Source organism: Reinekea sp. (assembly GCF_046710285.1).
Classification (GTDB): Bacteria; Pseudomonadota; Gammaproteobacteria; order Pseudomonadales; family Natronospirillaceae; genus Reinekea.
The window spans coordinates 1-57,671 of the sequence record NZ_JBKEGY010000023.1; the positions used below are offsets into that span (position 1 = coordinate 1).

Annotated in this window: 48 protein-coding genes and 1 other RNA gene (1 of these 49 running past the window's edge); 35 read left to right on the forward strand and 14 right to left on the reverse strand. The window is 42.6% G+C overall.

Annotation, left to right across the window (positions count from 1 at the left end; all coding sequences use genetic code 11):
- The 13 genes from ACI882_RS14270 to dbpA form a co-directional block, all read left to right on the forward strand.
- Positions 1-394 (forward strand): DotU family type IV/VI secretion system protein (locus tag ACI882_RS14270; protein ID WP_411748517.1); only part of this gene is annotated, 394 nt, incomplete at its 5' end.
- A 1-nt stretch (position 395) separates the two neighbouring features.
- Positions 396-3,959, forward strand: coding sequence for a type VI secretion system membrane subunit TssM (gene tssM, locus ACI882_RS14275; RefSeq protein WP_411746744.1), 3,564 nt, complete (start codon positions 396-398; stop codon positions 3,957-3,959).
- Between the two features lie 3 nt (positions 3,960-3,962).
- The gene (locus ACI882_RS14280; protein ID WP_411746743.1) at positions 3,963-4,991 is read left to right on the forward strand and encodes a hypothetical protein; all 1,029 of its coding nucleotides are present in this window, start codon (positions 3,963-3,965) and stop codon (positions 4,989-4,991) included.
- Positions 4,992-5,003: 12 nt separating this feature from the next.
- A complete protein-coding gene (locus ACI882_RS14285; RefSeq protein WP_411746742.1) occupies positions 5,004-6,491 on the forward strand; it encodes a TssA family type VI secretion system protein in 1,488 nt (495 codons plus the stop codon).
- Positions 6,492-6,644: 153 nt separating this feature from the next.
- Positions 6,645-7,163 (forward strand): type VI secretion system contractile sheath small subunit, encoded by a 519-nt coding sequence (tssB, locus tag ACI882_RS14290; protein ID WP_411746910.1) that lies wholly within the window; start codon positions 6,645-6,647, stop codon positions 7,161-7,163.
- Positions 7,164-7,182: 19 nt separating this feature from the next.
- Complete coding sequence (tssC, locus tag ACI882_RS14295) at positions 7,183-8,709, forward strand: type VI secretion system contractile sheath large subunit (RefSeq protein WP_411746909.1); 1,527 nt, start codon at positions 7,183-7,185, stop codon at positions 8,707-8,709.
- Between the two features lie 114 nt (positions 8,710-8,823).
- Complete coding sequence (locus ACI882_RS14300; protein WP_411746908.1) at positions 8,824-9,309, forward strand: Hcp family type VI secretion system effector; 486 nt, start codon at positions 8,824-8,826, stop codon at positions 9,307-9,309.
- 58 nt (positions 9,310-9,367) lie between these two features.
- Positions 9,368-9,781 carry a type VI secretion system baseplate subunit TssE gene (gene tssE / locus ACI882_RS14305; RefSeq protein ID WP_411746907.1) on the forward strand — a complete coding sequence of 138 codons (414 nt, stop codon included), beginning with the start codon at positions 9,368-9,370 and terminating at the stop codon, positions 9,779-9,781.
- An 8-nt stretch (positions 9,782-9,789) separates the two neighbouring features.
- A complete protein-coding gene (gene tssF / locus ACI882_RS14310) occupies positions 9,790-11,487 on the forward strand; it encodes a type VI secretion system baseplate subunit TssF (protein ID WP_411746906.1) in 1,698 nt (565 codons plus the stop codon).
- Positions 11,475-12,431: a type VI secretion system baseplate subunit TssG gene (locus tag ACI882_RS14315; protein WP_411744992.1), complete on the forward strand. Its 957-nt coding sequence runs from the start codon at positions 11,475-11,477 to the stop codon at positions 12,429-12,431. Before tssF ends, ACI882_RS14315 begins: the two co-directional genes overlap by 13 nt.
- Positions 12,432-12,441: 10 nt before the next feature.
- Positions 12,442-15,141 carry a type VI secretion system ATPase TssH gene (gene tssH, locus ACI882_RS14320; RefSeq protein ID WP_411744991.1) on the forward strand — a complete coding sequence of 900 codons (2,700 nt, stop codon included), beginning with the start codon at positions 12,442-12,444 and terminating at the stop codon, positions 15,139-15,141.
- Between the two features lie 24 nt (positions 15,142-15,165).
- Complete coding sequence (locus ACI882_RS14325; protein WP_411744990.1) at positions 15,166-17,196, forward strand: type VI secretion system Vgr family protein; 2,031 nt, start codon at positions 15,166-15,168, stop codon at positions 17,194-17,196.
- A 99-nt stretch (positions 17,197-17,295) separates the two neighbouring features.
- Complete coding sequence (gene dbpA, locus ACI882_RS14330) at positions 17,296-18,720, forward strand: ATP-dependent RNA helicase DbpA (RefSeq protein ID WP_411744989.1); 1,425 nt, start codon at positions 17,296-17,298, stop codon at positions 18,718-18,720.
- Here dbpA and ACI882_RS14335 read toward each other — a convergent pair.
- Complete coding sequence (locus tag ACI882_RS14335) at positions 18,717-19,745, reverse strand: AraC family transcriptional regulator (RefSeq protein ID WP_411744988.1); 1,029 nt, start codon at positions 19,743-19,745, stop codon at positions 18,717-18,719. The two genes, dbpA and ACI882_RS14335, sit on opposite strands and share 4 nt — an antisense overlap.
- Before the next feature lie 116 nt (positions 19,746-19,861).
- On the opposite strand from ACI882_RS14335, the gene ACI882_RS14340 reads away from it, so the two are divergent.
- The 5 genes from ACI882_RS14340 (at position 19,862) to ACI882_RS14360 (ending at position 25,992) form a co-directional block, all read left to right on the forward strand.
- A complete protein-coding gene (locus tag ACI882_RS14340) occupies positions 19,862-21,889 on the forward strand; it encodes an FAD-dependent oxidoreductase (RefSeq protein ID WP_411744987.1) in 2,028 nt (675 codons plus the stop codon).
- Between the two features lie 76 nt (positions 21,890-21,965).
- On the forward strand, positions 21,966-23,282 hold the full coding sequence (locus ACI882_RS14345) for a hypothetical protein (protein WP_411748518.1): 1,317 nt from the start codon (positions 21,966-21,968) through the stop codon (positions 23,280-23,282).
- Between the two features lie 98 nt (positions 23,283-23,380).
- Positions 23,381-24,148 carry a methyltransferase domain-containing protein gene (locus ACI882_RS14350; RefSeq protein ID WP_411745459.1) on the forward strand — a complete coding sequence of 256 codons (768 nt, stop codon included), beginning with the start codon at positions 23,381-23,383 and terminating at the stop codon, positions 24,146-24,148.
- Between the two features lie 81 nt (positions 24,149-24,229).
- Positions 24,230-24,520 carry a hypothetical protein gene (locus ACI882_RS14355; protein WP_411745458.1) on the forward strand — a complete coding sequence of 97 codons (291 nt, stop codon included), beginning with the start codon at positions 24,230-24,232 and terminating at the stop codon, positions 24,518-24,520.
- Between the two features lie 164 nt (positions 24,521-24,684).
- Positions 24,685-25,992: a cytochrome P450 gene (locus ACI882_RS14360; RefSeq protein WP_411745457.1), complete on the forward strand. Its 1,308-nt coding sequence runs from the start codon at positions 24,685-24,687 to the stop codon at positions 25,990-25,992.
- 132 nt (positions 25,993-26,124) lie between these two features.
- On the opposite strand, the gene acnB is transcribed toward ACI882_RS14360, so the two are convergent.
- The 7 genes from acnB to ACI882_RS14395 all read right to left on the reverse strand — a co-directional run bounded on the left by acnB (position 26,125) and on the right by ACI882_RS14395 (position 35,955).
- Positions 26,125-28,710 (reverse strand): bifunctional aconitate hydratase 2/2-methylisocitrate dehydratase, encoded by a 2,586-nt coding sequence (gene acnB, locus ACI882_RS14365; RefSeq protein ID WP_411745456.1) that lies wholly within the window; start codon positions 28,708-28,710, stop codon positions 26,125-26,127.
- A 182-nt stretch (positions 28,711-28,892) separates the two neighbouring features.
- Positions 28,893-29,543 (reverse strand): 7-carboxy-7-deazaguanine synthase, encoded by a 651-nt coding sequence (gene queE, locus ACI882_RS14370; protein WP_411745455.1) that lies wholly within the window; start codon positions 29,541-29,543, stop codon positions 28,893-28,895.
- Positions 29,543-32,041, reverse strand: a complete 2,499-nt coding sequence (locus ACI882_RS14375; RefSeq protein WP_411748519.1) for an EAL domain-containing protein — start codon at positions 32,039-32,041, stop codon at positions 29,543-29,545. The genes queE and ACI882_RS14375 overlap by 1 nt, the downstream gene beginning before the upstream one ends.
- Before the next feature lie 123 nt (positions 32,042-32,164).
- Positions 32,165-33,409, reverse strand: a complete 1,245-nt coding sequence (locus tag ACI882_RS14380) for a class I SAM-dependent methyltransferase (protein WP_411746437.1) — start codon at positions 33,407-33,409, stop codon at positions 32,165-32,167.
- Between the two features lie 15 nt (positions 33,410-33,424).
- The gene (locus ACI882_RS14385) at positions 33,425-34,216 is read right to left on the reverse strand and encodes a DUF1365 domain-containing protein (RefSeq protein ID WP_411746436.1); all 792 of its coding nucleotides are present in this window, start codon (positions 34,214-34,216) and stop codon (positions 33,425-33,427) included.
- Positions 34,216-35,520: an NAD(P)/FAD-dependent oxidoreductase gene (locus tag ACI882_RS14390; protein WP_411745192.1), complete on the reverse strand. Its 1,305-nt coding sequence runs from the start codon at positions 35,518-35,520 to the stop codon at positions 34,216-34,218. Before ACI882_RS14390 ends, ACI882_RS14385 begins: the two co-directional genes overlap by 1 nt.
- 9 nt (positions 35,521-35,529) lie before the next feature.
- Positions 35,530-35,955, reverse strand: coding sequence for a nuclear transport factor 2 family protein (locus ACI882_RS14395; protein WP_411745191.1), 426 nt, complete (start codon positions 35,953-35,955; stop codon positions 35,530-35,532).
- A gap of 357 nt (positions 35,956-36,312) precedes the next feature.
- Between ACI882_RS14395 and ffs the strand changes: the two genes are divergently transcribed.
- The 10 genes from ffs to ACI882_RS14445 all read left to right on the forward strand — a co-directional run bounded on the left by ffs (position 36,313) and on the right by ACI882_RS14445 (position 43,064).
- An RNA gene (gene ffs, locus ACI882_RS14400) (signal recognition particle sRNA small type) lies at positions 36,313-36,409 on the forward strand.
- Positions 36,410-36,540: 131 nt separating this feature from the next.
- On the forward strand, positions 36,541-38,532 hold the full coding sequence (gene dnaX / locus ACI882_RS14405; RefSeq protein WP_411745190.1) for a DNA polymerase III subunit gamma/tau: 1,992 nt from the start codon (positions 36,541-36,543) through the stop codon (positions 38,530-38,532).
- A 3-nt stretch (positions 38,533-38,535) separates the two neighbouring features.
- Positions 38,536-38,862 (forward strand): YbaB/EbfC family nucleoid-associated protein, encoded by a 327-nt coding sequence (locus ACI882_RS14410; RefSeq protein WP_411745189.1) that lies wholly within the window; start codon positions 38,536-38,538, stop codon positions 38,860-38,862.
- 8 nt (positions 38,863-38,870) lie between these two features.
- Positions 38,871-39,488: a recombination mediator RecR gene (gene recR, locus ACI882_RS14415; protein ID WP_411745188.1), complete on the forward strand. Its 618-nt coding sequence runs from the start codon at positions 38,871-38,873 to the stop codon at positions 39,486-39,488.
- Positions 39,481-40,620 (forward strand): ribonuclease D, encoded by a 1,140-nt coding sequence (gene rnd / locus ACI882_RS14420; protein ID WP_411745187.1) that lies wholly within the window; start codon positions 39,481-39,483, stop codon positions 40,618-40,620. Before recR ends, rnd begins: the two co-directional genes overlap by 8 nt.
- Positions 40,613-40,888: a YcgL domain-containing protein gene (locus ACI882_RS14425; protein ID WP_411745186.1), complete on the forward strand. Its 276-nt coding sequence runs from the start codon at positions 40,613-40,615 to the stop codon at positions 40,886-40,888. The genes rnd and ACI882_RS14425 overlap by 8 nt, the downstream gene beginning before the upstream one ends.
- Positions 40,889-40,891: 3 nt before the next feature.
- A complete protein-coding gene (locus ACI882_RS14430; protein ID WP_411745185.1) occupies positions 40,892-41,332 on the forward strand; it encodes a YcgN family cysteine cluster protein in 441 nt (146 codons plus the stop codon).
- Positions 41,333-41,348: 16 nt separating this feature from the next.
- Positions 41,349-41,744, forward strand: a complete 396-nt coding sequence (locus tag ACI882_RS14435; RefSeq protein WP_411745184.1) for a hypothetical protein — start codon at positions 41,349-41,351, stop codon at positions 41,742-41,744.
- A gap of 132 nt (positions 41,745-41,876) precedes the next feature.
- Positions 41,877-42,542, forward strand: coding sequence for a YEATS-associated helix-containing protein (locus ACI882_RS14440; protein ID WP_411745183.1), 666 nt, complete (start codon positions 41,877-41,879; stop codon positions 42,540-42,542).
- 144 nt (positions 42,543-42,686) lie between these two features.
- A complete protein-coding gene (locus ACI882_RS14445; RefSeq protein ID WP_411745182.1) occupies positions 42,687-43,064 on the forward strand; it encodes a DUF2914 domain-containing protein in 378 nt (125 codons plus the stop codon).
- Positions 43,065-43,181: 117 nt separating this feature from the next.
- On the opposite strand, the gene ACI882_RS14450 is transcribed toward ACI882_RS14445, so the two are convergent.
- The 6 genes from ACI882_RS14450 to flgA all read right to left on the reverse strand — a co-directional run bounded on the left by ACI882_RS14450 (position 43,182) and on the right by flgA (position 48,761).
- A complete protein-coding gene (locus ACI882_RS14450) occupies positions 43,182-44,306 on the reverse strand; it encodes a cation diffusion facilitator family transporter (RefSeq protein ID WP_411746435.1) in 1,125 nt (374 codons plus the stop codon).
- 14 nt (positions 44,307-44,320) lie between these two features.
- Entirely contained in the window at positions 44,321-44,974 is a 654-nt protein-coding gene (locus ACI882_RS14455; RefSeq protein WP_411744644.1) for a response regulator, read from the reverse strand.
- A gap of 414 nt (positions 44,975-45,388) precedes the next feature.
- Positions 45,389-47,005, reverse strand: a complete 1,617-nt coding sequence (locus tag ACI882_RS14460; RefSeq protein WP_411744643.1) for a hypothetical protein — start codon at positions 47,003-47,005, stop codon at positions 45,389-45,391.
- A 3-nt stretch (positions 47,006-47,008) separates the two neighbouring features.
- Positions 47,009-47,494 (reverse strand): flagellar export chaperone FlgN, encoded by a 486-nt coding sequence (gene flgN / locus ACI882_RS14465; RefSeq protein ID WP_411744642.1) that lies wholly within the window; start codon positions 47,492-47,494, stop codon positions 47,009-47,011.
- A 55-nt stretch (positions 47,495-47,549) separates the two neighbouring features.
- On the reverse strand, positions 47,550-47,858 hold the full coding sequence (flgM, locus tag ACI882_RS14470) for a flagellar biosynthesis anti-sigma factor FlgM (RefSeq protein ID WP_411744641.1): 309 nt from the start codon (positions 47,856-47,858) through the stop codon (positions 47,550-47,552).
- A gap of 93 nt (positions 47,859-47,951) precedes the next feature.
- The gene (gene flgA / locus ACI882_RS14475; RefSeq protein ID WP_411744640.1) at positions 47,952-48,761 is read right to left on the reverse strand and encodes a flagellar basal body P-ring formation chaperone FlgA; all 810 of its coding nucleotides are present in this window, start codon (positions 48,759-48,761) and stop codon (positions 47,952-47,954) included.
- 77 nt (positions 48,762-48,838) lie between these two features.
- On the opposite strand from flgA, the gene ACI882_RS14480 reads away from it, so the two are divergent.
- The 7 genes from ACI882_RS14480 to ACI882_RS14510 form a co-directional block, all read left to right on the forward strand.
- On the forward strand, positions 48,839-49,804 hold the full coding sequence (locus ACI882_RS14480) for a chemotaxis protein CheV (RefSeq protein ID WP_411744639.1): 966 nt from the start codon (positions 48,839-48,841) through the stop codon (positions 49,802-49,804).
- A 52-nt stretch (positions 49,805-49,856) separates the two neighbouring features.
- Positions 49,857-50,684: a CheR family methyltransferase gene (locus ACI882_RS14485; protein ID WP_411744638.1), complete on the forward strand. Its 828-nt coding sequence runs from the start codon at positions 49,857-49,859 to the stop codon at positions 50,682-50,684.
- Between the two features lie 305 nt (positions 50,685-50,989).
- Positions 50,990-51,835 (forward strand): zinc-dependent peptidase, encoded by an 846-nt coding sequence (locus tag ACI882_RS14490; protein WP_411744637.1) that lies wholly within the window; start codon positions 50,990-50,992, stop codon positions 51,833-51,835.
- Positions 51,836-52,128: 293 nt separating this feature from the next.
- Positions 52,129-52,527, forward strand: coding sequence for a flagellar basal body rod protein FlgB (gene flgB / locus ACI882_RS14495; protein ID WP_411744636.1), 399 nt, complete (start codon positions 52,129-52,131; stop codon positions 52,525-52,527).
- 2 nt (positions 52,528-52,529) lie between these two features.
- Positions 52,530-52,970: a flagellar basal body rod protein FlgC gene (gene flgC / locus ACI882_RS14500; protein WP_411744635.1), complete on the forward strand. Its 441-nt coding sequence runs from the start codon at positions 52,530-52,532 to the stop codon at positions 52,968-52,970.
- Positions 52,971-52,983: 13 nt separating this feature from the next.
- Positions 52,984-53,733: a flagellar hook assembly protein FlgD gene (locus tag ACI882_RS14505; protein WP_411744634.1), complete on the forward strand. Its 750-nt coding sequence runs from the start codon at positions 52,984-52,986 to the stop codon at positions 53,731-53,733.
- A gap of 77 nt (positions 53,734-53,810) precedes the next feature.
- Positions 53,811-57,671, forward strand: the 5' portion of a protein-coding gene (locus ACI882_RS14510; protein ID WP_411744633.1) for a flagellar hook-basal body complex protein. Its footprint extends 519 nt past the window's final position; only the first 3,861 of its 4,380 coding nucleotides appear in the window; it begins with the start codon at positions 53,811-53,813; the stop codon falls past the right edge of the window.

Below are 57,671 nucleotides of genomic sequence, written 5' to 3' on the forward strand. Positions count from 1 at the left end.
GCTTGAACAGCATAAACAGGACTTTAAAAGTAATCTAGCAGTAATTCAACTCTATTACAGTGTTTTGCAATTTGGGTTTCAGGGGCAATACCGGCTAGATGGTTATGAAAAGCTTCAGGCTGTTATGAACAATTTACAAGTTGAGCTAGATCAGCAGATTGGAACGGTCGAAAGGAAATTGGCCGATGATAGTGCACCAGAGAATAAGATTACTTATCAGTTAGTGGGTAGGCAACCGTATTGGGTGATGGTGGCAATTGGCAGTGCAGTTTTAATGATGCTTGTACTGAACTATGGCTCACAAACTCAACAAGCTATATCTGAAAGTGCTCATTCTATATCGGTTCTACAGGCTCCGAGCTTTTCTGGTTTTGAATCATATTTGAAGGATTAAAATGAAACAGTTCGTTGGAAAGTTAATACCTATTGTTGCCAATTTTTTTACAGGCTTGTCGGCAGGTGTGTTGGCTGTAGTTATTCTAGTGTGGTTTGGTGGTCGTTTTATTGGATTAACCGCAGTTTCAAGCAGGCTCTGGTTAATAGCGCTAATTGTTCTCAGCTTTCTAGGTTGGCTTTTAGCGCGAAGAATCTATCTAGCGAAAAAAAATAACTCCTTAGAAACAGGCCTTAAAGCAAAAACTGACAGTTCTATGCAGAAAAAACTAGACGATGTAATGATGTCGTTAAAGCGTTCTGACTTAGGTAGCCGTTATCGAGGCAATTCTGCATTATATGCCCTCCCATGGTATATGATTATCGGCCCTTCAGCGGCAGGTAAAAGTACCTTTTTCTCTCGATCAGGTTTGAGCTTCCCCCTAAACGATGATAAGCGTTACCATCTTGAAGGTATTGGTGGAACCAAGGATTGTGATTGGTGGTTCTCCGATCAAGCTATTTTGATTGATACTGCAGGCCGTTACTCCAATGATAAAGATAACGGTGAGTGGTTGGAATTTCTGTCCACGCTCAAGAAAAACCGTCCAAAAGCACCTGTAAATGGCGTGATATTAACGTTTCCGCTCGATGAGTTACTGATCAATAGTAATGAAGAGGCTGAGCAGCATTTAAAACATATTAAAAATAGGCTTCACGAAATTAGTCAGCTTTTGGGGTTGATGGTGCCAATTTATTTGGTGATCACTAAATGCGATCTGCTAAAAGGCTTTGAATCTTTCTTTGAAGACTTGAGTGATCAAGAAGTTTCGCAGCCCTGGGGCGTCTATATGCTTGAGGATACTGAAAATAAGGCGGTCGATGCGGTAACGGTGTTTAAAGCCGGTATTCAATCTTTGTATTTTCGATTGCTTGAGCAGCGTACCCAAAAAATGTCAATGGCTCAAAGTAGTCAAACGAAATCAGAAATATATCAATTTCCAAGTCAGTTCAACGCAGCATCTCATAAGCTAATTGAGTTTTTAACCCTGCTGGTAAAAGACAGCCCATATCATGAAAGACCTTGGTTCGGAGGCGTATATTTTACCAGCTCCATGCAAGAAGGTGATTTACTAGAACGAAAATCAAACTCCATTAGAGACGTCTTCTTGAAAGTAAAGAGTAAAGTCTTAACTAGCAAGAATCAGCCGCGATCCTATTTTATTAGAGATTTTTTTACCCAAGTCGTATTTCCGTTAAAGGATGCGCTTCGCGGTAATCGAAAACGTCAAAATTTCCACCGAATCGCTAAGGCTGCTGTTTTATCAGGCTTTACTGTGATGGTTGTTATCATTGCTCTTGCATTGTCTGCGACCTATACCGCTAACAAGGGACTATTGGCTAGCTATGAAAAGAAAGCAGTCATGTTAATAGAAAGGTTAGAAAGCAATAGCAGTAGTGAATTAGAAAAGTTTGATGCCTTAGTTGGATTATTTAATCACTATGAATCATTGGCCAACATTGAGACTTATTCGCCAATGCACCTTATTACTCGTTATGACTTATTAGGCACTCATGGTGAACCTATGAGAGACCTGCTTGTTTCTACAGTGGACAGCTACATGTCTGGTCAGGTTGAACCTTACTTTTTTAATCAGATTATGACATACAATGACGAGTGGCCCAGCTTAGGGTTAGGCGAGCGTAACGCGATGAGAAGTAAATATTATAACGCGTTAGCATTATACCTAGAATTGACATCCCATCGGAATTATTATCAAAGAAATTTCGCTACTGATCACTTAGCAGATTTTTGGTTTCAAAGTTTTACAGATGACAGGCTGTTGCTGTCTTATGATCAACAAATAGAAACAATACGCAAACTTGTGTCTTTATATCTCGAATTTAACTTCGAGACTAAAGATGAAAGCCAAGATAATTACTGGAACCATGGCATTCAATTAGCTCATTTAGCGCAAAGTCATTTATCGACACCCCCAAATGCCGATTTACTATATCAACATTTGATAGAGGGCGCGATTGAACGCTACTCAGAAAAGTCACTGTCAGATATTACCCAGGGAACTAGTGATAATGTACTAATTTCCCAAACGGTTATCGCTGGTGTCTATACCAAAGCGGCTTGGACTACCCATGTTAGTGCGGCTATTGATGAATTGAGTGAAAAAGCAAGTTTAGGCGATTGGGTACTGGGAATGGAGCGCAGCAGCAGCGATGAAATTCAGCAAAAACGCTTTCAGGCACAAATTCGACAACAGATACGGCAACGATACTTCACAGACTACGCAAAACAATGGCGTTCGTTAATTACACTAACCAGCTCGGTTAAACACAGTAACTTGGCTGATAACATCAATAATGTTAGAGAAATATCTGATCCTACAGGTCCGCTTGCTAATCTCTTTATAGCCTTAAAAGATAACTTATCCATACATGAAGTTACTATCGAAATTGGTTCATCTACAACCGGAAAAACAGAGCTCACTGTACCTATGTATGATGTTCCCTTGGTCGCTGAGTTCTCGCTAGCAGCACAGGATCTTATTGACATTGTAAAAGACGCTGATGGTAATGGTAAAATAGATGTTTTTGAAAATTATCGTAGTGAAATGGAAACAGTCTTTAGTGATTTAGAGTTTATTGCAGTCGCGGCGAATAAGAACGCTATGGCAAGAGAGTATGTAGGAGAGATACTTTCGGGTAAGTCTCAAGATAAAAAACTCTATACTGCTTGGATCAACGTTAAAAACCAGCTTGAAACGCTAAGCCCCGCGGAAAATAACATTGTGAAAAGAGCATTTACTCAACCAATTATAGCCTCTTGGCAAACGTTACTAGAATCTAGCGAAAAGTCGGTGCAAAACAGCTGGAACAATAAGGTTTACAGCAGCTATAGCGAAACTTTGAAAGGTAAATACCCGTTTAGCAGTAAGGGTGATGATGCCGCCGTTATTGATTTCGACGCAATGATGAAGCCGAAAGAGGGGCAGCTTTGGGCATTTTTAGATTCTGACCTAAATGAATTCATTATCCAGCAGGGCACACAATGGCGCTCAAAAACCTGGCTAGGTTATGGTATGAACTTTGATTCCTCTATATTTGTCGCACTTGAAAATGCGAGTCGGGCTACTAATAGTTTGTATCGAGATGCTGAATCGGCACAGTTAAAGGTTTGGATATATCCTATAGCGGTACCTGGTATTAGTGAATCAACAATAATGGTCGATGATAATAACTATCACTATAGAAATGAACCGCAAGAATGGCGCGAGTTCAATTGGTCACTTAATGAAAGCCATAGGGCTGAACTTAGTTTGCGTTCGAATGGCGCACAGCAAAATTACGAAGTTCAATTTCAAGGTCCGTGGGCTTTTGCACGCTTAATTCAATCTGCCCAGGTGACACATATCCAAGGAACAGAATTTTCTATGCACTGGGTTGTAGAAAGCGACCTTGGTCGGCCGCTAGTTGGTAAGTTCCATTTAAAAGCTGACAGAGTGGGTAGTTTACTAAACCCAAAAATGCTGACTGGCTTAGGTCTTCCTAAAAATTTATTTAAAGGTTGAGACATGTTTGGTTTTTCTACAAAACATGATTCAACAAATCATGACTATTTAGAGCCTCCACTAAAAATTGGCTATTTGGGCAAGGTTAGCTTTGAAGCAGATTTTATTTCACTGAATGCTAATTACCGAGAAGTTACTGAGTTTGAGCGTATATTTGTAGGCTATTATAGTAGAAGCGTTAGAAACAAAAGTGTCGATGAGGTCTGCTTTAAAGGGTGCCTAGTATGTTTAGCTGGGGGAGACAATCGACAAGGACTATTTGTGTCCGTTTTACCTTCTCAGGATAGTGTGGGACGACTATATCCGTTTATGGTATTTGCACGGCTCTGTGATCCAGAGTACTACTTCAGACCCAATAGCCTATTTTTTTTGGCCGATGAGGTCATTCGTCTGCACGGAATTAATGATGGCAATTTAAATGCTGTAATCGAGGCAGCGCATCTGAACGCACTATCTGATGAGAATAGTGAAGACACCTCTCAACGCAGTTATCGATATAGTTCACAACGATCAATGGAGAAATTGGCGAATTTTTCATGTTTCCAATTTCGAAATTTGATGATTGAAGATTTTAAATCTGACTGGGTTTCTATATTGATGTTTTCGATGGAGCAGATATTCCAGTTTTCGACATCAGGCCAGTCGACAAGATTTAACGGAATTGGTTTACCTATCCCGATATCGAAGTGTCGTAGTGAGGTATGCTTGTTCTGGCTGCAATTGATCGCTTCCATAATGCCAAAAGGAAATTGGCGTCCAGATATTGTAATACCAACCAACACAACAACGATGTTTTTACTAACACGTCCATTAACAGAAAGCACATTAATTGAGTGTCTAGATGTTAAAAGCTCAACTCCCCCTAAAGACCTTATTTCTGACCATATGGCCGAGCAGAGTCATGACAAAAATAGTGTTGGCCGGAATGAATTTGAAAAAGTGATAGACGCCTTAGAAGACCATAGTTCATTAGAATTAGCTGTGGCACTAAGGCACCTGTTCGACAAACGGAAAAAAGATAACTCAGCATAGGGATATAATGTGATGTCATCACTGCTAGAGCCGATAAATCCTGACAATGCGGTGGGAAACGATCCACGCTACGGAGAGGAGTTTTCATCTCTCAAAAGTGAGATCGGCAAAACGAATAATGTAGACTATTTCAAAATAATACATTTATCTGAGTTCATCCTGACTAACCAGGCTAAAGACCTAAGAGTCTGTGCCTATTTAGGGCTTGCATTAAGTAAGCAAGAAGGCATGCCGGGATTGGTGAAGTCGATTGATTTGATGCAGCAGTTAATTAGAACCTATGGCAATGACCTGCACCCGCGATCTGACAAGGCTCGTCGTAGTGCAATCGCATGGTTTCATCAGCCAAAGACTATGGTTTTTGTAAAAGAGAGAGTATTGGGTGTCGATGACGCCCAGTGTCTCGAGTATATGGGCTTATTTGATAACTATTTAAATGCGGTCTCTGATCTAATAAAGGCCTCCGTCTCATGGCCAGAGCTAAAAAAACACTTAAATAGCTTAACGCCGGTTCAAATCGAAAAAAAACCATTAAGCGATAAAATACCTGATGACGTAGATAGTAATAAATTATCCTATCCAGAAACCAATAGTCATGACATTCAAAAATCGACAGGCCTGCCAACGTCCAATGGCGAGTTTCAAAGTCAGATTCGATTAGCTATACGCTACAGTAAAGACCAAGGCAATTATGCGCAGTCTGTAGGGTTAGCTAGAACATTGCTTTGGTCTGAACTTAACGAACCGTCGAATAATCAAGGGCTTACAGCGCTGCCAGCAATCGATAATAATAAGTTGGATGCGATAAGAGATAATATTTCCAATGGTAACTACCTAAAAGCTTTTTTGGCCGCAGAAGACTTATTTTTATCACCTGGTGGACTTTTTTGTATGGAACTGCAGAGGCTGGCATCAGTAAGCGCTGAAAAGGCAGGATATACTTCTGCTAGTAGGCAAATTACCCTTCATTTGATTGCATTGAACGAAAAAATCCCCAACCTGTCTAAACTGGCTTTTAACAATGGAGAACCATTTATATCGGCCGGCACACAAGACTGGATCGACAAGCTAATAAATATTGATGAAAAAGTTCAGGTCAACCTTCTTACGGTCGACCAAGAACCGATAGACGCTAGTGATATTTATCATGATCAAGGTCTTACAGAAGCTCTCACTTGGTTAGAACAATATCCAGTTAAAAATGAGTTTGATCGTATTCAAGTTTGTTTTAGTAGAGCAAATATATTAATTGAAGATGGCAAATCTAATTTCGCCTATTCGATTTTAATTGAGATTGATATAACCATGCGTAACTTAAACTTGCCGCTAGTGAACCCAAATTTTTGTATAACAGTTTGGAGATTACTCTATCGACTCAAAAAAGATAGGTTGGCTAAGAATGACGTCGTAGACAAAAATAAGACGATCACCGAAATGGAAGCGATTAAATCAAGCGTTTGCAATTTAAACGTAGCCTCAGCGATTAAATGGTTTTCGTGAACTAATTTATGAACTTGTGATTGCCGTCATAAAAAATGAATTAATTAGGTAAGAGATATTTTAAAAAATAAAATAGAATTATTGGTATTGTTAAATCGTTAAGTAATGGAATATTTTATTGGATTTCCCACTAAATAAAAAGGAGTTTGAGAAATGGGTGAAAGTTTTCAAAATGAAATACCACGAGCGCGTGTTAATATTTCGTTAGATTTAGAAACAGGCGGGGCGCAAGTTAAAAAAGAACTACCTCTGAAGATGCTTGTAACAGGCGACTTTAGCAATGGTAAAACATCGGGAGATGTATCAGAGCGCCAGCGCATCAGCATTACCTCAAACAATCTAGAACAGGTCATGTCTGACTTATCGCCAGAAGCTAATTTCTCGGTTGATAACAAAATCTCCAACGATGGCTCAGAAATTAAAGTCAATTTGGAATTCAATAAATTTAAAGACTTTCATCCAGAGCGAGTTGCTTCACAAATACCGGAAGTACGTTCGTTACTAGCTATGCGCAATCTTCTCAAAGATCTGAAGTCTAACCTACTAGATAACAGTGTACTGCGCAAAGAAGTTGAACGCATTTTAAAGACTGACTCTGATCTTACTAGCCTAAAAAACGAGTTGGCTGCATTAGTAGAACATGCCAATAAGCAAAAAAATCTAACGGAATAGAGAAATTAGGGAGCAGTATATGGAAGCGCAGGCAATCGAAAAACAAGATATTAGCGAACTAGAAGAGAGTTCATCTCTTTATGAACGTCTTTGCGACATGGTCGATATGTCACCAATAGCAGGAAAAATACAGTTAGATAGCTTTCAAGATGCAAAAAGTATGGGTGATGTTGAACAAAATGCACGAATTACAGCAGCGTTGCAGGTGTTTTTCGATGTGGCCCTAGAGTCAGGACAACAAATTGATCGCATTGATAAAAATCTATTAGATGATTATATCTCCAAGATTGACCAAACCATCTCTTCTCAACTTGATAGCATATTACACCATCCTTCTTTTCAAGTAATTGAGTCATCTTGGCGTGGTCTAAAATTCCTAGTTGATCGAACAGACTTTAAAGCAAACAGCAAAATAGAGCTGCTTGATGTCACTAAAGAAGACCTGCGCGAAGATTTTGAAGAGTCTGCAGATACGACACAGTCTGGTTTTTATGACCACGTCTACACCCAAGAATATGATACTCCTGGCGGTGAACCGATAACGGCCATTATTGCAAACTATGAATTTGATCGTACAGCCCCAGATATTGAGCTATTGACGGAGATTTCAAAGGTATCTGCCGCCGCCCATTGTCCTTTTATTAGTGCAATTGGACCGCAGTTTTTTGGCAAAGATAATATTGAAGAAATTCCGAAAATTCAGGATATATCTTCTTATATGGATCGTGCTGAGTTTTTACGCTGGAAAAGCTTTAGAGAATCAGAAGATTCTCGGTACGTGGGCATGGTGTTCCCAAGATTTTTATTGAGGCTTCCCTATGGTGAAAACAACCCAGTACGAAGCTTTAATTACGAAGAAGCGGTTCGTGGCGAACAACACGACCGTTATTGTTGGGGTAACTCAGCCTTTGCGTTTGCTGCCAATATGGCGAGAAGCCAGCAGAAAAATGGCTGGACCGTAAATGTGCGGGGTCCAGAAGCGGGCGGTAAATTAGAAGGCTTACCGGTACACTATTATGAATCTGGACGCGGTACTGAAGCGAAAATTCCAACAGAGGTTTTAATCTCAGAAACCAAGGAATTGGAATTCGCTGATCATGGCTTTATACCATTGAGCTATTACAAAAATAGTGATTATGCTTGCTTTTTTTCTGCTAATTCTGTCCAGAAACCAACCGAATATGACACCGATGAAGCAACAGCAAATGCTCGAATTAACTCACGGCTCCCCTATATTTTGCTGGTTTCGAAACTAGCTCAATATTTAAAGGTTCTTCAGCGTGAAAATATTGGTTCTTTGAAGTCTCGTTTAGACTTAGAAAGTGAACTGAACGCCTGGCTGCAAAGTCTTGTCACTAAAATGAATAATCCAGAGCCAGAACTAGCAGCATCGCACCCGTTGAAAGATGGTCAGGTCGTTGTTTCCGAAGCCTCGGATAACCCCGGTTTCTATTCGGTCAGTATGTATGTTCAACCTCATTTTCAGGTAGAGGGGGTCGATGTTCGCCTTTCTATGGTGTCTCAGATGCCGGGTAATGGTAGTTAATCTTTTAGTCTACCGCTAAAAACAACCAATTCTCATCGACGTTATGTTCACACTATTGAGAGTCGCATTTTATGCGCAACGTCATAAAAACTTAAATAAACAAGGAGATAGTAGATGGCGATTCCAGCTTATATGTGGATCACCGATGATCAAGGAAACGAGATCATAGGGTCAGTAAATGTATCAGGTCGAGAAGGTTCTGTGGAGGTTTTAGCCTTTGATCATGAACTTCGAATTCCAACTGATGCAGACTCTGGCGAGTTAACAGGCACTCGCAAGCACGAGCCTTTAATTATTACGAAAGCTTATGATGCAGCAACCCCTTATTTGTACAAAGCCTGTAGTAACGGACAGACCTTATCAAAGGTGGTATTAAGCTGGTATAAAATTGACGATACAGGCACTGAAGTAGAGTATTTCCGTCATACACTTGAAGGGGTACGTATTACCACCGTTAGTCCTTCGATGTTGAACGTGAAAGATTTAGATAAGGAGCGTTACCCTCATTTAGAAACTGTTTCTTTACGCTATCAAAAAATCACATGGTCGTATTTAGACGGCAATATAGAGTTTTCCGATTCCTGGGTAGAAGGTCGGTAATGATATTAATCGGCGCGCAGTTGTGCGCGTCGTTTTTGCATTTTGAAAGGATTCAATCGTGCATGCGTTGTATGAAGTATTATCAGGTCAATATAAAGATGGGCGTTTACTCGCCAATTTCCCCTCTCATGAGGACTTATTAATAAGTATTCATGATTCACTCCAACGGATACTTAACGCTCGTCAGGGTGTGCTAGGCCATTTACCAGATTATGGTTTGCCGAATCTTGATTCACTCTATCGTGAATTACCCTATTCAGAGCAAGACATTGCGTATTCTGTAAAGTTGGTGATTGAAAAATATGAACCACGTTTACAAAACGTCAGAGTTACCCCTATGGCGAGAGACATTAAACGGTGCGTAGTTAGAATGGAAATTAGTGGTCAGCTAGGCGAAGCCGGTTATGTGCGCTTTCAAACCCTATTTAAAAGTAATCTGAAAATGGACGTAACAAAACCTAATATGGTTTAGGGCTAATTATGCAAAATTTTAAAGACTATTTTGACTCTGAAATGCGGTCATTAACTGAAATTGGCGAGTCTTTTTCTAAATCGTATCCCGAGCAAGCAGGGTTGCTAAATTTAAACTCAGTTAAAGACCGAGACCCATATGTAGAACGCTTGTTAGAGGGTGTTGCCTTTTTAACAGGGCAAATAAGACAAAGAATTGATGATTGCATTCCAGAGATCAGCGGGTCTGTGCTTGAGCAGTTATGTGGTTCTTTGATACGAGCGTATCCATCGACGTCTATAGTCGAATATAAGCTTAATGCATACGCCCCAAAGGCTGTAAGCCTTGCAGACCAGCAGGTACTAAAGGCAGTCAATACTGGGCCAAAGAAAATCGAATGTCACTATAGTACGACGAATTCAGTTGCTATACAGCCTCTTATTATTACAAGTGTTACGAACTATGCAGGGACCAGTTCGGCCACGGAGATTAAAATTAGTTTCACCAAATCATCCAATGCATCATGGTCTGAAATAGACTTTTCTGCCCTAGAGCTTTATCTGCATGCTGATTGGCCAGTATCTTATGCTTTGTTTCAACTGCTAAGTGATCACTCTACTAAAGGCGTTTTTCAGCAAGATAGTGTTTCAGGAAAAATAATGGTGTCATTTGATGCTAACCACATTGACGCTAAGCATAATATATTGCCAAATGATGGTCGTGAACATGCAGCTTTTAGTATATTGCATGATTACTTTTGCGCCAGAGAGCGGTTCTTATTTTTTTCAATAAATTGTGATAGACAGCGTTTTTTAAACGACAATGACAACAATATAGAATTGAAAGTAAGCTCGAATTTGCCACTCCCAGTAGATACTAATTTGACATCAGACAACATACATATTAATTGTACTCCCGTTGTAAACCTTGTCAGCGCAGATGCGCAAGCAATAAGGATTGATCACAGTAGAAGTGAGTTCTTGTTAAAAACAGAAATTAATGATGGCGATTGCTACCAGGTTTATTCGGTCGAACGTTTAACCAGTAGAGATCAAGTAACGGGTCAGAATTATGAATACAATCCTATCTACGCTATGCACTACCAAGATAAAGGGGCAAGAAGCTTTTCATCTCGCCATAGCGTCTCTGTTGCGGAATCACCTGTTACCTATATATCCGTAAGCTCGGCGCTACCATTTAATCCAGAAGTTTTATCTACAGAAATTAAACTAACTAATGGCCAGTATCCGCGAAGATATATGGATGTTAATTCAATTGCTCAAACGGTTTCAGCTATTCCTAAAGAAATTCAAGTTTATAATATTGTCAGGCCGACTAAGTCTTTTCAGGTGCCTAGTCATCATGATTTTCAATGGCAGCTCATATCACTTCTAACGTTACAGCTAAGTATGATTGACTCATCGGAAAAGCTTCAACGATTGTTATCACTCTTTGATTGGAGTGATCAAATTGAGAATAAAAGAAAGATACAGTCAATTGAAAAAGTTAGTTTAGAACATTTCCAGCGATTTAACCGTGGTATTTTATTTCAAGGCCAAGAACTCTGTTTACAGCTAAATGAAAAGTACTTTAGCAGCGAGTCTGACTGTTACCTTTTTGCATCGGTATTACATGCTTTTTTTACTGCCTTAAGTGATCTAAACCAGGTAACCCAAACGAAGGTCACGCTGATCCCTAGTTATAAGGAATGGGTATGGAAACCTTAGCCTCTCAACCATTAAATATAGTCGATAAGGCGCTAAAAAAGGCCTATGAGTTTGATTTTCATCAACTACTTTATGTCTTAGAACAGAGTCAAGCAGGTAGTAGTAAAAGTAAGTTTTCTCTCAAAATTCGACCCGATACCAGCCTTGCGTTCCCTGCGGCAGATATTAAAAGACTAAGCGAAACAAATGATCAATTTGAGCTAATAGTACGGTTTATGGGCCTGTATGGTGTTGATAGCCCTTTACCGCAGTACTTTATTGAAGATATTGATGCAGTGGCCAGTTCGAATAATGCGCTTCAAGCCTTTTTAGATATATTTAATCAAAAGCTCTACAACCTTTTACATCAAGGTTGGTTGAAGGGGCAGTTTTTTAGAAACGATAAACACGATAACTATACCACGATGTTGCGAAATATCGGTGCGCTTAATTGGCAAGATAAAAGTAGTGATCAGGTTGGCGGTAGCTTTTTAGGCGCAAAGCGCAACTTAAGTAGTTTAGAGAGCTTATTAAAAGCTAGGTTCCCCTTAGTTGATTTAAAAATTGACGCCAATGCTGTGAGTTGGGTCGATTTACAAGAGACGCCCATTCTCAATGGACACTTTGAATTGGGCGGTGACACGCTCTTAGGCGGGCGCTTAGCCGTATCGGGTCAAAAAATTATAGTCAATTTAGGCGTATTGCCAGAAGAGAGTGCTTATCATTTTTTTGCAGGTGGTAAATATGGGACATCATTGGCGCGAATGGTTAAGCAGTTTTTACCCGACACTTGTATCTTTGACATTAACATGACAGTTGAATTTGGTGCCGCCAAAGATTGGTGTTTAGGCGGAGACAATAGCTCACTGGCTATGCATACGATTCTAGGCCAAAAATTAGACCAACAAACCCTAGTACTAAACGAGAAACAATTTAATTTGAGTGACATGGATGAAGTCGCATAAGGATAATGATATGGATAATCAGTCTCTAAAGATATTACTTCAAAAACTAAATGGGCATTGCGGTCAGGCATTAGAGCAGGCTGTGGGGTTTGCCTCTTCTAGAGGTCAGTACCAAGTAACGCCAGAGCATCTAGTATTAAAGCTTCTTGAGGTAGAAGGGCTTTACAATTTAGACGCTGTTTTGACTGGCTTCTCTGTAAGCCAAGATCAGCTTTGGTACGACTTAATTGAAGCGATTAACAATTTAAGATCAGGGGGCCATGACAAACCCTGTATTTCAAATTCTTTGTACAGGGTGCTAGAAAAAGCTTGTGTACTCGGCGCATTGCATTACAACCAAAATGAAATTGACTCAGGCCTTATATTAGAAGCCGTGGTTGAATTGAGTTCACAGTCTAGTGAGCTGGCCGCATTTAATTCACTAATGAGAATTAATTTAGTGGAACTGAGGGCGCAGCGAGAACATATTGTCCGTGACTCTAGTGAACAAAATCTATTATCAAATAGTACAGAGTACTCAAAGGCATCAGGTACGGAGCGTTCTAGCGCACTCGAACAATTCACACTTAATCTAACTGAAAAGGCTTTGAAGGGTGAGCTTGATGCCATAACGGGCCGTTCAGAAGAGGTAAGAATGTCGATAGATATTTTATGTCGGCGTCGTAAAAACAACCCTATCTTAGTTGGCGAACCTGGTGTTGGTAAAACTGCCATTGTTGAGGGGTTAGCTCTAAAAGTAGCTGAAGGAACGGTACCCGAACAGTTGAAGGATATTCAAATTTGTGTACTAGACATGGGGCTATTGCAAGCAGGCGCGGGTGTTAAGGGCGAGTTTGAAAGGCGACTAAAGCAAGTAATTGAAGATGTCACACTGTCGCCCGTACCCGTTATGCTTTTTATTGATGAAGCGCACACACTTGTTGGCGCTGGCGGAGATGCAGGACTAAGTGATGCCGCCAATCTCTTGAAACCAGCATTAGCGCGTGGTGAATTAAGAACCATTGCGGCAACCACTTTTAGCGAGTACAAAAAATATTTCGAACGTGACCCAGCCTTGGCAAGACGCTTTCAAAAAGTTCAGGTCGAAGAGCCCGACACCGAGTCTGCAATGCTCATGTTAAGTAGCCTTAAAGAAAGTTATCAAAAACATCACAATGTTGTCATCACTGATGCAGCGATCGAGGCTGCCGTAAAACTCTCTAAACGATACATTAATGGGCGATATTTACCCGACAAAGCGATTGATCTAATTGATACAGCCGCAGCCCGCATAACCATGGACCAGCACGTAAAGCCGGCCTTATTAGAAATGCTTCAAGAACGTCAACAGTATTTAACAACACGTCTGACACAAATTAAGTCCGAGGAAAAATCTGGTCTAAGAACAAATAGTTCGTTATTAGAAACGCTCAACATTGAACTAGATCAATGTATGTCTGAAATAGAACAAACCACAGATCAATGGCTAGGTGAGTTTGAGCTAGTAGAGGCTATTAAGAAGAGCATTAGTGTTGGTGAAATTAGTTCGGTTGCAGTTGAAAATAATCTTAAACACAACCGAGAGTTACGTGAAAAGCTTGCCAAGCTGCAGCAGCAAAAGCCCTACGTTCAGCCCGAGGTGAATGAATTAGCCATTGCAGATGTAGTCGCAGACTGGACCGGTGTTCCAGTAGGTCGAATGAGCAAAGATGATCACCAAGCCGTGATAAGTTTCGAGTCGGTTATTTCTCAAAAGGTAGTCGGCCAGACTCAAGCACTTGCAGCTATAGGGCAAGCACTTCGTTCTGCAAAAGCAGGCCTCAGTTTAAATGAAGGACCAGTGGGGTGCTTTTTATTATCTGGGCCAAGTGGAGTGGGGAAAACTGAAACTGCTCGAGCTATTGCGGAACATCTTTTTGGCAGTGACAATGCTTTGGTCACCATTAACATGAGTGAGTACCAAGAGGCACACGCCGCTTCTCAGCTTAAAGGGGCTCCTCCTGGTTATGTTGGCTATGGACAGGGAGGGGTGCTTACTGAAGCTATCCGTAATCGACCTTATTCAGTTGTTTTGCTCGATGAAGTCGAAAAAGCACATACAGATGTCATGAATATGTTTTATCAGGTTTTCGATAAAGGGTTTATGCGTGATGGTGAAGGTCGCATTATCGATTTCAGTCATTCACTCATTTTAATGACGTCAAATTTGGGCTCAGCAGCGATACAAGAAAGATTCAAGAATGACTCAATGGAATTAAATGCCAACAATTTAGAAGTACCAGAAGTGATTGCTGAGCCTTGGTCGCAACCTAGCTTAACTGAACTGGTTGAACTGATACGACCCAGTTTAGAGGATCATTTTGCACCAGCGTTGTTAGGTCGAATTACTACGATACCTTTTAACAGTCTGCAAAAAGAAAGCTTATCTACCATTGTAACTTTGAAACTCGATAAAATTGCGACTCGGTTGAAGGAGCAATATGAGATGACTTTTAGAGTTTCGGATGTAGTGATTGATAATATTGTTGAGCAGTGTGAATTAAACTCAGCTGGAGCACGCTATGTAAGTCAGTTAATTGAACGTAATGTAATGCCAAACGTTGCCAATAGCCTCTTACAATTCGTCGCAGATGAAGATATACCGGATATCTTAAGTCTCGTTATTTCAGATGGAAATCTCGAATGTATTTTCTCTGATCGACAGTCACCAGCTCTAGCGCAGTCAGCCTAAATTTAACTAGAAGGATCTAACAATATGGCTCAAACATTTGCGCAACTTAATCGTGCTACTAATAACCTAGGTTTAGCTAATGAAAGTCAGTATTCAATAGAAATTGATGGACAATCGGACTTCATTGTAGAAAAAGTAGATGGCTATGGTTTTGAGATAGATGATATTCAATATCAACTCAATATTGAAATTATATCATCAACTGTCAGCGACGGTAGAGCACTGTTAGGTCAGTTAGCAAAGCTGGCACTTATTGTACAAACTGAACGTTCCTATATTTATGGAAAAGTTATCAGTGTCCGTCACAGTGGACGTCACAAAGGCGGTTCTCGATTTAAACTTGAGCTGGTTGAGCCTTATCATCATTTTTGTATAGAAAAACACAGTCGAGTTTTTGTCGGAAAAACCTGTATTGAAATTGCCCAAGGTTTAATATCTGACGGTGTACACCTAGCAAGCGAATTGAGCGTAAATGTTGCGCAGCAGCATGTAGCCGACATGACTGTGCAGTATCAAGAATCTGATTGGCATTTTATACGGCGCGTCTTGGCTAAAGAAGGGCTCATGTTAAGTGTGGCACATTTATCTGAAGGAAACACAATGACAATTGTCGACGATGCTGCCAATTTGCCACAAGGTGATTCAGTCGTTGTGTTACCATTTTTAACTAGCCGTGGAGTGGCGGTAGATCGTGAATATGCACATTCGGTAACGGTGCGTCAGCAGCAAGGTTTAAACCAGATTCGGCTAAGTGACTACAATGATCAAAGTTCAAGCTGGGTATTAGGTGAGTCAAACCAAGCAAAAGAAGACTTGTTGGTTGATAATATTTGGGGAAATAACAGCCCAGATAACACCACTGCAAAAAAGCGAGCGAATGCGTATTTTGAAAGTCACTCAAGTTTAACTCAGCAGCTGACCCTTAAAACCAATGCCCGTAACCTACGACCAGGAATGATCGTCAAGCTAACACATCACCCAGAGTGCTCCGGAGAGTATTTCGTTAAATCAGTTTCGTTTATGGGAAGTCAACGAGGAGCTGCAAACAATAGTGATGGTCAATATCAAGAATTCACCAGTGTGGTGTCGGTTTTGCCGTGCGGGGTGATTTTTAATCCTAAGTATGTTTCAAATGAAAATTTTGCCGCTTCATTAACGGCTCGTATAATATCTGACGTTGATAATGAAGGTCGATATCAAATACGCTTTTCTTTCGATGCATCAGGCTCAGGGCAAGGCAGTAAGGCTGTTAGTCAATTACAGACTTTTGGCGGCCAAGACCATGGTATGGCATTTCCATTGGTACCAGACACCGATGTTGTTGTTTCATTTGTTAATGGTGATATTGATCGGCCAATAATTCTGGGTGCATTGATGAATGACGTTAATCCAAGCCCAGTAACCAACAAAAACCCGATGGATAATATTATTCGTACACGAAGCGGTCACGAATTAAAATTTGACGATACGCCGAGCGCAGAGACTATAAGGCTATCAACCCCTGAGCAAAAAAACAGTTTGCTGTTAAGTGCACAACAAGATGCTCATCAGGCCGCGTTAACGTCAACTGAAGGCGATGTAAGAATCGTGGCGGGTACCGAAATACAGGCCAGCTCAGGGGCTGACTTTTTACTAAGCGTTGGTGAAAGTTACCGTGCAGAAATTGGTGGATCAGCGACTTTTATGACGCAGCAGGGCGATATCAACTTACAATCAAATGAATCTATTTCCATAAACGCCAAAGCAGATTTACGTTGGCAAAGCTTAGAAGGTAATGTTGAGTTGAACGCCGATGGAGAGTTTTTATTGCATGCAGCCGAAGGTTTACAACAACAAATAGTATCAGGTGATGCGAGCTTTCAGGTAATGGATGGTAACTTCCAAGTGGAAGCGGGCACTAATATTGAATTGAATGCGGCTGGCGCTATTAGCATATCTCAAGGCGATGGCAGTATTGAAATAGATCGGTCGGGTAACTTGACGTTGTCAGGTCCGAATATCGATATAGTGGCAGATAAAATTACCATCAAAGCCGGCACCGTTGGCAACAACTAGCTCTGTGCCACTAGCTTGACGGCACGGCCCAGCTTTCTTTTACATAAAACCACCGAATACGCCACATTGATAAAACAATCGCGTAAATAGTCTGGTAAAATGCCTGCTTTATCTCCCTATTTTGCAGGCATTCCTTTGAATAAATCGTCATTCTCTTCGTTATCTCTTAAGCCCGAACTCTTCGAAAACCTTGAATCTTTGGGGTTTACCGAGATGACGCCCATTCAACAGGAAAGCTTACCGAGCGTATTGGCTGGCCGAGATGTTATTGCCCAGGGTCAAACTGGCAGTGGTAAAACGGTTGCTTTTGGCTTGGGCTTGCTTGAAAAGCTCAATGTTAAGCGTTTTCGCATTCAGTCGTTAGTATTGTGCCCAACACGTGAGCTGGCCGATCAGGTGGCGAAAGAGATTCGTCGCTTAGCGCGTACTACCCATAATATTAAAGTATTAACCTTGTGTGGCGGTATGCCCTTTGGGCCACAAGTAGGGTCATTGGAGCATGGCGCGCATATTATTGTCGGTACTCCGGGTCGCGTTGAAGAGCACGTTCGTAAAGGTACCTTGAAGCTCGAAAATGTTGAAACCTTGGTACTTGATGAAGCCGATCGTATGTTAGATATGGGCTTTCAAGAAGCGCTCGATAAAATATTAGATTACGTACCTGAATCACGTCAAACCTTGCTGTTCAGTGCCACCTTCCCAGATCAAATTAAGCGTATCGCGACTCGGGTAATGGTTGATCCTCTGATGGTTAAGGTAGAAAGCACCCATACTCATGACTCTATTGAGCAGCAATTTTATAAGGTAGAAGATTACGAGCATCGTTTAGAGGCGCTGAATTTATTGCTAAAGCGCTTTGCACCTGAATCAACGGTGGTGTTTTGTAATATGAAGCGCGATGTTGATGATGTTGCAGATTACTTAGCTTCAGAAGGCTTTTCAGCCTTAGCATTGCACGGTGATTTAGAGCAGCGTCAACGCGATCAAGTTTTGGTTCGTTTTGCTAACAAGAGTGCGTCTATTTTGGTCGCTACCGATGTTGCAGCACGCGGCCTAGATATAGATTCTTTAGATGCAGTCATTAACTTCCAACTATCACGTGACCCTGAAGTGCATGTTCACCGTATTGGCCGAACTGGCCGTGCGGGCAATAAAGGCTTGGCTATTTCTTTATTTGAAGAAAAAGAAAGCCATCGCGTTGCGCAGATGCCGTTAGATATAGACCCAATTTCAGACCCAACACCGTTGCCAGACATTAAGTTTTTAGATGAAACACCGGTAAAACCACCGATGGCGACCATTCAAATAGACGGCGGTAAAAAGCAAAAGGTTCGTCCAGGCGATATTGTTGGCGCGCTAACAGGTGGCCAAGGTATCAGTGGTGATGACATTGGTAAAATTCAAATGTTTGATAATTCTGCCTATGTTGCTGTTAAAAAATCGGCTGCTAAGCAGGCGTTAGCTAAGTTATCCGAAGGTAAGTTAAAAGGGCGTTCGTTCCGCGTTCGTCAAATTCGCGGTTAGTCTTGTCGGTTCAGTTGTTGCCGGTACTGCGTGGCGGTGCAACCGAACCAGCGTTTAAATGCCCGATGGAACGCCGTCGGGTTTGAAAACCCCACTAAAAATGAAATCTCCTCTAATGAATACTGCGGGTCTTTGGTGTAAATACTGGCCAGAGACTTTCGTGTTTCATCTATTAAGTCTTTAAAGCGTACCTGTTCTTCTTTGAGCCTTCTTCGTAATGTCCACGGCGGCATCCCTATGTTATGCGCCACTTGTTCCATTGACGGTTTTTGTGCGGTTAACAGGGGGCCTATTTCATTCATGACCTGCTCAACAAATGAATCATTAGGGTTGAGTTCATTGAAACGTTTGTCACATTCAGCTTTAACTTCTAAATAGGTGATTGGGTTGGCTCGGTGAGGAGCAGGGCTTAAGTCTTTCTTACGGTAAATGACCGAGTTTTCCGGCTGGTTAAAATATACCGGAACTTGAAAGTAATTAGCGTAAAGTGCGACATAGCTAGGCGCGGGGAATTCAAAATTGACTCGCTCTGGGGCAATGGCCTGTTGGTTTAACTCATTGATAAAGTTAAGGGTGCCACGCAATGCGAGATCGACAATAAAGTAATTATAATTATTGTATGGGCTAATGCTGTAAAACAAGAATTTAACCTGTGTTTCACTGATACTGACAGAAGAGTGACCGCGCAAGTTTTGACTGCTAAGCTTTTCGTAATAGGCAATATCAACCAATGCTTGGCTTAGGCTGCTGGCATTGGCGGCTAAATAGCCGGTCAAACCTAGCTCACTTAAGTGAATAGATTGCCCACATTTTAAGCCTAAATCAGGTTGTTCGGCTTGGCTCATGATTCTTTCACCTAAGCGCATAAAGCGCGGAATGCTTATACGGCTATAGGGCGTTTGCAGTTTGACTGGGGTGAGTAAAAACTGCTCAGCGATGACTGTGGTATTTATACCGTTATCTTCCGCTGTGTTTAGCAGGTGGTGTACGTAGCGGATAGAAATGTCACCCAGTGTGATTGTCATCTAAAGGTACTCAATTGTTAGTTGGGGGTATTGTTGCAGTATGGCAATTTGATTAATCTGGTCAACAATTACTTTTAGCTCATTTTGTATTTGATAAACATAAAAAAGGAATCCACATGGCTAACGCTCATTTCCCTCATTTATTGGCGCCTCTCGATCTAGGCTTCACCAAATTACGCAACCGCGTGTTAATGGGCTCCATGCATACGGGCCTTGAAGAACGACCACAAGGCTTTGAACGTCAGGCTGCTTACTTTAAAGCGCGTGCAGAAGGCGGAGTGGGTTTAATCGTTACAGGCGGTATTGGCCCCAATACAGAAGGTGTTGGAGTTCAAGGCGGTGCTGTTTTAGTGAACGAGAAGGAAGTCGCCCAACACAAAATAGTAACCGACGCCGTACATGAAGTTGCTGGCGCTATTATTTGTATGCAAATACTGCACACTGGCCGCTATGCCTATAATCCTAGCTTGGTTGCGCCTTCTGCAATACAAGCGCCGATAAACCCGTTCAAGCCCAAAGAACTTGATGAAGCCGGTATTCAAAAGCAAATTGACGACTTTGTTACCTGTGCCACCTTAGCGAAACAAGCTGGCTACGATGGAGTGGAAGTGATGGGCTCAGAAGGCTACTTCTTAAACCAGTTTATTTGTAAACGTACTAACCACCGAACTGACGGTTGGGGTGGCAGTTACGAAAACCGTATTAAGTTACCCATTGAAGTCGTGACTAAAATACGTGCGGCTGTTGGTGATGATTTTATTATCATTTATCGATTGTCGATGCTTGATTTAGTCGAAGAGGGTTCTACTTGGGAAGAGGTTGTTCAGCTAGGTAAGGCCATCGAAAAAGCCGGCGCAACGCTCATAAACACCGGTATTGGTTGGCATGAAGCTCGTATCCCTACGATAGCCACCAGTGTGCCACGTGCGGCTTTCGTAGAAGTGACTAAGCGAATGAAAGAGCACTTATCTATCCCATTAATTACCACTAACCGTATCAATACCCCAGAAGTGGGCGAGCAAGTCATTGCTGATGGCAATGCAGACATGGTCTCAATGGCACGGCCATTCCTAGCCGATGCCGATTTTGTTAACAAAGCGGCTGCTGGTAAGTCAGACTCCATTAATACCTGTATTGGCTGCAACCAAGCCTGTTTAGATCATGTGTTTGTTGGTGGCGAAGTTTCTTGCTTAGTTAACCCATACGCGGCTAATGAAACCAAGTTAGTTAAATCCAAAGCCGATACGCTTAAAAAAGTTGCGGTGATTGGCGCCGGACCTGCTGGTATGGCCGCAGCGGTGACTGCCGCAGAACGTGGTCATGAAGTCACCTTGTTTGAAGCCAGTGACAGCATTGGTGGCCAGTTTAAGATTGCCATGCAGATACCGGGTAAAGAAGAATTTGAAGAGACCTTACGCTACTTTTCAAACCGTTTACCGGAAGTCGGTGTGACGGTTACCTTGAACAAGCGTGTCACAGCTGATGATCTTATTGGGCAGTTTGATACGGTATTGGTTGCCACAGGCATTTCACCAAGACAGCTAGAGCTAGAAGGTGCCGATTCACCTAAAGTGATGAACTATTTAGACGTACTGCGTGATCATAAGCCAGTTGGCAAAAAAGTAGCCATTATTGGGGCTGGCGGTATTGGTTTTGACGTCGCTGAGTACCTCGTGCATGACAACCCAGAGCACACCCAGACCAAGGAAGAGTTTTTATCTGAATGGGGTGTTGATATTAACGTATCGGTGCCGGGTGGCTTAGTTAAGCCAGAAATTACGCCTCCTGCTCGAGAGGTGACTTTATTGCAGCGTAAAACGTCTAAAGTTGGCGCTAAATTAGGCAAGACGACTGGTTGGATTCATCGTACAGCACTGAAAAATAAGCTAGTCAAAATGGTACCTGGTGTCACTTATCAGAAAATTGATGAGCAAGGGCTGCATATTCTAGTCGGGGATGAGGCGCAGGTACTTGATGTCGATAATATTATTGTTTGTGCCGGGCAAGAGCCCATGCGTCAACTTGCCGATACTCTCGAAGGCAAAGGCGTTGACGTTCACCTTATTGGTGGTGCCGATGTTGCTGCAGAATTGGATGCTAAGCGTGCAATTAAGCAAGGAACTGAGGTAGCCCTCACGGTCTAAGCTATAAACCGTTCATAAACCCTAAAACTCGTGGTATGGTGCTTAACATCACTGTACTTCGAGGCTTTAGGGTTTAATGAAAAAGGTATTTCTAACACTAGTAATTGGTTTAATTGTCGCTGCAGGCGCCAGTTATTTTGGCATGCAATGGAAAATAGACAAGGCAGTTAAAGATATTGTCACCAGTATGCGTCCTTTTGTCGATGCGAGTTATGAAAGTGTTAAAATAGGCCTCGATGGTCGTATTAGCATCAATAAACTAAATTTTTATGAAGCCAGTAGTGCAACCAATATCAGTATTGGGAGTATTGGTTTAAAGACATCAAATCTCCTAGAAACCATCAAGCTTGAAAGCTCAATAAAAGCGGGCAAACTGCCTAAAGCCTTAATGATCGATATTCAAGGTCTCGATTTCGATATTCCTCGCACATTATTTAGTCAAGCAGATGCCTTTTATCCAAACAGTAAACTCAGTCAGGTGTTCGCATTAGGCTGTGGTCAAACAGAATCTTTGGGCCCCATGCAGTTTTATGATCTAGGATTCAATAGTTTGATGATGGATATTGAAACTGGCTATACCTATGAAATGTCACTTGATGAGTTTGTTACCACCTCGGTAATTTCTATCGATGGGATGGGCGCAATAGAATCAGAGCAAACTATGCTAGGAATGCTCAGTATCATGGAAAATTTCCAATCTGTCTTGAACTTTAACTACGACAACGTTAATACACAGACAATGCGTTTTAATGTTCGCGATTATGGCTTTAATAATAAACTAGTAGAGTACTGCGCGAATAAAGCAAAAGTAACAAACGATGAATGGCGTGATTTGCATGCTGATATGGTAACAACGGCTTTTGCACAATTAGATTTTAATGCCGCCTTCGATTTAAAAGAAACTTATAAAGAGTTTGTCCAGCCAGGTGTTGAAGTTGAAATTAGTTTGCAACCATTACCAGGCTTTGAGCTTTCGCAGCTTGAGTATTATACCTTACCTGACCTTATTAGTTTGTCGAACTTACAGTTTACCTTGAACGATGCCAAGCTAGATCTTACCGGTTTGAGTTACAATATTGATGGCTTTGATCAGTTAAACCTGAAAGCAGTGCGGCTAGCGCATAAAATGTCTATTGAGACTGATGAAGCCACTGCAGTGGCGACCCAATCATCTTCGGTAGAGCGTAAGCTTCTAAGTGTTCCTAAGTCTGAGCTCAGTCGATACTCCAACAGAAAGATTAATATTGAACGTACTGATGGACAGGTTTTTATTGGCACTATCACCAGTGTTCGCAATGGCCAAGTTCAAATAAGAATTCGTCAGGGCAGTGGTTATACTGACCTTCTTATTGACAGTGCGAAAATAAGGTCAGCGCGTATATACCCTGAGTAATGGCGCCGTAAGTCGGACACCTCGTTATCTGTAACGTTCGCAGCGAGGCGCGCAATGAATTAGAATGCACTTCCGCAACCGTGGCAGTGCATTTTTTTATGGCCTTTATAAGTTTTGACTCACTGGTCAATCGATTTTCTGAAAATATATATGGTACCCGTAAAGGGCGCTTACGCATGCGTTTGATCGACGCTTTATATCAGCGCTATTTACCTATTGAACTAGTCCAAGGCGGGCATGTGTTGGATGCTGCTGGTGGATTAGGGCAAATGACTACTTGGTTTAATGTACAAGGTGCTGAAAAAGTAGATTACTTTGATGTATCAGGTGAAATGGCCAATTATGTTGAAGCTCAGTGTCGAAGTGAAATAGAACAAGGTAGCGTCACAGTTCGACAAGCATCTATTATCGATTATCGACCTGATCAGCCTGTCGATGTTGTAAATATCCATGCTGTTTTAGAATGGTTAGAGAACCCAATGTCGGTTGTTGATCAATTGCAACATTGGGTGAAACCTGGCGGTTATGTCGGGCTTATGGTCTACAACAAGCACATGTTAATGCTGCGCCATTTAATGCGCGGTACCTTGTCAAAAGCGATGGCAGGGCAGTTACGCGGTGCGAAAGGTGGTTTAACGCCTATAACGGCCATAGACCCGCAGGAGGTAGAGCAAAGGCTTATTGCCTCAGGTTTTGAAATAGTGACTCAAGCGGGTATCCGTTCTTTTTCAGACCTAGCTGAAAAAACCGTTGTAGAGTGGTATGACGAAGAGGATGTTTTTGATGCTGAGCTGGAGCTTTGTGAGCAACGACCCTATTGTGATATAGCCCGCTATGTACTTTTTATTGCAAGAAAACCTAGTTGATTGTTTGCCATTAGACCATAAAGTCAAAATGAAATTTAATTAAACCCAAATATTTAGAGTGTTTCAATTCAAGGATGCCCAATGAAATTCGATTTTTATTCTATTGCCGTTTTATTGTTTGCAGTTGTTATGACCCTAGCTAAATCTGTTTTTTATGTTAAAGAAGATCATCGACTAGTATTAGTGAAGTTAGGGCAAGTTAATAAAGTAAACGGCCCAGGGCTCAACTTTGTAGCGCCTTATGTTAACGTCCCGATTATTATAAATTTAAAAAAATATTTACCCGGTTGGACGCGATTTAGTGAATCACAAATAGAAGAAAAATTAATCGCACTTATACGAGAGAATCCTGATCCAAAGTTCTATCACTGAAACAGAGATAAACGCTGTTAAGCGTTCTGAAGTAAAGGTGACCTTACCAATCTATATCGTTCTGGGACGGCTCTAAAACTAAATTGGAAAGCAGTGTTTTCTGGTATTATTTTTCATAGAATAAATTTAGCTAATGCAAAAAAATAAAAATAGGGAACGGCGACATGAAAAATTTCACAAATATACCAATTGATCCTTGGTATCAACGCTTAACACATACTCTGCAGTTTATTGCCAATGCGCCTGGTTTTTTTGAAAAGCAATCCCAGTCCCATGGCAAAACATATCGTTGTAACCTATTTGGCTTTGAGTATGTTCGAAGTGATGGGCCTGATGTAGCACAGTTGTTGTATAAAAATAGTGCTGATTCAGTGCAAACTGGCTTAGGTTGGCAACCGACGCTGGGCAGTTTTTTTCCGAATGGTCTGTTGTTAAAAGATGGTAAAAACCATATTACACATCGACGCATAATGCAGCATGGTTTTAATAAACCTGCAATGCTGAGTTATTATTCGGCTATCATAGCTTGGTCGGAATCTGTTAGCCAGGAATTAAAAGATCAAGGCGAAGTTGATTTTTTTCCATTCATTAAGGAAAGAACGCTTGATTTAGCGTTAACAATGTTTTTGGGTTTGGACTACAAAGCCGAGTTTGGCCAACAAATTGCCAAGGCCTTTAGTGATACTGTAGCAGGAACGCTCGCGATTGTGCGCAAGCCCATACTAAATAATAGATATCATCGCGGCGTTAAGGGTCGGCGTATTCTAGTTGATGCATTTACACAATTAGTTCAACAGCGTCGAGTGGAACCTAAAGATGATCTCGTTAGTTTTATGATTGCGGCTAAAGATGAGGATGGCTCCGAATTTTCAGATCAACAAATTGTTGATCACTTAATATTTACCATGATGGCGGCCCATGACACGACAGCGAGTTCTATTTCATCATTGATGTTCGAAGTTACAGAAAACCCTCATTGGCAAAGGGTTTTGCAAGAGGAATCAGACGCTGTCACCGATCTCAGCTACGATACACTTAATCAATTAGAACGTACCGAGCATATATTTAAAGAAACCATCCGTTTGAATCCACCAATCGTTACTGTACCGAGGCTTTTATCGAAGGATATTGAATTAGGGGGTTATGATATACCTGCCGGTACTCATACGGGTATAAATATCTATGCAATCATGCGCGATAAAGACTACTGGGAAAACTCAACTGAGTTTGATCCTGACCGGTTTGCGCGTAAAGAAGATAAAAATCATCCCTACCAATATATACCTTTTGGTGGTGGGGTTCATAAATGCATTGGAATGCATTTATCGGTTATGGAAGCAAAAATATTGTTAAGTACTATTTTCAAAAGCTTATCTGTAGAGCGTATTAACCCTGAGCAAAAAGTTAAAATTGCTACAGTGCCTATCTGGCACCCAAGCTCACCAGTGTATTATCGATTCATTCAACGCTAAACAATTGCTGCACCTGTGCTACTAATGGCTTTATTAGTGCCAAAGATCTAACGCTTACCGATCGAGATGGTACAGATATATTTAGCGCAAAAAAAACAGGCCGAAGCCTGTTTTTTAATCTCTAGTTGTTACCTAAGCGCGTGCAATAACGGAACTTGCTGCCGTGCTGAACTCTTCCATTTTGTCAAAGTTCAAGTAGCGGTAAACATCGCTCGCCATGCTGTCGATCTTAGTAGCGTATTCCATATATTCTGCTGGCGTTGGTAGCTTACCAATTAGGGCAGAAACTGCAGCTAGTTCAGCTGAAGCTAAGAATACGTTAGCACCATCACCTAAACGGTTAGGGAAGTTACGAGTCGAAGTAGATACCACTGTAGATTTCGCTTCAACACGTGCCTGGTTACCCATGCACAGTGAACAACCTGGCATCTCAGTACGAGCACCTGATTTACCGAAAATGCTGTAATAACCTTCTTCCATCAACTGAGCTTCATCCATCTTCGTTGGCGGAGCGATCCACAAACGGGTAGAAATTGGCTGGTTGTGTGCTTCAAGTAACTTACCGGCTGCGCGGAAGTGACCAATGTTCGTCATACAAGAACCGATGAATACTTCATCAATTTTCTCGCCTTGGACTTGCGACAATAAACGAGCATCGTCTGGGTCATTTGGTGCACAAAGAACCGGCTCTTTGATTTCGTTGAGATCAATCTCGATTATTGTATGGTATTCCGCATCTGCGTCTGCACGCATTAAACTTGGGTTTGCTAACCATTCTTCCATTGCTTTAGCACGGCGCTCAAGGGTACGGGCATCGCCGTAGCCATTTGCAATCATCCAGCGCAACATCACAACGTTTGATTTCAAGTATTCAGCAACAGAGTCTTCAGAAAGGGTAATGGTACAACCCGCAGCTGAACGTTCTGCAGAAGCATCGGACAATTCAAACGCTTGCTCAACGGTTAACTCATCTAAGCCTTCAATTTCTAAAACACGGCCAGAGAAAACGTTTTTCTTACCTTTCTTCTCAACAGTCAGGTGACCGTCTTGAATCGCTTGGTATGGAATCGCGTGAACAAGGTCACGAAGCGTGATACCTGGTTGACGTGTCCCTTTGAAACGAACCAATACAGATTCAGGCATGTCTAATGGCATAACACCCGTAGCTGCTGCGAAAGCAACTAAACCAGAACCCGCAGGGAAAGAGATACCCATTGGGAAACGAGTATGAGAGTCACCACCAGTACCTACCGTGTCTGGTAGTAACATACGGTTCAACCAAGAGTGAATAATACCGTCACCTGGGCGAAGTGAAACACCGCCACGGTTCATGATGAAATCTGGTAGAGTATGCTGAGTGTCAACGTCAACTGGCTTAGGGTAAGCCGCAGTGTGACAGAATGATTGCATTACTAGGTCAGTCGAGAAACCAAGGCAAGCTAAGTCTTTCAGTTCATCACGAGTCATCGGGCCGGTTGTATCTTGAGAGCCGACAGTCGTCATCTTTGGTTCACAATATTGGCCAGGGCGAATACCGTCTAAACCACATGCTTTACCGACCATCTTCTGTGCTAGCGTAAAACCTTTATCGCTCTCAGCGACCGCACCTGGACGTTGGAAAACCGTTGATGGCTCAAGGCCTAAGGCTTCACGGGCACGATCGGTTAAGCCACGGCCAATGATTAATGGAATACGGCCACCGGCGCGTACTTCATCAAGTAATACATTGGTTTTTAATTCAAATTCTGAAACAACTTGACCGTCGATCTCAACTTTACCCGCGTGTGGGTATAGGTCGATCACATCGCCCATGTTCATTTTATCTACGTCGAGTTCAATCGGTAGGGCGCCCGCATCTTCCATCGTATTGAAGAAGATAGGTGCAATTTTGTTACCTAGGCAGAAACCACCAAAACGCTTATTCGGCGCATTAGGGATATCTTGACCGGTATACCAAAGTACAGAGTTCGTTGCAGATTTACGTGAAGAACCGGTACCAACAACATCGCCTACCAGGGCGATAGGGTGGCCTTTTTCTTTCAACGCGTTTAATTGTGCAATTGGACCAATTTCGCCGGCTTTATCAGGTGTTAAACCATCACGCTCCATTTTGTACATCGCCAAAGCGTGTAGTGGAATGTCTGGTCGTGACCACGCGTCTTGCGCAGGAGAAAGGTCATCAGTGTTGGTTTCACCTGTTACTTTGAAAACGGTTAGGGTGATTTTTTCAGGAACTGCAGGCTTGTTGGTGAACCATTCGGCATCTGCCCAAGATTGCATAACCGATTTAGCCGCAGCGTTGCCTGCTTTGGCTTTTTCATCTACATCATGGAATGCATCAAATACTAAAAGCGTACGCTTTAGTTCTTCTGCAGCTGTTTCAGCCAGTTCGCTGTCATCTAACATAGAAACCATTGTCTCAATGTTATAGCCGCCTTGCATGGTACCTAAAATGTGTACCGCTTCGGTTTTATCAATCAACGGGCAGGTTACTTCACCTTTTGCAATAGCACTTAAGAAGCCGGCTTTGACATACGCCGCCTCATCAACACCAGGTGGTACACGATTAACTAATAAATCTTTGATAAAGGCTTCTTCGCCGGCAGGAGGATTCTTTAAAAGCTCGACTAAGGCAGTCACTTGCTCTGCATCAAGGGGTTTTGCAGGAATACCTAGATCGGCTCGTTCTTGTTCGTGTTTACGGTAAGCTTCTAGCACGGGTGTCTCTCCATAATGAGATTCAGTAAATGGTCGTTAAACCTAGTCCACCACTGAATGTAGCTGGTTTTAAACTTGGCCTGAGTGTAGTTGGTCAGAGGCAAAAAGTTAAGTGTATGGTATCGATATTTGTCATTCAGCTGGTGAATGTTGGTTTGCAATTTCATCATTTGACATTATTGTTAGTCAATATTGATAATTTTATGTGATTGTAAACTGAGTGACCAGCTAGGGTGCGCTAAACAATAGTCTATACAGGCTTTTGTTGCTGGGTGCTGTGCAGGAAATAAGGTGGCCTGTGTCCAGTCATTTATAGGGCTCAAGTAGCGATATTTGCTTTTTATCGAGTTAAATCGCTCTGGAGTGGCGCCTTCTTGTGGAAACACGAGCTTTAATTCATCGCATTCCTCTATAACTACAGTAGATGTACCCTTCGGGCTAATACATACCCAATCTAAGGTTTTAGGTAGGGGTAAAGTACCGTTTGATTCAACGGCACATTCGATATTCTGCTGATGCATTGCCTCTATTAGCTCATCGTCTAGCTGTAATCCGGGTTCACCTCCGGTAAAAACAACAAACCCCTTGCTGTCGTCTGGCCAAAACTCACGAATTTGAGTCGCTAAATCTTGTGCCGTTTTGAATTTCCCGCCGTTTTGACCGTTGGTGCCAATAAAGTCGGTATCGCAAAAGCTACAAACAGCCGTGGCGCGGTCTTGTTCGCGGCCGCTCCATAAGTTGCAGCCTGTAAAACGACAAAAAACAGCAGGCCGGCCGCTGTGGAAACCTTCGCCTTGAAGGGTATAAAACATTTCTTTTACCGAGTAAGTCATTAGGTTTCTATATCTTGTGAATCAATAGGGATAAGCTGTTCGAAATCAGCTGGCTTAAGCGGCGGGGAGTATAAATAACCCTGATAAACATGACACCCCATTTCTTGTAACATAGTTAACTGATCGGGTGTTTCAACGCCTTCAGCTACGGTTCTTAGGTTTAACTGCCTGGCCATCGCGAGAATTGTTCTAACAATGGCCGTGTCGTTTGGATCGCTTTGAATGTCGCGTACAAAAGATTGATCTACCTTGAGTACGTCTAGGGGTAATTTTTTCAAATAGTTAAGGTTTGAATAGCCGGTTCCGAAATCATCGATGGAGAAATGGACGCCTGTAGAACGTAACTCTTTCATGGCAGCAACGGTGTAATCAATATTATCAATAATCATCGATTCGGTTATTTCAAGATCGACCATATAAGGCGGGACTTCGAACGACTCTATAATATCGCTCACCACTTTTGGAAAGTCAGACATTCTGAACTGTTGTGGGCTGACGTTGATTGAAATTTTAAAAGTATCGTCAATTCGCTCTTGCATCATCCAACGTTGCGTCTGGCACAGTGCTGTTTTTAACACCATTTCGCCAACTTCAGGCATTAACTCAATATCTTCCAACAGAGGTATAAACTCTGCTGGGGATATTAAGCCTTTCACTGGGTGGTTCCAACGCAACAGTGCTTCTGCGCCAATAATTTTGTTTGTCTTCGCATTCAATTGAGGTTGATAAACCAAGTAAAACTCTCCTTCATCTAGCGCGCGGCGGCTGTCTTCTTTCAGCTCCGTCAGACGTGCAATAGATTCAGCCATTGAATCTTCGAAGAATTTAATTTGGTTTTTACCGGCTTCTTTTGCTTTGTACATGGCCATGTCAGCATGGCCAAGTAATTCTGAAGCAGATATTTGGTGGTTATTGAAAAAAGTGATCCCTAAGCTGGCACCAAGTTTCATAGTTAACCCCTGAATATTAAAGGGGTCTCGAAGTGACAACAGTAGTCTTTCGGCACGATCTTTTGCGATGACTTTTGCTTCTTCAACTGTTTTGCCTAAATCGGTCATACAAATTACAAACTCATCGCCACCCAGTCGCGCAACGGTGTCTTCTTCGCGGAACACGTCTTTTAATCGGTTTGCTATGTTGGTTAGAAGGGTGTCACCTGCAAAATGGCCTTTGGCATCATTTACTTCTTTGAAATTATCTAAATCGACAAAAATAAGTGCACCAAACTTTTGGCTTCTTTGTGAGCGCAGTAGTGCTTGCTCTAGTCGATCAATAAATAGATGACGATTAGGAAGGTTGGTCAGAGAGTCGTGATACGCCATATGTTGAATTCGTGCTTGGTGCTCCTTGCGTTCAGTTATATCAACACCCACGGTTAAAATTGCCGGAATTCCACGAAATTGAATTGCAATTTTCCGCATTTCAATTGTGATATAACCGCCATTTTTAATTTGCCAGGTTACTTCAGGCAAAAGCACAGATTGTTGAGTGGAGAACGCTTCTTCATCAGCATCGTCCATCACTTGCTTTGTACTGCTGTTGTTAGCATAAATAACGTTATCTAAATTTTTACCGAGAAGTTCTTCTGCGGAGTAGCCAAACTCCCTAACAAAAGCATTATTGACGAACAGTACGGTATTTTGCAGAGATTTCACAATAATGAGATGTGGAAGAGCTTCGATTAAAGCTTGAAGGCTGCTGAATGACTCTTCAGTGCTCTCTAAAGCTTTGGTGTTTTGATCAAATAAGGTGTGGATGAAATTAAGTTGGTTGTTAAATGCGTTAACTAACTCACCAATCTCGTCATCTTTATGATTCTGAAGATGCTTCAAGTGAATGGCTTCAGAGCTTTCGATATTTAAGCTAATGACACTTTTCTTGAGGATGCTCAGTGGCTTAATAACCAGTAAATAGAAAATACCTAAGAATAAAAATGTGATAATAAATAAACCAAAAAATATATAGGCGATTCTTAACTTAAGTTCGTCTAGGGCCGCAATGAATGGCTCATGATAGTTGTACTTTATTCTCAGCTCACCAACCGACTTGGTATTTGAAATGGAGATGTTAATATCGAGTGATTTTTCGCGGTCTTTTTCACCTAGAAGATAAGTTAAAACAGCGCTCTCTTCGGTGCTCATATCAGACTTTCGATGGGTCGACAGTACACTGCCATAATCATCAATGATTGCAACTTCTTTTATATAACCCGTTAATAACAACCCTAAAATCACTTCCTTTGCGAGGGTTTCATCAAAATTGAGGATCGCTATCTTGGCTGGGTTTCGTGAAGACATCAATAACCGGTCAAGTTCATCGTTAAGGACTATTTCTTGTTTGTTGATCTCAGAAAAAGTATCTGACACCGTTATATATATGCTGATCGTGATGGTCGTTAGAAGACAGGCAAGAGAAAGCTTCCAAATAAGATTTTGGCTTATTTTAGTTTTATAGTCTTTCAATAGGGTCAGGAATGAAATAGCGATATCAACTCTCATTTGTAGGCGTTTATTAGTAAAGCAGGAAGCAGTGGGGTTTTCCAGTATAGAACACTGCTAATTTTGCCATTTTCGCTGTACTTGATTGCTTCTGGTTGAATTATGACCTATTGGAGTTGCTTTCTATCGAACAATAGCGGTCCATTCTTTATGAAATTGGGGCTTGGTAAATACAATCTGATGAGTGCCGATGGCTTGCTCTTTAAAACCACCTTCGCAATAAGCCAAGTAATATCGCCACATCCGAAAGAAGCGTTCGTCATACTTTTCCGAAGGTAGCTTAGCGTAGTTTTCAACAAAAGCTTTATCCCAGTCGTGTAGGGTTCTAGCATAATGTAACGAAATGTCTTCAAAATGGGTCACCAGCATAGAGGTCTGTTGAGCAATATGAGTGTGTATTACTGAAACTGATGGAAGGTGGCCGCCGGGAAATATGTATTTACGAATAAAATCGACAGATTGACGATATTGCTCATATCGCTGGTCGGCAATCGTAATGCACTGCAACAATGCGACGCCCTTTGGGGTAAGCAGTTGGTCTATTTTTTTGAAGTAGCCAGGCATAAAACCATGACCAACGGCTTCGATCATCTCTATAGAGACAACTTTATCAAACTGGCCGCTTAGTTCTCGATAGTCAGTTTTTAAAAGGGTTATCTGATCTTCTAAGTTTAAAGCACGAACCCGCTCTTGCGTTAAGCTGAACTGCTCATCTGATAAGGTAGTTGTGGTAACATTGCAGCCGTAGTGCTGAGCGGCATAAATAGCCATAGCGCCCCAGCCGGTGCCTATTTCTAATAAGTGATCGGTTGGCTTTAAATCGAGCTTCTGGCATATACGTTGTAATTTGTACTGTTGCGCCTGCTCTAAGGTTGCTTCTTTGGATGGGTAAATTGCGCTTGAATACATCATGCTAGGGTCTAGAAAATTTTCAAAAAGGTCATTACCTAAATCGTAATGCGCCTTAATGTTTTTGCGTGAACCGCGCAAGCTGTTTTCTGTCACTTTGTTGGCAACACGCAGGGCAAGCTGAGTTGGCTTTTCTAACCAAGAGCGTTTCGTCGAAGATCGCGCTATATTAGCTGAAAATAATTGCGTGAGTGTCGATAAATTCGGGCTATCCCATAAGCCTTCCATGTAGGTTTCACCTGCGGCGATAGTGCCGCCAAGTAAGAATCTCGTGAAGACCTTTTTGTCATGGATATTAACACTAGCATGTGGGCCTTGATCATCTATATCACCAAATACATAAACTTGTTGATTGAATGATAAAGACAAGGAACCATGGTTAAGGTTATCTAAAATTTTCTTGCATATTTTAAAGGACAAGCCTTGAGATTCATTTTTTAGCGAGTTAGCCATGGTCATCGTTTAGATTCCTTTTTATAGCTTTTTAGGATGGCGATAAAATGGCATTTTCTTTAGCCAAAGTATTAAAGCATTCAAATAAATACCAACAGCTACTTTTACGGTGATTGCTGGAAACTGGATCAGTGTATTGCGAATATTTTTAGCATTTATTTCTGTTGGTTCTAAAGCCATAGTTGCATCGAATACTTTTATATTGTCTTTATAATTTGCTAAGTGAATGGTTTGTGTGAGTTCACTTGGCACAGTAAAGCGCCAGTCATATTGCATATCTAAGGGGTTGAATGGTGATACATGAAACTTTTTGGGCAGTACGTAGCGAAATTTCTTAGGCGAATACTCAAGAGGCGTCACCATTCCAGCTTGTGGCTCTGGTTGTGTCGATAGTAAATACTGATCTCGTTCACCCCAAGGTGTGTTGGTTATTTCTGGCATGATGGTAATTAATTGATCATGCTTATCGAAAGCGTAGTAAAAAGTCACAGGATTCATTGAAAAACCCAGAGTCTTTAAGTTTGTTAGCATGCAAACACGAGCAATTTGATTTGCTTTAACGGCTGTATTTTTTGCAATGTGGTCAATGACGGACTCTTTGAGGTTTTTGTTGTTGCCTTTAAAATAGTCTTCTCTATGAAAGCTCTGCCAGTTCCATTTATTAATAGACCACAGCTTTGATATTGCGAAAACTGTGTCAAGTTCGTCTAAATCTAAATAAAGCATGAATACTTTATATTTAAAATTATGCTCACTGGGGCTAAAGCGTCGATGCCTTACCCAGCCTGTATAAAGGCGACTATTTTTTATCATTAGGCTTCACTCATCTCTGGCTGCTTTAGAGTTTGGTGTGTTGAATCGGCCAAAGCGATGTCTGTAACCACCCGTAGGGCAGAATTTACACCATCTTCATGGAAGCCGTTAAACCAATAAGCACCGCAATAGTGAGTGCGGTTTTTATTGCCAATTTCATGATAGCGCGCTTGAGCGTTTTCTGAATCCGCTCCAAAAACAGGGTGATCGTATTGGTATCGACCAATAATTTTGTCTGGGTTAATAAGGTGCGTTCGGTTCAGCGTAACACAAAAAGTGACCGGTGCATTTTCGATGCTTTGTAATAGGTTCATATTATAAGTTAAGCTTGCTGGAGCGGTTTTGTCTGCCCCTAAATGATAATTCCAGGCCGCCCAGGCTTTTTTACGCTTTGGCAGTAAAGTTTCATCGGTATGTAAGATCACTTCATTTGAGGTATAGGGAATTGCACCTAAAATAGCCTGTTCTTCTGGGCTAGGTTTCGCCAACAATGAAAGCGCTTGGTCGCTGTGGCAGGCAAAAACGACTTCGTCAAACGGTAAGCAGTCATTATTTTCCATTATTATCTCAACGTAATCATCATGACGAGCTACCGATTTTATTTGAGCCGATGTTGTTATCTTATCTTTAAACGGTGCTGTAAGGGGTTCTAAATAAGCTTCTGAACCTCCATCTAAGGTATACCATTGAGGCCTATCTTTGACAGACAATAGGCCATGGTTTTTAAAGAAACGAATGAAAAATAAAGCAGGGAAATTGAGCATATCGGCTTCCCCACTTGACCAAATTGCTGCACCCATAGGTACAATGTATTTGGTGATAAACATTTTACCCAGTTTCTTTTGCTTAAAGTACTCTGCTAGCGACAGCGAATCAGGAATGCGGTTAGCATTATAGTCTTCGATGCTCTCTCGATTAAATTTAAGAATGTCTTTAATCATCTTGTAAAATGACGGCGACAGTAAATTTCGCCGTTGTGCAAACAAGGTATCTAAATTATGCCCGTTATACTCTAAGCCCGTCACATCATCTTTAATTGAAAAGCTCATTTCAGTTGGAATGCGCTTTAAATTTAGCGGTTCCATTAATTCATTAAAGTTTTTATAGACCCAATCGTTGTAAACAATAAAGCCAGTGTTGATGGCAAAGCTTTGCTCATTAATTTTGACGTGTTCAGTATGGGTGTGGCCACCAATAACCGCGTTTTTCTCAAAAACATGTATGTCGTGAACGGGGTGTAATTTCGCAGCCGTTGTTAAACCGGCTATACCCGAACCAATAATAGCAATTTTTTTACGTGTCATGAGGGAGCCTTACAGTTTGTTTTTTATGTAACGAATCACAGCACGAAGTACTGGAACGTGATCAAAAATCATGTGGGTGCTGTCAAAATAATCTCGGTGTGAACATATTTTGCCATCGCGGAATTTTAAGTGAGATACACCGTTGACAATAACCGGGTTTCCCTTATTAAAACTTTTGTTTAAAAAGGTCATCTCCCAGGTGACAAAACCGCCAACGTCACTGGCTTCTGTATCGCCATATTTAAATGATATGCTGTCGACGTTTTTATACAGTCGCTTAAAGTAACCTTTCAATGAATTGATAGATTGGTACTCGTGCAGCGGGTCTTGAAAGCGAATATCTTCGCTGTAGAGTTTGTCTAATAAATCACCATCAATGGTGTCTCTATTTAACGCGTTAAACGTCGTCTGCAGCCGTTCTATGATGGTGTTCATGAGCTAATGGTCCTTAAATTTTTCATTATTCTTGTTTTTATACGAGTGCATACTTAAGTTAGATCAATAAAAGCCCTAATGATTCAGTTGTTTCTGCAATTTAACTAAAAATTAACCCGCTTTAAAGTCTAAATCAGTTTCAAAAAATACAACTGTGCCGAGGTAGTGTAAAAATAGGGCGTTCATTGGCATGGATGCCAATGACGAGCCACCATGGATGGTTTTACGGCGCCCCAATTTTTGCACTACCTCGGCACAGCCACCGACTTTCTAGGGGACTAAATGCGATTAAGCAACGACGATACTGTTGCCATTTCTCTAAGAATGTGGATAATGCCGCGCTCGTTATGGTGATCTTGCCGGTCCCCTCGCAACAAGACGACGTAAACCCCGCCAGGCCCGGAAGGGAGCAACGGTAGCGTCTGATTTGTGTGCCGGGGTGTGGCTGGTAGGGTCGCCACCCAATCTCTCCTCCTAACTCTCTGTTTCTTCTGTATTTTTATCAAATTGGCTGTATCAAAGGTGGCGACAATCGTGAATCAAAGTTACGATAGGCACTTTAGTTAAGTTGATGATCAATCCCTTATGTCTTATCAGGTTTTAGCAAGGAAATGGCGTCCATCTACCTTTAAAGAGATGGTTGGCCAAGTGCACGTATTACGCGCCCTCATGAATGCACTCGACCAACAAAGATTGCACCATGCCTACTTATTCACCGGTACTCGAGGGGTCGGTAAAACCACTATTGCGCGCTTAGTCGCAAAAAGCTTAAATTGTGAAGAAGGCGTTAGCTCTAATCCTTGTGGCGTTTGTTCTGCCTGTACTGAAATTGCAGAAGGGCGCTTTGTTGACCTAATTGAGGTCGATGCGGCCAGCCGTACCAAAGTTGAAGATACCCGTGAACTGCTAGAAAACGTCCAATACGCACCAACGCGCGGACGTTTTAAAGTTTATCTTATAGACGAAGTACACATGCTCTCCACCAGCAGCTTTAACGCGCTACTAAAAACTTTAGAAGAGCCGCCAGCACACGTAAAATTTTTGCTCGCCACAACCGATCCGCAAAAATTACCGGTAACAGTTTTATCGCGCTGCTTGCAGTTCAATTTAAAAAACATGTCACGCGAGCATATTGTTCAGCATTTATCACATATTTTAGCGGTCGAAAAAGTCGGATTTGATGATGCGTCGCTCTGGTCTATTGCCGAATCTGCTCAAGGCAGTATGCGTGATGCGCTTAGTTTAACGGATCAAGCCATTGCCTTTGGAGAAGGGCAATTAAAAGAAGCTGAAGTCGCTTCTATGCTCGGCACCGTTGATTTAAAGCGGGTCTTGAAGCTCACTCAATTATTATTTGAGAAAAATATTGATGCCATTATGGCCTTGGTGCAAGAAGTGGACGATCACGCGCCCGATTATCAAGCGTTAATGACAGAGCTACTTTCAACCTTACATCGGGTTGCCATTGCGCAAGCGGCGCCAGCCGCGATAGATAACCAAAAGGGTGATCGCGATGCCTTATTGCTACTGGCACAGAACTCCGCCCCCGAAGATGTTCATCTTTATTACCAAATAGCCATAAAAGCCAAACCAGAAATGGCCATGGCGCCAAGTGAACGTGCAGGCTTTGAAATGTCATTGTTACGCATGTTGGCCTTTAGTCAAACGCCAGCCGCCAATATTGGTGAGCTGCCGACGTTAACAGCGCAGCCCGCTCAACTTACGACTGTAGCGCATGAGAACCAAGAGGCATCGCAGAGCCAAGCCCCAAAGCCTGATACGGTGGCGACGGCAGAAGAACCTGTTGCTGCTGAGCCAGAACCGGTGCCCGTTACAGAGCCAGTCATTGAGTCTGTTGCAGTAGTCGATGCAACTCCGTCAGTAGCCATCGCACCATCGCCTACAGTGACCAGAGCTGATGAGACACCGCCTTGGGAAGAAACGGCAGAGTCGACTCTCGAAGCTCAAGTACCCAGTAAAATTGAGCCGAAATTAGAAGAAGCAGTAGCGCCACCTGTTCACGATACGAATGATGTTATTGAAACTAAACCAGTAAGCCAGCCTGTTGAGGCCATTCAGCAGCTAGAGCCGAGCTCGCTTTTAAATGATAGCGCTGATGTCATATTGCCAACGCAAGAAAACCCAGCGACATGGCCAGAGACTAATTTTGATCAAGCCCCTGTATTTTGGTGGCAAGTAACTTTGCACCGCATGGGGTTGTCGGGTATGACTAAAACTGTTTTTGCCCATAGCCAATGGCAAGGCTTTGCCGAAGGCACTTTAAAAATTACCATTTCACCCAATTATAAGAAGATAATGAACGAGAGCCATTGCGAGCGTTTGTTACAAGCGATTCAAGAGTGGATCCCACAGTGCCAGTACCTGAGTTACGACTTCGGGCCAGTGGAACACACCCCGCAACGCTGGGTCGATGAAATAATATACCGCGCTAAGTCCGTTGCAAAAACCGAGTTACTGCAAGACGGTTTTGTTGCTCAGTTAATCGCTAATTACCAAGCCGAGCTCGAAGAGAGCTCAGTTGAACCTAACTTTAGTCCAATTCCGACAGGAGCCTAAGCAATGATGAAAGGTGGAATGGGTGGCTTAATGAAGCAAGCCCAACAAATGCAAGAAAAGATGCAAGCCATGCAAGAAGAAGTCGCCAATACTGAAGTAACAGGCGAATCTGGCGCAGGCTTAGTTAAAGTGCTTATGAATGGTCGGCACGATGTAAAATCGGTTACCTTAGACGATTCGCTGATGTCTGAAGACAAAGATTTACTAGAAGACTTATTAGCTGCGGCGGTAAACGATGCTGTACGTAAAGTTGAAGCGGTCAGTAAAGATAAGATGGCTTCAGTGACCGGTGGTCTCAACTTACCTCCGGGCATGAACTTACCATTCTAAGGACTTTTATGTCGTTCACGCCGTCAACAGAAAACCTAATTAAGGCCCTGCAGTTAATGCCGGGCATCGGGTTACGCTCAGCGCAACGTTTAGCATTACATCTGCTAGAACGAGCCCCTGAGGAAGCCCGCAATTTATCTGTGGCGTTAGAAACTGCTTTGGCAGCAGTGAAAAAATGTCCTACCTGTCGCACGCTCACAGAATCGGAGCAATGCGATATTTGTGCAAATACAGAACGTGAAACCTCAACCGTCTGTGTTGTTATAAGTGATGCAGACAAAGAGGGTTTAGAGTTATCAGGTCACTTTAAAGGCCGTTACTTTGTGCTACATGGTGCATTATCGCCCATCGATGGCATAGGTCCCGAGCAGCTAGGTATATGGCAATTGCTTGACCTTGTTAATGCGCCTGACAGTAAAGTCACCGAAGTTTTACTCGCCTTAGATGATCAAATGGAATCTGATGCGACTGCTTATTTTATTAGTGAGCAGTTAAAAAAGGCATCGATCGCCTGTTCGCGAGTTCGCTTTGCTCAGTTTAAAAGTGGCTCACTCGATAAAGCCGATAGCCGAGTCATCGCAGATGCGTTGGCCAATAAACAAACCATAGGCTTTGAACATGATTGAGAATTATCAATGGGTATTGGGCGATGAACAGCTAGCAGCCAGTGTAAAACAATGGTCACAAGCTAAGGTAATTGCACTTGATACCGAGTTTATCCGTACCGATACCTTCTACCCACAAATTGGTTTAATCCAAATAGGCATCGAAGAACAAACTTGGCTTATAGATCCTCTAACCATAACCAAGTGGCGACCATTTGCAGATTTATTGACAAACGCCAATATTGTTAAAGTTTTACACGCAATGTCAGAAGATGTTGAAGTCATTCAATGTGCAGTAGGTTGCAGCTTGGTAAACGTATTTGACACTCAAATTGCCGCAAGTTTGTTAGATTACCCGCAGCAAATGAGTTACGCCAAGTTAATCGAAGCATTATGCGATCAAGAACTTGCCAAAGAGGTGACTCGATCAGATTGGTTAAAACGCCCGTTAGAGACAATTCAATGTCAATACGCCGCTGCAGATGTTTATTGGTTGTTCAAGGCATACCACAAGCTTAAAGAGCGTTTAGATCAACAAGGGCGATACGAGTGGGCGCAAGAAGACAGCCAGCGTCAAGCACAACCCAATACCGTTAAACCAAGCGACTACTATCAAAAAATGCGTGGTGGCTGGAAGCTAAAAGGTGGGCGCTTGCTTACGTTGCAATTATTAGCGCAATGGCGAGAAGAGCTAGCCCGTAGCCAAGATGTTAATCGTGGCCGTATATTGCAAGATAAAGAGTTGATGGCGATTGCCGAAAAAATGCCAGCTCGCACTGCAGAATTACAGCAAAAAGTTAAACTGCCTTCACGCAAAATTCGCCTATATGGTTCCAATATAGTGACCTTTGTTCAGCAAGCTGAAAATGCCCGCAAAGATGCGTGGCCCACGCTAATAGATGGCCCATTACCAGCCGACCAGGCAGATATTTATAAAGAAATTAAAGCTAAGGTCACTGAAATTGCCGAACAGAACAACATTCCAGTTGATGCGCTGGCGCGGCGAAAGTTGCTTGAGGCTTGGGTGCGCAGTGGTTGCCGAACTGGCGAGTACAGTGTCCCTGAATTCTTTTTAGGCTGGCGCAAGCTATTTTTAGTTGAACCCATCACTGCGATACTATTAAAACAATGGCAAGGACTAGAGCATGCGTGAAGTTGTCAGTGTTTATCGGTCGAGTAAAAATGCCGAAACCTATTTATACGTAGCCAAAAAAGTCGGTGTAAAAGAATTACCGGACGCATTAAAAGAATTGTTTGGCAAGCCCATGCATGCTTTCGATATGTTGCTGACAGACGACAAAAAATTAGCGCGTGTCGATGCAAAAAAAGTACTAGAAAAAATAATAGAGCAGGGGTTTTACTTGCAAATGCCCCCGCCAAAAGAAGACTTATTAGCTGATCTTAAAAAATCGAGAGAATAGGCTATGGCAGATCAAGTATTTTGGCAGAAAAAAACCTTACAGCAAATGAGCAAGTCGGAGTGGGAATCACTTTGTGACGGCTGTGGTAAGTGCTGCCTGCAAAAACTTGAAGACGAAGAAGACGATTCGGTATATTACACATCCGTCGTTTGCCAATATATGACCGATGAATGTCGCTGCTCAGAATACGAAAACCGGCAAAAATTGGTGCCAAATTGTGTTTGGTTAACCCCTGATGATGTTGATTCTTTTTTTTGGTTGCCATCGACCTGCGCTTATCGCCTCATCGCAGAAGGTAAGCCATTGCCGTCTTGGCATCCGCTTGTGTGTGGTGACCCTCAGCGAATACACGCGGTTAACGTATCGGTTACATCTTTAGATTTAGTGCGCGATCATGAGATCGCCGAAGAAGAATGGCAAAACTATGTCATTGCTCCTCAATAGTTGAAAAGGTTTTAGAATGATTTATCAAGACTTATATTGGAATGCAGCCTTGGCCTATGGTATCGGAGTTCTGGGTTTCTTAATTGTTATGTGGAAATTGAGTACCAAGCTACCATGGCGGCCGTTAGGCTGGTGGTTAATCTGGCTTTATTTATGTGTGGTGCTAACACCATGGTTTGGCACAGAGCCAGAACCTTATGTCGCCCCGATGATTATTGTTGCCGCCTTTGATTTCTTAGATTTAGGTCCTCAATCTGCCTTAGCCATGCTTTCAGGGATGGCAAAAGCCATAATTGCGGGTACCTTTGCGATAGTCGCTTTGACTATTGTGATGCGTATTCGAGCCTTGAAACAAGGCGATACCAGTGCAACAGAAGAAACTACGATGCTTGAGCCGACGGTAGAAGAGTAAAAACGTAGTGTTTTGTAACGATACTTCATGTATTACTATACATTTCTAGTCTAACTGGCTAGTCTTTTGCTTAATTTATGGTCAGGTGTCAAAAACACCTTTCTGGTAAGAATAACCTTGAGTGAGGCTTTTATGGCAAACCACATGTTTATTTTAGTCATTATTATTTTAATGGCAGGTGTTTTTGGTGGACTATTGAACTACTACATGCAAGTACAAGTAGACACTGAAAATTCGAGTATGCCCCGGTCAATTATGGGTGGTTTGGCAGGCGCTTTCTTAGTCCCAATTATCTTGTATATTGTTGGCAGTGACCTTATTGACACGAGTCTAGGCGACCCGAGTGGGTTATTGATCTTTGCTGGTTACTGTTTGATTGCGGCATGGGCAAGTCGCTACGGTATGAGTACGGTTACTCAGCGTATGAAGCAGGATGTCCAGCTAGCCAAAGATAAAGCCGAAGAAACTCTAATTGAATTGCGCTTATTACAGCGTGAATTAGAACCAATGCTCGAAATGGAAACTGAATCTGATGACAGTGGCGAGCTAAAGCCGTTAGCGCCAGAAGAAGAGTTAGATGTAACCACACAAAATGTCTTGGCTGCCTTAGGTAATGGCCGTTATATTTTCCGCTCACTAAAAGGCTTAGAAACTGAAACTAGCCTAGATGAACACACCTTATCGAAAACCTTAGGAATTGTGGTCGCACGTGATTTAGCAGGCAAAGTACTCAGTAAAAAGGGCACCCGCTGGTTTATAACTGGCAAGGGCCGTAAGTACCTAGCCGCCTCTAATTAAAGGTCTCGCCTTAGTTCAGCCGCTGTATTCATGGCGGCTATATTTCCTTTTGCTTGAAAACACCTTAATCTGGTGGTTGATGTCACATTTTTTCGGTGATCGTCTACAATGGTCATTGATTAAAACAACCCAAAAGGAATCAGCATGAAAAAAATACTCATTACCTTAATCGCGCTTTCCGCGTCAATTGCCTTCGCGGCAGATGCAGAAGTCGCCCGACACCAATTTGCTTCAGCTATTGAAAACCGTGAACCCGTCGATGCATTAACCGACGCCATGAATGTAAGCCCGCTGTTCTACTTTACTGAACTAAGTAATTTTGAAGGAACGGTTGTCACCCACCGTTGGAGTTTTAACGGCAACCAAATGGCAGACGTCACCTTCAACGTAGGTGGCCCACGCTGGCGCGTATACAGTTCTAAGCAGCTGTTACCAGAATGGGATGGAGAATGGGTCGTAGAAGTATTAGACGAAGTAGGTAGCGTAGTAGCGACTGACATGATCAATGTAGTGATTGATTGATTTTGGAACGGCTGCGTTAAGCAGCCGCTGGCTTCTAGCTTCGGGCTGCATGTAAAAGACTTTAAACATATTAAAATGTTTTGACATTATGTTTTTCCCGCAGCCCACAACCCACAACTAACCTTCTTTAAAAACCTCAACCCCCGCCAACCATTCAAACCGCTCCATCAACTCTTGAGCTATTTGCTGATGATTCTCAGGGATATCTGTGTCTTTTGCGTACAGAAGTTCAACACTCAGTTGAGTGCCCTTGTAGTGTAGATAGCAGCGTTTGTAGCCTTTAAAGTTGGTTTCTGCTAAGGCTTCTTCTAGAGGTTTACGCTTTGGCATTAATACCGTTGGTTGTTCGATGCCGTCTGGCTCAAAGTCTATGTGTAAGGTGACATCGGTAATCTCGTCGTGCTTTTTCTTGAGCTTTGCAGCGGTAAAATCATTGAGTTGGTGTGCTTCGGAGACAGTTAAATGTGGGTCAACTTGAATATGAGCATCAATAAAGACGTTGTTGCCCATTAGGCGTGTGCGGATCATGTGTACATCATCAACGGCATCAGAGGTGTACAGAGTGGAGCGGTAGGCATCAACTTTTTCAGGTATAACGCCACGGTCGGCTAAGTCTTGTGAGGCATCCCAAGTTAATTCTATACCCATTTTACCAATTAAGATCGCGACACCCAAGGCAGCTACATATTCAACAATAGGGTAGCCAGCCATGGCACCTAGAATACCGAAAAACACCACAACCGACGATAAACTATCCGATCGAGAGTGCCATGCATTGGCTTCTAGCAAGTTAGAGCGAGTTACTTTGGCGTGTTTCATTGTGTAGTGAAAAAGCGCTTCTTTACTGATGACCGATACCGCGACAGCGACTAGGGCTATCCAGTGCGGCGTAATTGATTCACCATGCCAAGCGGCCATAATATTCTCATAGCCAATTCCAATAGCCACGGCGACTAACGTAGCACCCAGTGCCACCGTACCAACCGTTTCATACCGAGCATGCCCATAAGGGTGATCTTCATCTGGCCCATGTTGTGCGAGATTACCTAAGATGAGCGCCAGAATATCGGTCGCTAGGTCACTTAAACTGTGTACGCCATCGGCAATTAGTGCGGGCGAGCGAGTTAAAAACCCCACGCTTAGTTTTAGCACAGACAATAACGCATCAACAATGGAGCAAACCCAGTTGACTCTTGTGATGGTGGCGTATCGTTCTTTATCTGAAAGCGGTGCTTGCGTCATGAAGGTTTTATTTCCTAATCGATAACGTTTAAGTATTGATTAAAAATAGCGGCTTGTGTGCGGTTATATATGCCTAATTTTCGAAATATCTCAGACACATGCGTTTTAACCGTAGTTTCTTTGATATTCAATTCAAAGGCGATCTGTTTATTTAGAAAACCTTTCGATATTAGACTTAACACATGTTGCTGCTTAGGCGTTAGTGAGCCAAGCTTTTTCATGGCATCGATATCTTCGTTAATTTCATCTTCATCAACATCGCCTTCTAAAGCAAAGTAGGCATATCCATCAAGAAGTTGCTTTAAAGCACTCACGAGAGACTCAAGCTCCATTGATTTAATGATATAACCAATTGCACCAGCAGCTTTCACTTTAAGCATTGTTTGCGGAGATTCATTAGCCGTCACCACCGCAACCGATGTTTCTGGGTGCTTTTCCCGCAACTCAATTAGGCCCATTAGGCCAACGCAGTCAGGCATTTTTAAATCGAGTAGCAGTAAATCAATATCGCCTTGATCGACACGAGCCAACGTATCTGCCAAGGTTTGCACTTGCTCAATATTGATACTCATTTCCGTTTGAGACAAAGCCTCAGCCAACGCCTGCCTGAAAAGGGGGTGATCATCTGCGATTAATACGTTCAATTGCTGAGCGAATACATTAGTCATTATAGTTTTGTGATCTCATACGTAAGACAGACTAGTGTTTTAACAGAAATCGTTTTGGAAATCGACGGATATAGGGCAAATCAGGGTGTGTAGTAGTACCAAAGGGGGAGGGGGAAGCTGTCAGCTCTCAGCTGCAAGCGATCAGTCAGTTCAAGAGCGGTTTGGTCTGTGTGTTTTTGTTTTAGAATTTGCTGACATCTGAAAGCTTGCAGCTTGTTTAGCCTTAACCCGCAGTCCGCAGTCAAAACCCGCCCCTAAACTCCAATCACCCTTGCTCGGTCGCTGCCAGTACATCCCTGTAAGCTAAGCTTCGGCATCCGTGCCTCATATTCCCGATCAAGGGCAATTGCGAGTCTAGGTGCTAACCAAGGTACCGGTTTTTAGTGTTGAACCCGCAGCTAGCAGCCCGCAGCCTTAAACATTCTTCACCTTCTTAAGCTTTGCATTCTCATCTTCTAGCTTATTAATATTCATCAGTAAGCTTTGAGTATCTGATATAAATTGCTGAAGCAGTTCTTCCATCTCTAAGAGGTCTTCGTTACTGCCGATGGATTGGCGTAAATCATCTTCGTTGGGTGTTTTTGAGACATTTTCTAGGCGGGCAGTGAGTTCGTCTAGTTCTGCTTCGAGCTGTTGAATAATGGTTTCTGACTCTTTCAAGTAGCCTTCAAGTTTGGTTACTTCATCGCTGTGTTGCTGGCTGAGGGCTTCTTCATCGCCACCATCGCGCAGCTGGTTCATGATGTTTTTAATGTTACTAACACCGTCCTTTTGACCTTTTTGTGTTTCACTTAAGCCGCTCATCTTGTTTTGCAGTGCTTTAGATTTGTGTTTGGCGAGCTTGCCTTCGAGCATGGATACTTCTTCTTGGCTTGTCTCAAGTGCCGATTCCATTAGTACAATACATTGTTCACTTTCTTTAAAAAGTTTTTCAAGACGTAGTATTTCCGCTTCTAAGTCTTGAATGGTGTCATCTAGGTTTTCTCCACTTTGCAGTTGCAATATGGATGCGCGGATAATACCTAGGGCGTCGCTTTGCTCGCTGTTTTTACTAGATAGGTCTGCCAGAGCTTGCTTGTTGTCTTGTTTAGATGAAGTACCACTGCCAGCCGCTGGCAATACTTGTGCATTAAGCTTTGTAATTTCGTCCTGCGCTGCTTGCAGCTCTTTTTCATAGAGACCAATGGATATATCGGCGCTTTTTATGTATTGCTCCATATTCGCCAGTTGATTTTCGAGCAAGCCGTTTAAATCTTCACTGGTTAAGTCTTCACCGGAAAGTAGTTCAAGCTTTAGTTTGTTTATGGCTTCGTGCAAATCAAAGTTATCGCACTTGAGTCGATACAGCTCATCAGCGTAGCGACCAGAAGTGGGTGCTTCCAGAGGGTTTTCAGTTGGGGTGTTTATAGACTTAATGTCTTCAAGCTCAGACTTTAAATGCTCGATCATAGTCGTTGCTTCGTCGAGTTGACGTTGGCTGTCTTCTAAATCATTTTCAAGCTGACCGGTATAGCGTTCTTCCTCGGCATTTTCTTTTTTGAGCGCACGTTGCTCTTCGGAATTAAGCGATGCTTCTGTTAAGCGAGTAATGGTTTCATTGGCCATTTCTTGCCAGGTTGACTCATCAATATTGCCGCTTAATAGCTCCTTTTCTAGCTCTAGTATTCGCATTCTTAACCATTGGCTAGGTTCATCAAATTCTAACGAGCTATCTAAACTATGTGATCGAGGGTGTGCTTCCGTTAGCGTTGCAATTCGGGCTTCTAGTTGCTCGGGGATGGTTTTGCCTGCACTTTTAGCGCTAGTCTCAACCGTCTCAACTTTTTCCAATAATTCTTTATTGGTTGCGCGCAATGCAGCGAGCTCTTTACGTTTTTGTTGCTCGCGACGATGTTTTTCAAAGCGCATTTCCTTTAACAAGGCAATTAAAACATTTAATAGCCGACTCTTATAAAATAGGAAAACGTTGATGATGATATACACCACCAAGAACTCTCCCAAAATAAAGAGTGTTAAAGGTTCAATATACATCGGCTATACCTGCTCAACCCAACCGAGGGGTTGACCCGCCTGCTTGGCGCCATTGCGACCATAGGTATTGCCGTAGCGGCCCACATTATTGATCAGGGTTTGTTTGATCTTATTTCTGCGCATAAGCTCCGTCAAAATAGCTTCGTTGGTTTTATTCAACGCTTGGCTTTTAATGAGTGCATTTTTAAGTTTAGTCCAATCTTGTAAAATATGTTCAGCTTGCTCTATACCAGTACGATACAAGTAAGATCGGAGGGAGCCATAACTTGGGTCTATGCCCACAGTTTGGCAAAAACCAAGAATAGATTGTTGGTGGGTTGTCAGTAACGCGGTTAATTTTTCTTTATCGTGGAGAAGGGCGGTTACCGATTCAAGCTCTTTTGAGGTAAGTTGTTTCTTTTCTTTCTCCAATAATTCATTAAATTCTTGAGCTAACAACACAGAGGCGTCAAGCGTCTCTTGTAATCGAGTCAGAAGTTGCGTTTCCATAGTCACTGCCTTTGTTATGGACTGCCCGTTGGCACCCCTTAGCAGTGATCAGGTATTACAACCCTGATTCGAAGCGACGGAAGGCGTCAGCGAGCTTGTCGAAGTCGATCTTGTATTCGCCATTGCTCAAAGCATTGCGAATGCGGTCAACTTTGTCCTGATCAACGTCCGGCATACTCTGAATACGGGTTTCAACCGCTTTCATTACACGGGCTTTGTCGGAAAGTTGTACCACATCTTCTGAAGATGCAGATTCCGTGCCATTGCCGCTTTTTTGAGAAGCAACACCGTTAGAGCTTTGACTCTGTCGGGTTTTGTTAGGGTCGACTTGTGTGGGGGTCGGTCCATTAATATTAATAGGCATTGCTTTGTCCTCTCTAAATATATTTATCTGTAGGTGTTAACGGCACAATGACCAGAAACTTTAGGCTTTTTGTTAAAAATATTCGAATATTAATTAAATTTCCGATTTCCGGGTAGTTATTGAACCTTTTTTGTTGATCCAGCCTTTAATAGTTTCCTTCGAAGATAAGTTTCTAACGGGTATTTGCTCGCCATAGCGGCCAGATCTTAATGCCTCGCCGGTAGCCGTGACGCGAATTGCCCCAGAACTTGAGACTATTGTCACCCAATCGCCCTTATTTACCAAATATGGAGGCTCTGCAACATAACTGGTGAGCACTAGCCCTGGTTTTAATGTCCTACGTGCCGTGAAACCCAGCACTTCAGCTATACTGTGAAAATAACCTGTTTTAAGCGAACCAAGGTCGGCTCGTTGTATTTTTACTTGGCTTGCTTGAAGAGTTGCCCCACGAGAAATTGGTTCCGCCGTGACGACAACATTAGCAAACACCTCGACTTGGTAAGACAAGTAAGCCGACCAATTTGGGTTTGCACAAATTAGTTTACCAGATAATCGGCCAACGACTCGCTGACCTTGAGTTTGGAACTGTAAATCATCACATTGCTTTGAGCTTATGGTTTGGTGTAATGGCATAGCCGTCACAACTATATCGTCCAAAGGAACCTCTGGGTGAGCAATGGAGGCGGCTTCTTTGGCTGTTTTATCAATGAGTGCATAGATATCTTCCGATATATCTAGTGAATAACACAATGCAGGTAAGCCAGCGATAAGCGCTAAAACAAACACTTTAAGTAATTTTGACAGTAAAGAGGGTAATGTTTTTCGAAGGTAGGCCGATAACCCAAAAAAATATTGGTTTAAACGGTTGTTAGCTTGGAATAGCCGTCTATGCTTAATAATCATATAGAGTCAGATTTCTGGCGCCATTGTGTGTATTAATTCAACTGCAATTGCTGTGCCTGATTGAAACGGAGTAAATTATGGCCGGAGTAATGGAAAGTGTTGACCAACGAACGCAATTGGTTGGTCAAAATAGATTAGAACTTTTACTGTTTCGCCTTCAAGGTGAGCAAATATATGGCATCAACGTCTTTAAAGTTAAAGAAGTATTGCAGTGCCCAAAGCTGACCCATCTACCCAAAAGCAGTGCAGTGGTTAGAGGCGTAGCCCATATTCGTGGCGGCACTATTCCCATCTTAGATTTGAGCTTAGCAACGGGAAACCCACCACTGGGCGATATTCAGGACCACTTTGTCATTATTACTGAATATAATATTCGCATTCAAGGCTTCTTAGTTTCAGGTGTTGAGCGAATTATTAACATGAACTGGGAAGATATTCAGCCGCCACCAAAAGGCACAGGACATGAGCATTACCTTACAGCAGTGACGAAATACAATGATCAACTGGTTGAAATTATTGATGTTGAGAAGATTTTAGCCGAAGTATCGCCTATGAACGAAGATGTTTCTGAAGAATTAATTACAGAAGAAATAGCGGCACAAGCGCCCAATTTACAAATTATGATCGCCGATGACTCCAAAATTGCTCGCAAACAAATTACCAAAACCCTAGAGAAAATTGGCTTTTCGGTAGTTGCCTTTAACGATGGCAAAGAAGCGTGGGATCATCTTAAAAGTTTGGTTGACCAAGGGATACGGCCATCGGACCGTTACCCAGTGTTAATTTCTGATATTGAAATGCCCGAGATGGATGGCTATACCTTAACCGCCGAAATACGTAATAACCCACAACTGAACGATATGTATATTGTGTTACATACATCCTTAAGTGGTGTCTTTAACAAAGCAATGGTCAGCAAAGTAGGAGCCGATGATTTCTTAGCCAAATTCCAACCTGATATGCTTGCGCAAGTTGTAATTGAGCGTATTACTAATCTCGGCGTTAAAGTACCAATCGACGTTGAAGAAGCATTAAAAAGTTAAATAGGCGAGTAGTTTTTTGTGCCATTAATAATTAAAGAGAGTTAAAGCACATATGTCAGATATGACAGAAGGATACGATGAATTTTGCGCCTATTTAGAGAAATACAGCGGAATTTTCTTAGGAGCAAACAAGCAATATTTGGTCTCAAGCCGTTTGCGCAAGCTCATGGCTGAGCACAAATTATCGAATCTGCATGACCTTATTAAGACTATTGATCGACCTGGTCAAAATAAGTTAAAAACAGAAGTCATTGATGCCATGACAACAAACGAAACGCTTTGGTTTCGTGATAATCATCCATACCGAATTTTGGAAGAGGTTCTCTTACCTGAATTTTATGGGCGTAAACCAGCAAGGCCTATGCGGATATGGTCAGCTGCGTGTTCAACAGGGCAAGAACCGTACTCAATGTCGATGATCATAAATGACTATAAGGCTAAAAACCGTGTGTTTGCCAGCGGTGAACGAATAATCGCCACCGATATTTCACCCTCAGCACTTGAACAAGCGAAATCAGGAGAATACGCCAGCCTTGCAATTGGACGAGGGCTTGATCCTACGCGACTGAAAAAGCATTTTTCTGAAATAGACGGTGGGCGATTCAAGATAGACCCAAAAATAGCCGCCATGATCGACTTCAAGCAACTTAACCTACAAGATAGTTATGCCATGCTCGGTAAGTTTGATGTGATATTCTGCCGTAATGTGCTTATCTACTTTACCGGAGACTTCAAAAAAGACATTCTCACCCGAATCCACTCAATTCTTAACCCCGGTGGTTATCTGATGGTCGGCGCTTCGGAAGCAGTCAATGGACTATCCGATTTATATGAAATGGTGCACTGTCGGCCGGGTATTATTTATCGGAAAAAAAGCTAGAAGCTTTTTTAGCTGCAAGTTTATAGCTGCAAGCTGCGAGTAAGGTCAAAAGAAAAACCACATCCAGTACCAACCCGTTTTTTTTAGGAGCGTTCGGAGCTTGCGTAGACGCGAAGGTTGGTTTTGGGCTTCGGGCCGCGGGCTTCGTGTAAGGTCAAAAGAAAAACCACATCCAGTACCAACCCGTTTTTTGTAGGAGCGTTCGGAGCTTGCGTAGACGCGATGGGCGTTATTGAGCTTTTGTCGTTATCAAACTTGCCTTTCATACGTTATTATTCGTTTAACTAACTTTTAGGGTGCGTCCTTTGGCTAACTTTTTTTCAGCATTGCTTTCTTTTTTCGGGCTTGGTCACAAGACCTTGCCGCCTGATCATCAAACTGTTTGGCAATTAAAATGGTCTAAATACTTAGAGCGTACGGTTAATTATTATCAAAACCTTAATTCTGAAGACAGAGTTGTTTTTGAGAAACGTATTTTATTATTTTTGCACACCACTCAGGTTGAAGGCGGTGTCGATGTTGAAGTAACCGATGAAGATAAGCTGCTTGTCGCCTCCAGCGCGATCATTCCGGTTTGGGCGTTTCCTAAATGGCACTATTTTAATTTGAAAGCTGTTTATTTATTACCTACTTTATTTAATGCAAACTTTGTCTGTGGCGAGCCTGATTCCCTAATATCCGGCATGGTAGGCACCGGCCCGATGGCAGGTAAGCTCGCATTAAGCAAACCTCACTTGCACCAAGGTTTCATGAATGCCAGAGATAAGCAAAATGTAGGCATTCATGAATTTGTGCACCTTATTGACATGGCTGATGGGCAATGTGATGGTTTTCCAGAGCGTCTAAAAGAATATTCCTACGCAATCCCTTGGTTTGAGTTCGTCCGCAAAAAAATAGCCGATATCCATAACAATACCAGCAACATCAGAGATTACGGCGCCACCAATAACGCCGAATTCTTCAGCGTTGCTAGTGAATACTTTTTTGAAAGACCCAAAATGCTCCAAAAAAAGCACCCCCAACTCACCAAAGAACTAGAACAGTTCTACCAACAAAGCGTAGTAGAGCTCGCCAACGACAAAAAATACAGCCGAAACGGCCCATGCCCCTGCGGCAGCAACAAAAAGTACAAACGTTGTTGTGGGGGGTAAAGAAAGCTGCAAGTTTTTAGCTGCAAGTTGTGAGTAAGGTCAAAAGATGTAAGTCGCTGCATGTTTTGGGCTGCGTGCTGCGGGTTTAAAAATAAAAATATACGTGATTAGTTCTGGGTAATAAACGAACCACTGTGTTACACGCAGCCCGTAGCCAGCAGCTTCTTTCCCCTCCTTGCCGCTCTTCCTCCGCTTATTTCTCCTAACCCCTTGATATATAACGATAAATAAAGTTGGCACCGCGTTTGCACTATCTAGTTTATATATAGGAAAAGCGGAAAAAGGGGAAAGACATGTCGGCTTTAGGTTTTACTAACTCATTAGGTATTCATGATAACGCGCTGCTGGTTCGTTCTGACCGGTCGTCTGTATTGGCGAATAACCTAGCTAACGCTGATACCCCTGGATTTAAGGCTCGCGACATTGACTTTAAAGCTATTTTAGCCGGTGAAGTACAACGCTCTTCGAGTTTAGGCGTTAGCAAAACCGATTCCGCACATATCCCTGGCCGTGAAAACGAAGGTTGGGAACAGCTTTACCGCACCCCATTACAGCCTTCAATAGACGGCAACACTGTTGATGAAAACGTTGAGAATACGGCATTTACTGGCAACGCCATGCAGTACAACTCAAGTTTTGAATTTTTAAATCGTAAGTTCACTGGCTTAACTGGCGCAATTAGAGGCGAATAATTATGAGCTTAGGTAACATTTTTGACATATCTGGTTCAGGCATGAACGCACAGTCTATTCGCTTAAATACCACAGCGAGTAACATGGCCAATGCGCAATCGGTGAGTTCGAGTATTGAAGATACATACCGCGCCCGTAAGCCTATTTTTCAGCAGTTGCACTCATCCTATATTGACCGAGATTTAGTGCCTGTCGATTTAGCACACGACGTCGGCCAAGGCGTAAAAGTTCAAGCCATAGTTGAAAAACAAGACCCGTTAGATATTCGCTTTGACCCCACACACCCAATGGCTGATGAAGATGGTTATGTTTATTACCCGAACGTAAATGTTGTCGAAGAAATGGCCGATATGATGTCCGCGTCGCGCTCCTTTACCGTCAACGTAGAAGTCTTTAATACCGCCAAAACGTTGATGCAAAAAACGTTAACGTTGGGTAAATAGGAGTAGCTAAGTCATGACAGATATTAACAACGTTACCAATACCCTTGGCACCAATTACAGCAAAGAGCGTAACGAGACTGAAACTAAATCTGGTGGTGAGCTTGGTAAAAGTGAGTTTTTAGAGCTCATGATTGCGCAGTTGAATAACCAAAACCCACTTGAACCACAAGATAATGGGCAGTTTATTGCAGAGCTTGCGCAATTCTCAACTGTTGAAGGCATTCAGAATATGTCGGCCGGTTTTGAAGATTTGGCCGTGTCTTATAAGTCATCTCAAGCTTTACAAGCCAGCGCGTTAGTTGGTGGAGCCGTTACGGTTGATGGTAATACCTCAAGTTCATTAAGGCATGGCGAATTAGTTTTTGGTATGGCTGATATTCCCGCAGCAACCGATGGCCTTACCCTGCAAATTACCAATGATACCGGGCAAATTATAGAAAGCGTCGCCTTAGGTTATCAGCCAAATGGAGAATTGAGTTTTAAATGGGACGGCGCGAATTTAGAAGTTAATGGGAAAATTGCTGACGTTGATTACGATAAATTCGAAACCGACGAAAACGGCAATATTATTCCGCATGCCGCAGGTGACTACAAATTCCAAATAAGCGGCAACGTGCTTGGCCAGAACCAAGTATTCGATACCAGCATGTCGCAGCGTGTTGATTCGGTCACCATAAAAGACAACAACAATATTCAATTAAACTTGGCCGGTGGTGGTACAGCAACCATGGCACAAGTGAAACAAATTAACGCAGTGTACTAATAGAAATTAAAGTCATTCCCAATGTATTGGGAATTTTCACCCGCTAACCCGGGAATGACATAGAAGAGGGTCAGTTTATGAGTTTCGGAGCAGGATTAAGCGGCGTCGCCGCAGCCAACAAAGACTTAAGCATCACCGGTAATAATATTGCCAACGCAAGCACCACCGGTTTTAAAGCCAGCCGTGCGGAATTTGGCGATGCCTACACCACCTCCATTATGGGCATGGGCCAAGACCCAATCGGTTCAGGTGTTAACGTAAACAATGTTGGTCAAAAATTTGAGCAAGGTAATATTTCTCAAACCAATTCAGTGCTCGACTTAGCCATAGACGGCAATGGTTTTTTTGTAACCGAATACCCAAATAACACAGTGACCTATACTCGCTCAGGTATTTTCCATGTTAACAAGCAAGGTTTTATTGAAAGTAACCAAGGCGCTAGACTGCAAGGTTATGGGGTAAACCAAAACGGGATTGTTTCTGGCATATTGCAAGACATGCGCGTAGACGCAGGCAACCAACCACCACGCGGCACACACGGTATTCAATCCCAGGTGAACGTACCAGCGGGTGCGCAAGTGTTGCAGCAAGAAGGTTTACGTACGCAGACTAATGGCTTGGCTGTGGGGGTGGCGCAGGCTGGACCAGCTGAGGATATTACGACGACTCTTGAATCAATTGGTATTCCGACAACAGCGGGAACTCCCTCTCAAATAGTTGGTGGTACGATTGGTTACTCAGGAGCCTCTCCAGGTATTGCGTTTCCTTGGCAACCAAACTCTTCAGAAGCAGCATCGACCTTGGACTTTACTTTACAAGGACCCAATATTAATGATGGATTGTCTCCATTAACTGTCACGATACAACCCTTTTCAGATTCCATTATTTATGATGATGTAGATGATTTGGTTTCCTCAATAAATGCGAATATAAATGGGGACCCGAATCTTGCAGGTAAAGTACAAGCCGTTGCCAACAGCATTGGAGGTATAACTTTTGAAACAGCAGGTACCTACGCCACAGACGGCACTGCAATTATTGATATTTTGAATAACGTTAATAATTTGTCCGATCCTAACTTTTTAAATTTTGGCGCGCATGGCATTACACTAGCGGGCGATTCGGCCTCTGGTTTGAATATAACCGCTGTTGCAACACCGTCAGAATTAACCAGTCGACGTGATTTAAACTCGCTAGATTCTGTCGTCAATTATTTTGATGGAGCATCCGTTGCCGGTCAAAATATGGTATACAACGTTAATGTAGGCGGGACGGTTTATTCAAATGAAACTTTTACTTTTAACCCGGCAGGCTATGTAACCCAAGCTGCTTTTGTTGCGGATTTAAATGGTAGTTTGTCTGCAGGGTTAGCAGCTGAAGGCTCTTTTGCACTCAACGCAAACAGACTTGAGTTTGTAGCTAACGGTAACCCTGGACCAAATAACATTTCTATTACTTCAGTTGCAGCTGGTACGACCAGTACTATTGGTATGAATGAACTAGGTATGACAGCAAGTTCAGCATTCACGCCAATTCAAACTCTAGGGCAAGATCCAAATAATCAATTGGATATCTCTATAGACGGCGGCGCGGCGATAACCTTAACCCTAGCTGGAACTAATCATGCAGATGCAGATGCACTAGTTGCAGATATTAATTTGCAAATATCTGGCAGTGCTGCAAATGGTTTGGTTCAGGCTTATCATGTTGGAGGCGTATTGCATTTTACGCGACTAGATGCAACCGCATCGGGTGATACGCTTACCGTCGTTTCAACGCCCCCAATGTCAGCAGAGGGGTATTTAGGTATTGGTGCACCAGATACATATATAACGCCAGATCGTCAGTCACCTGTTGCAGGAACAGACCTATTTGCCAACAATGGTTTTATAGACCTAACCAGTGATCCTGGAGCAAATGCGACGGTACAAGGCAACAATACAACGGGCTTAACGTTTACAGATTTAGTTCCAGGAACGTCCACGCAGTTAACGGGATCGTCAGGGCTGCTAGGTACAATTGCAGCAGCAGATGCTGGGCTAGCGATTAACTTTACAATAAACTTAGGAGGTGATTCTCAACCCGGTACTTTACTCGTGCCAGTTGGTGGGTGGGTTGATGTAAACGCGCTTGCTACTGATTTAGAAGCAGAAATTAACGCTCAGTATGGTGGAAACTATGGTCCAAATGCGGTTACCGTTTCTACGGATGCGTCAAGCCGTCTAGTCATTACCTCTAATGACATGGGCATAGGGCCTCAAAATATTTCACTAACGCCTGACCCTTCCGCTGCGGCAACGAGTGTCGTTAACTTTAATATAGCGACGACCTCTATTCCTGTTCCTACTGTGGTTTTAGGTAACCCAGATGTGCCATTAGATAACCAAGTGCATATAAGTATTGATGGCGGCCCTCAGCAACGATTGACGATTCCACAAGGCACATATTCGTCGAATAACGAACTCGTAACTCAAATTAATAGTTTGATAGCGTCTAACCCGACATTGTCTGGTGAAGTAACAGCAAGCCATGTAAATGGGCGACTCATCTTTGAGCGGGCAGATACGGGTGCATTCCCAATGGATATTGATGTAACGGGAACCACTGCATCGCTTGACAACTTTGGCTTTACGAGTACCACCAAAACATTAGGTGAAGATCCTATTGATAGAACGCATTCCTTCCGAGTGAACCTATCTGTGCCATTGCCTGATGAAGAGGGTCGTTCTGGTTCGGTCGCTATTTCACTTGAAGAGGTTGTTTATTCCGTCGATCAATTGGCGGCAGCAATCAACCGTGAGCTTGCTGCAGTGCCAGAAGACGATTACATAGGTGTCCGCGCAGTAGTCGCTAGAGATGCCTTAGACAATGAAGTACTTCAATTCTTGGCAACAGAAGGCGGAGAAGCTTCACAAATATCTATAACTAATATTCAAGCACCTGGTGACGATTTAGACGTAAGTGCATTGCATGCACTTCTGCAATCAGATCAATACGAGGCCGAGTTGCTCACCATTGGCGAACCTGAAGTCACCAACGGATATCCAGAACAAAGCTTGGTGATCTACGATGAAGAGAACGATGAGCGCACCAATGTAACCATTGCAGAAGGCACACAAGCGTCGCAAATTGCGAGTCAATTAAGTGCCTATGCCGGTGTAACCGCGATTGCTGAAACTAACCTAACGTTACGCGCTGAAGATTATGTTAATGGCGGCGATATGGAGCTGTTTGTTAACGGGCAAGTCATTACCGCTAACGATTTCCAAGGCATCGTTGACGAAATCAACAGTTATTCAGGCACGTCGCTTAACAGTATTAGTGCTGAGTTGAATTCAGATACCGGTAATATTGAAATAACCTCGTCAATTGGTATCGACATTTCAATTGCAATTGAATCGCCAAACTCTCTCGATGGCTTGACCATTCAAGGTAACACCAGCACAGCGCCCATTACCTTAGGTCGCGGTGTTGATGCTGAGATGAATGCCAAAGTAGGGGGTGTGGTTGATATTGTTCTAAACAAAGGCTTTACCATGATCGAGCCTGATCCACGAGTAGCCGGTCTATTTAACGGCTTAAGCGAATCAAGTTTTGAACCTTATGTATTGAACCGCTTTGATCCTAACGATCCAGAGTCGTACAACGAAACGGCATCGCTTTCTATCTACGATTCGTTAGGTAATCAGCACCAGTTACAAATGTACTATGTTAAAGACCCAGATGACCCGGTGCGTCCGCAAGCTCTAAACAGCTGGACCGTGTATGCGTTGATTGATGGTGAGCCGGTAGGTGACCCTGATGCATCGCTACCGTTCCCAGAAAATATAGAGCCAACACAGGCGAACTTTAAGCTGTACTTTAATGCAGACGGTACCGTAGATGAAGAAAACACCGGTGAATTCTTAATTTCAAACTGGGACCCTGTTGATGAAAGC

Excerpts from the sequence above, each read along its gene's own strand:
- ACI882_RS14280 (WP_411746743.1), top strand. The coding sequence starts at position 3,963 with ATGTTTGGTTTTTCTACAAAACATGATTCAACAAATCATGACTATTTA.
- ACI882_RS14450 (WP_411746435.1), bottom strand. The coding sequence starts at position 44,306 with ATGACGCAAGCACCGCTTTCAGATAAAGAACGATACGCCACCATCACA.
- ACI882_RS14445 (WP_411745182.1), top strand. The coding sequence starts at position 42,687 with ATGAAAAAAATACTCATTACCTTAATCGCGCTTTCCGCGTCAATTGCC.
- ACI882_RS14340 (WP_411744987.1), top strand. The coding sequence starts at position 19,862 with ATGGCTAACGCTCATTTCCCTCATTTATTGGCGCCTCTCGATCTAGGC.
- ACI882_RS14480 (WP_411744639.1), top strand. The coding sequence starts at position 48,839 with ATGGCCGGAGTAATGGAAAGTGTTGACCAACGAACGCAATTGGTTGGT.
- ACI882_RS14505 (WP_411744634.1), top strand. The coding sequence starts at position 52,984 with ATGACAGATATTAACAACGTTACCAATACCCTTGGCACCAATTACAGC.
- ACI882_RS14485 (WP_411744638.1), top strand. The coding sequence starts at position 49,857 with ATGTCAGATATGACAGAAGGATACGATGAATTTTGCGCCTATTTAGAG.
- ACI882_RS14285 (WP_411746742.1), top strand. The coding sequence starts at position 5,004 with ATGTCATCACTGCTAGAGCCGATAAATCCTGACAATGCGGTGGGAAAC.
- rnd (WP_411745187.1), top strand. The coding sequence starts at position 39,481 with ATGATTGAGAATTATCAATGGGTATTGGGCGATGAACAGCTAGCAGCC.
- dnaX (WP_411745190.1), top strand. The coding sequence starts at position 36,541 with ATGTCTTATCAGGTTTTAGCAAGGAAATGGCGTCCATCTACCTTTAAA.
- ACI882_RS14335 (WP_411744988.1), bottom strand. The coding sequence starts at position 19,745 with ATGACAATCACACTGGGTGACATTTCTATCCGCTACGTACACCACCTG.
- recR (WP_411745188.1), top strand. The coding sequence starts at position 38,871 with ATGTCGTTCACGCCGTCAACAGAAAACCTAATTAAGGCCCTGCAGTTA.
- ACI882_RS14435 (WP_411745184.1), top strand. The coding sequence starts at position 41,349 with ATGATTTATCAAGACTTATATTGGAATGCAGCCTTGGCCTATGGTATC.
- ACI882_RS14425 (WP_411745186.1), top strand. The coding sequence starts at position 40,613 with ATGCGTGAAGTTGTCAGTGTTTATCGGTCGAGTAAAAATGCCGAAACC.
- ACI882_RS14300 (WP_411746908.1), top strand. The coding sequence starts at position 8,824 with ATGGCGATTCCAGCTTATATGTGGATCACCGATGATCAAGGAAACGAG.
- flgN (WP_411744642.1), bottom strand. The coding sequence starts at position 47,494 with ATGGAAACGCAACTTCTGACTCGATTACAAGAGACGCTTGACGCCTCT.
- ACI882_RS14325 (WP_411744990.1), top strand. The coding sequence starts at position 15,166 with ATGGCTCAAACATTTGCGCAACTTAATCGTGCTACTAATAACCTAGGT.
- ACI882_RS14350 (WP_411745459.1), top strand. The coding sequence starts at position 23,381 with ATGGCCTTTATAAGTTTTGACTCACTGGTCAATCGATTTTCTGAAAAT.
- ACI882_RS14410 (WP_411745189.1), top strand. The coding sequence starts at position 38,536 with ATGATGAAAGGTGGAATGGGTGGCTTAATGAAGCAAGCCCAACAAATG.
- queE (WP_411745455.1), bottom strand. The coding sequence starts at position 29,543 with ATGACTTACTCGGTAAAAGAAATGTTTTATACCCTTCAAGGCGAAGGT.
- ACI882_RS14430 (WP_411745185.1), top strand. The coding sequence starts at position 40,892 with ATGGCAGATCAAGTATTTTGGCAGAAAAAAACCTTACAGCAAATGAGC.
- ACI882_RS14440 (WP_411745183.1), top strand. The coding sequence starts at position 41,877 with ATGGCAAACCACATGTTTATTTTAGTCATTATTATTTTAATGGCAGGT.
- ACI882_RS14355 (WP_411745458.1), top strand. The coding sequence starts at position 24,230 with ATGAAATTCGATTTTTATTCTATTGCCGTTTTATTGTTTGCAGTTGTT.
- tssH (WP_411744991.1), top strand. The coding sequence starts at position 12,442 with ATGGATAATCAGTCTCTAAAGATATTACTTCAAAAACTAAATGGGCAT.
- ACI882_RS14460 (WP_411744643.1), bottom strand. The coding sequence starts at position 47,005 with ATGTATATTGAACCTTTAACACTCTTTATTTTGGGAGAGTTCTTGGTG.
- ACI882_RS14395 (WP_411745191.1), bottom strand. The coding sequence starts at position 35,955 with ATGAACACCATCATAGAACGGCTGCAGACGACGTTTAACGCGTTAAAT.
- tssB (WP_411746910.1), top strand. The coding sequence starts at position 6,645 with ATGGGTGAAAGTTTTCAAAATGAAATACCACGAGCGCGTGTTAATATT.
- tssF (WP_411746906.1), top strand. The coding sequence starts at position 9,790 with ATGCAAAATTTTAAAGACTATTTTGACTCTGAAATGCGGTCATTAACT.
- tssM (WP_411746744.1), top strand. The coding sequence starts at position 396 with ATGAAACAGTTCGTTGGAAAGTTAATACCTATTGTTGCCAATTTTTTT.
- flgM (WP_411744641.1), bottom strand. The coding sequence starts at position 47,858 with ATGCCTATTAATATTAATGGACCGACCCCCACACAAGTCGACCCTAAC.
- ACI882_RS14390 (WP_411745192.1), bottom strand. The coding sequence starts at position 35,520 with ATGACACGTAAAAAAATTGCTATTATTGGTTCGGGTATAGCCGGTTTA.
- flgC (WP_411744635.1), top strand. The coding sequence starts at position 52,530 with ATGAGCTTAGGTAACATTTTTGACATATCTGGTTCAGGCATGAACGCA.
- ACI882_RS14375 (WP_411748519.1), bottom strand. The coding sequence starts at position 32,041 with ATGAGAGTTGATATCGCTATTTCATTCCTGACCCTATTGAAAGACTAT.
- ACI882_RS14315 (WP_411744992.1), top strand. The coding sequence starts at position 11,475 with ATGGAAACCTTAGCCTCTCAACCATTAAATATAGTCGATAAGGCGCTA.
- flgA (WP_411744640.1), bottom strand. The coding sequence starts at position 48,761 with ATGATTATTAAGCATAGACGGCTATTCCAAGCTAACAACCGTTTAAAC.
- ACI882_RS14380 (WP_411746437.1), bottom strand. The coding sequence starts at position 33,409 with ATGACCATGGCTAACTCGCTAAAAAATGAATCTCAAGGCTTGTCCTTT.
- ACI882_RS14360 (WP_411745457.1), top strand. The coding sequence starts at position 24,685 with ATGAAAAATTTCACAAATATACCAATTGATCCTTGGTATCAACGCTTA.
- flgB (WP_411744636.1), top strand. The coding sequence starts at position 52,129 with ATGTCGGCTTTAGGTTTTACTAACTCATTAGGTATTCATGATAACGCG.
- dbpA (WP_411744989.1), top strand. The coding sequence starts at position 17,296 with ATGCCTGCTTTATCTCCCTATTTTGCAGGCATTCCTTTGAATAAATCG.
- tssC (WP_411746909.1), top strand. The coding sequence starts at position 7,183 with ATGGAAGCGCAGGCAATCGAAAAACAAGATATTAGCGAACTAGAAGAG.
- ACI882_RS14345 (WP_411748518.1), top strand. The coding sequence starts at position 21,966 with ATGAAAAAGGTATTTCTAACACTAGTAATTGGTTTAATTGTCGCTGCA.
- ACI882_RS14455 (WP_411744644.1), bottom strand. The coding sequence starts at position 44,974 with ATGACTAATGTATTCGCTCAGCAATTGAACGTATTAATCGCAGATGAT.
- ACI882_RS14385 (WP_411746436.1), bottom strand. The coding sequence starts at position 34,216 with ATGATAAAAAATAGTCGCCTTTATACAGGCTGGGTAAGGCATCGACGC.